Here is a 55,916-nt window from a genome sequence, read left to right as displayed (position 1 = left end):
TCCCACCGACGTGTTGACCATGACGTACTCACTCTCGCCATCCCCTTCGATGTCCACCCACATGGGTGACACCTGAGGCGCCCCGTCCGGCCCGACCGTCGCCAAGTGCCAGTAGTTCGGCGCGAGAAGGCGCTCACGTATGTGCCCGTCCAGCTTCGTCATACGGCCATCCCTACCCAGGGATACCCGAGGATCCGCACTCAGGTCACTTCCACAACACGAGTCACAGGAACCGTAGCTTCCTACAATCCGTGATTGTGGCCGAACAGCCCGTAGTCACCGCAGCCCCACACCCCTACGTTGTGCGCGTGCACCGACGCTCAGCCCATGAACGGCAGCCCCAGCACCTGTCCCCCCACCCATCCCCGCCCCCACACCCGCAGCCGGACTCCCAAGCAGCCGCCCCGCCCTTCAACGCCCCGGCAGCCCGAAAACTCCGTACGGCCCTCGGCATGGGACCCGAGCACGTCGCCTACGGAATGCGCACCTCGTACGGGCTCCCTTATGTCACCCCGGACATGGTCAACGCCTGGGAACACGGCATGTTGGCGCCGACGAGTCCCGAACTCACCGCACTCGCGGGCGTGTTGTGGTGCTCGCCGGGTGAACTCATCGGCACGCCCCGGACCTTGCGTGAGCACCGCACAGCGCGTGGACTCGCCGCCGAGGACGTCGCGCACGCGGTCGGCATCGACCTGTCCCTCTACCTGCGCATGGAGGAGACCGACGAATGGCGTGGCACGGACCGCCAGTCCGCCGCCCTCGCCGACGTACTCGACCTCGCGCTCCCCGACCTCGTCGCGGTCACGGGACGTGAGACGAAGTTGATCGAGTTACTCCACAACGCGGTCACCACACGCTGGCAGGCCTACGTACGGCCGACGGCCAGACTCCTGCCCCTCGACAAACGCCTCCTGCAAGACGTCCTCCAGGAGATGCACACCGACTACCAGGGCCGTACGACCGCCGGCCGCGAGTACCTGGACCGGATCGTCGACCACTTCTGGACACTGGTCCAGCGAACTTCGTACTAGCTCGTACCAGCCCGTACTAGCCCGCACCAAGAAGAACCCCTAGAACTAGGAAGAATCCCTAGAACACCGACTCCGCCTCATCCATCCGATCCTTCGGCACCGTCTTCAACTCGGTCACCGCCTCCGCGAGCGGCACCATCACGATGTCCGTCCCGCGCAGCGCGGTCATCCGCCCGTACTCCCCGCGGTGCGCGGCCTCGACCGCCTGCCAGCCGAAGCGCGTGGCGAGCACCCTGTCGTACGCGGTCGGGGTGCCGCCGCGCTGGACGTGGCCGAGGATGACCGGCTTGGCCTCCTTGCCGAGGCGGCGCTCCAGCTCGTACGCGAGGGCCGTGCCGATGCCCTGGAAACGCTCGTGGCCGAACTGGTCGATCTCGCCGTGGCCGTAGTCCATCGTGCCCTCGGCGGGGTGCGCGCCTTCGGCCACACACACGACCGCGAACTTCTTGCCCCGCGCGAAGCGCTCCTCGACCATCTTCACCAGGTCAGCGGGGTCGAACGCGCGCTCCGGCAGACAAATACCGTGCGCGCCCGCCGCCATCCCGGACTCCAGCGCGATCCATCCGGCGTGGCGGCCCATGACCTCCACCACCATCACCCGCTGATGTGACTCGGCGGTCGTCTTCAGGCGGTCCATCGCCTCCGTGGCGACCCCGACCGCCGTGTCGAAACCGAAGGTCCGGTCCGTCGACGAGATGTCGTTGTCGATCGTCTTCGGGACACCGACCACCGGCAGACCGGCGTCGCTCAGCATCCGCGCGGCCGTCAGCGTGCCCTCGCCGCCGATGGGGATGAGTACGTCGATGCCGAACCGGTGCGCCATGTCCTGCGCGTTCTCGCATGCCTCGCGGAGGCGGTCCCGCTGGAGACGTGACGAACCCAGGATCGTGCCGCCGCGGGCCAGGATGCCGCTGACGGACTCCAGGTCGAGGCTGCGGTAGCGGCCGTCGAGGAGACCGGCGTAGCCGTCCTCGAAGCCGATGACCTCGTCGCCGTACTGGGCGACCGCTCGGTGCACGACCGACCGGATCACCGCGTTCAGGCCCGGACAGTCGCCGCCTGCGGTCAGAACTCCGATACGCATCGTCCTGTGTCTCCTGCTCATCCTGCTGGGTGCTGGTACTTGTGAGCCAGTCCGATTGTTTCACGGCTCACAGGGGGCCGCCGCGCCCGTAACACCTACCCGCCCGAGCCGCGACCTGACGGGCGCCTTATCCATCGACAAGGGTATTGTCAAGAGGGTTTCCGTCCGCCGCAGCGGTCATTTTCACCCACGGCAATCGCACAAACTCAACCATCACACGAAACGGAGAGCACACGTGACGCGCAGCGTGTACGTGACCGGGATCGACCGCGGCGACGGCCGTCAGGTCGTCGAGCTGGGGATCATGGAACTCCTGACCCGCCAGGTCGACCGGGTGGGGGTGTTCCGGCCGCTGCTGCACCACGGCCCGGACCGGCTCTTCGAACTGCTGCGCGCCCGTTATCGGCTCTCCCAGGACCCGGCGACCGTGTACGGCATGGACTACCACGAGGCGTCCACGCTCCAGGCCGAACACGGTATCGACGAGCTCGTCTCGACCCTCGTCGGCCGGTTCCACGCCGTCGCCCGTGACTACGACGTGGTCCTCGTCCTGGGTACCGATTTCGCCGACACCCAGTTCCCCGACGAGCTCGCCCTCAACGCCCGGCTCGCGAACGAGTTCGGCGCCTCCGTGATCTCCGTGGTGGGCGGGCGGAAGCAGACCGCCGAGTCCGTGGCCGCCGAGACACACAACGCGTACCGGGCGTACGCGGGGCTCGGCTGCGACGTCCTCGCCATGGTCGTGAACCGGGTCGCGCCGGCCGACCGCGCCGAGATAGCCGAGCGCCTCGGCGACTCCCGGCTGCCGCTCCCCGTCCCCTCCTACGTCCTGCCCGACGAGCCCGCGCTCGCCGCGCCCACCGTCGCCCAGATCACCCACGCCCTCGGCGGCAAGGTGCTCCTCGGCGACGACTCGGGGCTGGCGCGTGACGCGCTGAACTTCGTCTTCGGCGGGGCCATGCTGCCGAACTTCCTCAACGCCCTGACCCCGGGCTGTCTGGTCGTCACCCCGGGCGACCGGGCGGACCTCGTCGTCGGGGCCCTCGCCGCGCACAGCGCGGGCACCCCACCCATCGCCGGTGTGCTGCTTACCCTCAACGAGCGGCCCAGCGAGGAGGTCCTCACCCTCGCCGCCCGGCTCGCGCCCGGCACCCCGGTGGTCGCCGTCGAGAGCGGGTCCTTCCTCACCGCGTCCGAACTCTTCTCCATGGAGGGGAAGTTGAGCGCGGCCACCCCGCGCAAGGCGGAGACGGCGCTCGGGCTCTTCGAGCGGTACGTCGACACGGCCGAGCTGCGCACCCGGGTCTCGGCGCCCAGCAGCGACCGGATCACGCCGATGATGTTCGAGCACACCCTGCTCGAACAGGCCCGCTCCGAGCGGCGCCGCGTGGTCCTCCCCGAGGGCACCGAGGAGCGCGTGCTGCACGCGGCCGAGGTGCTCCTGCGCCGGGGCGTCTGCGACCTCACCCTCCTCGGGCCCGTCGACCAGATCCGCAAGAAGGCCGCCGACCTGGGCATCGACCTCGACGGCTGCCAGCTCCTCGACCCGCAGACCTCCGAGATCCGGGACACCTTCGCGGAGAAGTACGCCCAGTACCGGGCCCACAAGAACGTCAGCATGGAGCTGGCGTACGACGTCGTGTCCGACGTGAACTACTTCGGCACGCTCATGGTCCAGGAGGGCCTCGCCGACGGCATGGTGTCGGGGTCGGTGCACTCCACGGCCGCCACCATCCGGCCCGCGTTCGAGATCATCAAGACCAAGCCGGACGCGGACATCGTCTCGTCCGTCTTCTTCATGTGCCTCGCCGACAAGGTGCTCGTCTACGGCGACTGCGCCGTCAACCCGGACCCGAACGCCGAGCAGCTCGCCGACATCGCCATCCAGTCCGCCGCTACCGCCCGGCAGTTCGGGGTCGAGCCGCGGATCGCGATGCTGTCGTACTCCACCGGTACGTCCGGCTCGGGCGCCGACGTCGACAAGGTGCGGGAGGCCACCGAGATCGTGCGGTCCCGGCGGCCCGATCTGAAGATCGAGGGGCCGATCCAGTACGACGCCGCCGTCGAGCCGAGTGTCGCCGCCACCAAGCTGCCCGACTCCGAAGTCGCCGGTCAGGCAACCGTGCTGATCTTCCCGGACCTCAACACCGGCAACAACACCTACAAGGCCGTGCAGCGCTCAGCCGGCGCCCTCGCGGTCGGGCCGGTCCTCCAGGGGCTGCGCAAGCCGGTCAACGACCTGTCCCGGGGCGCCCTCGTCCAGGACATCGTCACCACGGTCGCCATCACCGCGATCCAGGCCCAGACGCCGTCCGTCCACACGCCCGCCGTCCAGCCCACCGCCAAGTGAACGCCCACAGAAAGCACACCGTGACCGCCACCCGCGTCCTCGTCCTCAACTCCGGCTCCTCCTCGGTGAAGTACCAGCTGCTCGACATGCGCGACAGCAACCGGCTGGCCGTGGGCCTGGTCGAGCGCATCGGCGAGGAGAACTCCCGGCTGAAGCACACCCCGCTCACCGACGGCGGCACCTCCCGCGAGCGCACGGAGCCGATCGCCGACCACGCGGCCGCCCTCCAGGCCGTCGCCGAGGAGCTGGCGAAGGACGGGCTCGGCCTCGACTCGACCGAGCTGGCCGCCATCGGGCACCGCGTCGTGCACGGCGGGCAGAGCTTCACCGAGCCCACGGTCGTGGACGACGCCGTACTCGCCGAGATCGAGCGGCTGATCCCGGTGGCGCCGCTGCACAACCCGGCCAACCTGACCGGTATCCGTACGGCCCAGGCGCTGCGCCCCGACCTCCCGCAGGTCGCCGTCTTCGACACGGCCTTCCACACGACGATGCCGGAGTCGGCCGCCCGCTACGCGATCGACGTCGAGACCGCCGACACGCACCGCATCCGGCGCTACGGCTTCCACGGCACCTCGCACGCGTACGTCTCCCGGGCGACGGCCGAGCTGCTGGGCAGGGCCCCGGAAGACGTGAACGTCATCGTGCTGCACCTCGGCAACGGGGCGTCCGCCTCCGCCGTACGCGGCGGAAAGTGCGTGGACACCTCCATGGGGCTGACGCCTTTGGAGGGGCTGGTGATGGGTACGCGGTCCGGTGACATGGACCCGGCCGTCATCTTTCATTTGATGCGCGTTGGTGGAATGTCCACGGACGAGATCGACACTCTCCTCAACAAGAAGAGCGGTCTGATCGGGCTGTGCGGCGACAACGACATGCGGGAAATACGCCGTCGTATCGACGAGGGCGACGAACGCGCGAAGCTGGCGTTCGACATCTACATTCACCGGTTGAAGAAGTACATCGGCGCCTACTGCGCGGTCCTCGGCCGGGTGGATGCGATCGCGTTCACGGCCGGGGTCGGCGAGAACGCGGCACCCGTGCGGGAGGCCGCGGTGGCGGGCCTGGAGCAGCTGGGCCTGGCCGTGGACGACGAGCTCAACGCCGTACGGAGTGACGAGCCGCGACTGATCTCACCGGCCGACGCGCGGGTCGCGGTCGCCGTGGTGCCGACGGACGAGGAACTGGAGATCGCGACACAGACGTACGCCCTGGTCCACCCGGCCGGAAAGAACATCTGAGCTTAGAAAAGAACAACTGAGCAAAGAACAGCCGAGCAAGCCGAGCAATACACACCGGTAACACGATTGAGCGCATAGCCGCCCATATGCATTCCACCAGACGGAATATTCCGTAGCGAAACAAACCGATAGGATCGCCCCATGCGCCGTTCGAAAATCGTCTGTACTCTCGGCCCCGCGGTCGACTCCCACGAGCAGCTTGTCGCACTGATCGAGGCCGGCATGAACGTGGCCCGCTTCAATTTCAGCCACGGCAGCCACGCCGAGCACCAGGGCCGCTACGACCGCCTCCGCGCCGCGTGCGCCGAGACCGGCCAGGCCATCGGTGTCCTCGCCGACCTGCAGGGCCCGAAGATCCGTCTGGAGACCTTCGCCGAGGGTCCGGTGGAACTGGTGCGCGGTGACGAGTTCACCATCACCGCCGAGGACGTGCCGGGCGACAAGCAGATCTGCGGTACGACGTACAAGGGGCTGCCCGCTGACGTCGCCCCCGGCGACCAGGTCCTCATCAACGACGGCAACGTCGAGCTGAAGGTCATCGAGGTCGACGGTCCGCGGGTGCTGACGCGGGTCATCGAGGGCGGTGTCATCTCGGACCACAAGGGCATCAACCTGCCCGGCGCGGCCGTGAACGTGCCCGCGCTGTCCGAGAAGGACGTCGAGGACCTGCGGTTCGCGCTGCGTATGGGCTGCGACCTGGTGGCGCTGTCCTTCGTGCGGGACGCCAACGACGTGCGGGACGTCCACAAGGTGATGGACGAGGTGGGCCGCCGGGTCCCCGTCATCGCCAAGGTGGAGAAGCCGCAGGCGGTCGAGAACATGGAGGACGTCGTGATGGCGTTCGACGGCGTGATGGTCGCCCGTGGCGACCTGGCCGTCGAGTATCCGCTCGAGAAGGTCCCCATGGTGCAGAAGCGGCTCATCGAGCTGTGCCGCCGCAACGCCAAGCCGGTGATCGTGGCGACCCAGATGATGGAGTCGATGATCACCAACTCCCGTCCCACGCGCGCCGAGGCGTCCGACGTCGCCAACGCGATCCTGGACGGCGCGGACGCGGTCATGCTGTCGGCGGAGTCCAGCGTGGGTGCGTACCCGCTGGAGACGGTCCGTACGATGTCGAAGATCGTCGCGGCGGCCGAGGAGGAGCTGCTCTCCAAGGGTCTCCAGCCGCTGGTGCCGGGCAAGAAGCCGCGTACGCAGGGTGGTTCGATCGCCCGTGCCGCCTGCGAGATCGCCGACTTCCTCGGCGGCCGGGCCCTGGTGGCCTTCACGCAGTCCGGTGACACCGCCCGCCGGCTGTCCCGCTATCGCGCGTCCCAGCCGATCATCGCGTACACCACCGACGAGTCCACCCGTAACCAGCTGGCGCTCAGCTGGGGTGTCGAGTCGCATGTCGTGCCGTTCGTGAACAGCACGGACGAGATGGTCGACCTGGTCGACCACGAGATGGTCAAGCTCAACCGCTTCAACGAGGGCGACATCGCCGTCATCACCGCCGGCTCGCCCCCCGGTGTCCCCGGCACCACGAACATGGTCCGGGTGCACCACCTGGGCGGCGGCGCGCGCGACTGACGCGCCGAGGCCGTACAGGCCGCCGTACGTACGACAGTGAGGGCGCCCCCTGCGGACAGGGGGCGCCCTCACTGTGTTGCGCGGCTCCCGAACGGGTCCTGTGCGACTGCTCAGTCGGTCATTGCGACTGCTCAGTCGGTCATGAACTGGTGCATGCCCGGCACGGTGAGCGTGCCGCCGAACTGGCCCGCCTGGACGACCTTCACATTGGTGAAGTAGATCAGCGGGATGTCCAGCGGCGGCGGGTGCTTCGGGTCGAAGGTGACCGGGATCAGACCGAGCAGGTTGCCGGAGATGCTCTCGGTGTACATGACCGTCTTGCCGTCGCGGATGGTGGACGTGGTGCCCTTGCCGGCCTGCACGTGGTAGGTGACGCCGGCCTGCTTGTCCTCGACGGTCTGGTGCAGGTCGCCGATGTCCGAGCCGTCGGAGACGACGTACTTCAGGACCTCCTTGACCGAGCCGTCGGCGGTCTTCACCTTGACGACGCCCTTGTAGGAGGCGCCCTTCAGCAGCAGCGAGCTGGCGTTCAGGTACCACGGGTCGTCGGGCAGCGGCGGGATGCCCTGCTCGACGCCGCTCTCGTCGTCCGTGGCGGCCGGGCAGTCCTCCGCGTTCACCCCGTCGCTCGGCGACGGGCTCGGGGACACGGTCTCATCGTCGGCGGTGTCGTCAGCCGTGTCGTCGGTCGTGTCCTCGGCGGTGTCGGTGACGTCCTTCGCGGTGTCCTCGACCTTGTCCGCCGCGTCGTCGGCGGTGTCCTTCGCGTCCTTGGACGAGTCGGACGAGTCGGTGTCCCCGTCCCCGGACGAGCCGGAGGTGTCGTCCGTGGCCGACGGGGACGGCGTGGCCGAGGGGGTGGCGCTGGGCGACGTCTCCTTGTCGTCCGGCGTGAACAGGTCCTCGAGCGCGCTGCCGATGTCGTCCAGGACGTTGCCGCCGGTCTCGGTGGCGGAGGGCGACGGCGAGGCCGTGGCGCCCGAGGCCTCCTTCCCGGCGGTGTCCTCGGTCGTGGACTCGCCGGTGTCGCCCGTCTCCGTGTCGTCGGAACCTGAATCCGACGAAGAGGAGTCGTCGGACGAGGTGTCGTCCGACGCCGAGTCGTCCGAGCCCGTGTCGGAGTCCGTCGGCGTGTCGTCATCCGTCGCCGTGTCGTCGTCCGCCGTGTCGTCGCTCTCCGAGGCGGAGGGGGAGGGCGTGGGCGAGGCCGTGGCGTCGTCGCCGTCTTCGGCTGCCTCCAGGGCCTCCACGCAGTCCTTGTACTCGTCGGCCGTCAGGCTCTGCGACGCCGGGTCCTCGGCGCGGGCGAGCGTGGGCGTGAAGCCCGTACCCATGAGGACCGCCGTCGGCATCGCCGCCAGGGCTATCGCCTTGCCCGCCGGCATCTTGAGCCGGGTGAGAAGGGGCTTCTTGGGCGCCGCGTGCCGCGGTCCGGATCTCGCACGGGACTCTCCCACCGAAGTCCCGTGGGTCACCTCGTCAGCCGGCACTGTGCCTCCCGTTCGTCCCGTTCGTGGGGGTGGTACCTGACAGGTCGTCACCCTCGCCGTTCGTCGCCCCGTTCACCGAGCCCGCCGTGGCGGGTTCCGGGGCGTCGCCCTTGTGGAGGTCGACCTGACCTTGCTGTGCCGTGTTCTGGGGGTTCTGGGGAGCCGTGTCCTGGCGCGTCGGCATGCTGTACGTGGACGGCACCGCCGCCTCCTCGCGGCCAGGCGCCCAGGCGATGGCCATCGCGCCACCGACCAGCGAGAGCAGGAAGCCGACACCGAAGCCACCGAGGTTGGAGACCGGGATCGACACCAGAGCCAGGAGGATCGCCGCGGTACCGGCGAAGGTGCGTACGTGCCGCTGGAACCACAGGCTGATCCCGAGCACCACCAGAAGCACGCCGATGATGAGGGATCCGGCGCCACCGGTCGTCGCCATGGCGAGCGTCAGATGACCGATCTGCAGGTTCGCGTACGGCAGGTACATGATCGGGAAACCGCCGAGCAGCACCAACAGGCCCGCCCAGAAGGGGCGACTGCCCCTCCAGTCGCGGAAGCGCCGCCGAAAGGCGCGGAGATAGTCTTCGTTCTGCCCCGTTGACTCGGCGCTCATGGACAACAGCTCCCTGGAACGGTGTTGCTGTGAGAAGTTCACGTACGACGCGTACGAGGCGCGCCTACGCATGTCACGTACGGAACTCGCGCGCGCGGTGTTCGCACACGGCGAGAAAGACGGGCGGGCGAAGAAGCGTGGGCCCCCTCGCCCGCCCAGGGAGTGCTTAGTAGCACTCCACGGTGCCCTTGTGGAGCGACATCTTGAGGTTGCTCAGCTTGAAGGTTCCGGCAGTGGTCGCCCACGCCGTCTGCTTCACGTCGGTCAGCGTGGCCGAGTCGGCCTGCTGGGCGAACCCGTAGGGGTTGGCCTGCTCCTTGCCGCCCTTCATGCCCGGACCCTTGCCGGCGTCCTTGGCCGCCACACCGATGTCGATGCCACGGAAGGTGGCATCCGCCGAGAGGTCCTCGACGTCGATGTAGAGGTTCTCGGCCTTGACCTTCTCGCCACCGGTACCGGCGGTCAGCTTGAGGCTGACGCTACCGAAGATCGGGACGTTCGGGGTGACGACCGACTGGCACATGTTGGTGATCTCCGCGTCTCTGAACGCGGAGACGGCGACGGGGTGAGCCGTCTTCTCGCCCTTGAGGGTGTAGCCCTCGTCGAGCGCTCCGTACTGCGAGAAGCCCGTACCGTCGAGCCGGTCAGCCGTCACCTTGAACGACTGGCCCGACACGCTGAACGACGCGGCAAGAGCACCCTGCGCGAGGGCGACACCTATCGCTGCTGTGGCGGCGACGCTGGGCACCATGACCACAGCGAACCGCTTCCATCTGGTCCCGCCACGCACCTGGGACTCCATATTTCCTCCTTCTCGGACGTACATCTCCTGACCGGTTCGCCCCGTGGAACGGCGGCTCGGCCGGGCAGGGATGGGAGAAGTGCTACGTCCTCGGGAAGGAGAGCGCCCGCGCTCGGCGGCGCGAACAGCGCCCGAATCACCGGCGATCACCCCCGAGCGACAACCACTGGTCGCGCCTGACACGCATCACGCACAACCTGCTGGACAGGCTCTGCCGTTGAGCAGAGACCCCCCTGTCCAAGAGCCGGCGCCACTGTCGCCGGCTCTACTCGGTGGGGACCCAGAAAACCCGTTGACCCGACTGGCTGGCGGGGTACGGGAATGGACCGAGCGTCGCCGATCGTGGTGCATTCTCGCCGCCCCCGCAAGGGGGTTCGTTACTGGCTAGTAACGGACGGATAACCGAACAACGACCCATCGGCATCGGTCAACGCCCCAGGGTGGCGCCGAGTGAGCCGACACATCGGGGGACAGCCGGACAGATTCCGACAGAACGACGGCATTGCCTTACTGGCAGTAACAGCGGCCGCGATTACCAAGATTTGGTAAAGCGCGGCCGCGTTGTCGCTGTGTCGGCAAATCTCTCACTCGTGCATCACGCGCCACGGCACTTCGACCCGGACGCGCACAACCCCTTGCGGAGTCAAGGACGAGCGGTCGATCAGAACAGCGCCCGTGCCAACGCCCGCCGCGCCGCGGCCACCCGCGGATCGTCGGACCCGACCACCTCGAACAGCTCAAGCAGCCGCAGCCGTACGGCATCCCGGTCATCCCCGGCCGTGCGCCGCACCGTGTCGATGAGTCGACCGAACGCGTCGTCCACATGTCCGCCGACGAGGTCGAGGTCCGCCGCCGCGATCTGTGCCTGGGCGTCAGCCGGGTTCTCGGCGGCCGCCTTGCGCACCTCCTGCGGGTCGGCGCCCTGCACGCGCTGCAGCAACTCGGCCTGTGCGAGGCCCAGTTTGGCCTCGCTGTTGCCCGGGTCGTCGCTCAGCACGTTCTTGTACGCCTGCACCGCACCGCCGAAGTCGCCCGCGTCCAGCGCGTGTACGGCGGCTTCGAGCAGATGGTCGTACGGGCCGGCCGGGGCCTGCGGGGCGGCCTCGACGGGGGCGCCCGGCTCGGTGTCCGGGTCCACCACGAGGCCGGTGAGACCGAAGCGCTCCTCGGCGACCTGCACGAGCTGGTCGAGGGTGGCGCGGATCTGCTGCTCGGGGGCGGCGCCCTGGAAGAGGGGCAGCGCCTGCCCGGCCACCACAGCGAAGACCGCCGGAATCCCCTGGATCCCGAACTGCTGCATCAACATCTGGTTGGCGTCGACATCGATCTTGGCGAGGACGAACTTGCCGTTGTACTCGACGGCCAGCCGCTCCAGCACCGGGCTGAGCTGCTTGCAGGGCTGGCACCACTCGGCCCAGAAGTCGATGACGACGGGCACCTCGGTGGACCGCTGCAGGACCTCACTCTCGAACCCGGCCTCATCTACATCGATGACCAGGTCGGCCGGCGAGACCGCCCCTCCCCCGCCCTGTCGGGCCGCTTCGGCGCGCGCCTGCTCCGCCTTCACCTTGGCCTCCTGGGCCGCCTTCACCGCGGCGAGGTCGACGACTCCGCTCATGGACATGTTCCGTGGCTGCATGAGTACATCCTCCCCCCTCCGAGCGCGCACGTGAAAAGCGCCAGGCTTTCGATACGAGTCGTAGCGTAACTGCGCCGGCGACTCCTATATACCCACCCCCCAGTGATCTGTCTCACGACGGCGGGGAAGACATGCCGAAGCCCCCGGGAACGGCCGGATATGGTCGGCGGATGCAGAGCCGCAGCCCCGCCCCCCGCGCCACCGGCCGCCCGCGCAGCACCACCGCGGACACCGCGATCCTGGCGGCCACCCGGGAGGCCCTGGTCGAACTCGGCTGGTCCAAGCTGACCCTGGGCGACGTGGCGGCCCGCGCCGGAGTCGCGAAAACGACCCTCTACCGCCGCTGGGCAGGCAAGAACGAACTAGTCGTCGACGCCGTGGCCGCCCTCTTCGACGAACTCCGCCTCCCCGACCGAGGCAGCCTGGCCGCCGACATCGAGGGCGTGGTCCTCCAATTCGCAGCCATCCTGGCCCGCCCGGAAGCGAAAAGCGGCCTGATGGCGGTAATAGCCGAATCCACCCGCGACGAGGCCCTCCGCGAACGCATCCGCACCTCCATCGTCGCCCGCCAAAAACGCCTGGTCCTGGAAGGCCGCACCCGAGCCCAGTCCCGAGGCGAACTCCCCCCAGAACAAGACCCCAAGACGGCCGCCCACACAGCCGACCTGATCTTCGACGTAGTAGCAGGCGCGGTAGTCCACCGCACCTTGGTAAGCGCAGAACCAGCAGACGAAACCTGGGCAATGGCGTTCACGAAGCTATTGCTGGAGGGTTTGAAGGAAACGCCCCGTTAGGCCCGCACCCCCGAGCTAATGGGCGTGGGGTCGAAGGGGCGGCAGCCCCTGGACGGGGTCCCCCCGCTCGAGCGAAGCCGAGAGTGGGGGAGGGACGGGTAGGGGCGGCGGGGGCGAAAGAACCCCTAGAACCCAGCCGGCTCCGTATACACCCCCCACTCCTCCCTCAACACCCCACAGATCTCCCCCAACGTCGCCTCGGCCCGCACCGCATCCAACATCGGCCCGATCATGTTGGCCCCACCCCGCGCGGCAACAAGCATCGCGTCCAACGCCCGCCGCACAGCCGCGTCATCCCGCCCAGCCTTGCGCCCGGCCAGCCCCCGCACCTGCTCCCGCTCCACCTCATGACTCACCCGAAGAATCTCCAGATCCCCGGTCACAGACCCATGATGGACATTCACGCCCACCACCCGCTTCGACCCCTTCTCCAGGGCCTGTTGATACAGGAACGCCGACTCCGCGATCTCCCCGGTGAACCACCCGTCCTCGATCCCCCGCAGAATCCCGGACGTCACGGGCCCGATCGGATGCCGCCCATCGGGATGCGCCCGCATCCCCCGCTCCTTGATCTGCTCGAAGATCCGCTCCGCGTCCGCCTCGATCCGATCGGTCAACTGCTCCACGTACCACGAACCCCCCAGCGGATCCGCGACATTGGCGACCCCGGTCTCCTCCATGAGCACCTGCTGCGTACGCAGCGCGATCTCGGCGGCCTGCTCACTCGGCAGGGCCAGGGTCTCGTCCAGGGCATTGGTGTGCAGGGAGTTGGTCCCCCCGAGCACCGCGGAGAGCGCCTCCACCGCCGTACGCACCACGTTGTTGTACGGCTGCTGCGCGGTCAGCGAGACACCGGCGGTCTGCGTATGGAACCGCAGCCACTGCGCCTTCTCGGAGCGCGCCCCATAGACATCCCGCATCCACCGCGCCCAAATCCTGCGCGCCGCACGGAACTTGGCGATCTCCTCGAAGAAATCGAGATGCGCGTCGAAGAAGAAGGACAGCCCCGGCGCGAACACATCCACGTCCAGCCCACGGCTGAGCCCCAGCTCCACATACCCGAACCCGTCCGCGAGCGTGTACGCCAGCTCCTGCGCGGCCGTGGCCCCCGCTTCACGGATGTGGTACCCGGACACGGACAGCGGCTTGTACGCCGGGATCTCGGCCACGCAGTGCTCCATCAGATCGCCGATGAGCCGCAGATGGGGCTCGGGCTGGAAGAGCCACTCCTTCTGCGCGATGTACTCCTTGAAGATGTCGGTCTGCAGCGTCCCGTTGAGCGCACGCGGATCGACACCTTGCCGCTCGGCGGCGACGAGATACATACAGAAAACCGGAACAGCCGGCCCACTGATGGTCATGGAGGTGGTGACATCCCCCAGCGGGATGTCCTTGAACAGCACCTCCATGTCGGCGGCCGAATCAATGGCCACCCCACAGTGCCCGACCTCGCCCAAGGACCGGGGATCATCGGAGTCCCGCCCCATGAGCGTCGGCATGTCGAACGCGACGGACAGCCCCCCACCCCCATTGGCGAGGATCATCTTGTACCGCTCGTTCGTCTGCTCGGCGTTCCCGAACCCCGCGAACTGCCGAATGGTCCACGTCCGCCCCCGATAGCCGGTCGGATAGAGCCCCCGCGTGAACGGAAACTCCCCCGGCCACCCGATCCGCTCGAACCCCTCGTACACATCCCCGGCCCGTGGCCCGTACACCGGCTCCACAGGATCCCCGGAAAGCGTGGTGAAGTCCCCTTCGCGCTTCCGCGCGGCGTCGTACCGGGCCTGCCAGCGTCGGCGACCCTCTTCGATGGCGTCAGCGTCCATGCCACCAATTTACTAGGACGTCCAACTAAATGTCGATGGCAGACCGCCGTACGCGCATCCGTACGGCGGTAAGGGCTAGGCCTTGGCGGTCGCGAACGAGCTGTCCGCGATCTTCGCCTCCACCTCGCGGCTGACCTTGCGCTCCACGAAGAACGCGGCCGTCGGGATGGTGCCCGCCAACAGCACCCACAGCTGCTTCTTGACCGGCCACTTCGCCTTGGAGCCGAGATCGAAGGCGAAGACCAGGTAGAGGACGTACAGCCAGCCATGCGCGAGGCTGACGACGTACGTGAAGTCCGCGGCCCCGTCCAGATCGAGCACGTACTTGCCGATCATGCCGAGGGTCAGCAGGATCAGCAGGACACCGGTGACATAGGCCAGGACGCGGTAGCGGGTCAGCACGCTTTTTTTCATGCGTCCGAGCGTAACCACCGGTTTTGAGCGATCTTCGGGCGCCCCTCGGCGGCCGCTCAGCTCTCCTCGAAGTCCCCCGCCGCCACCCTCAGCGGGCGGAGCATGGCGAAGATCTCGGCGCATTCCTCGGCGTCGTAGACGGAGAGGCCGAAGTCCATGGCCATGAGGTCGCGGGTGGCGGCGTCGCAGACCTCGCGGCCCTTGTCGGTGATGGAGGCGAGGGTGCCGCGGCCGTCGTTGGGGTTGGGGCGTTTGTCGACCAGGCCGGACTTCACCAGGCGGTCGACCGTGTTCGTGACCGACGTGGGGTGGACCATCAGGCGCTCGCCGATCTTGGACATCGGCAGCTCGCCCTTCTGGGAGAAGGTGAGCAGCACCAGGGCCTCGTAGCGCGCGAAGGTCAGCCCGTACGGCTTGACGACGGCGTCGACCTCCGCCAACAGGATCTGCTGGGCGCGCATGATCGAGGTGATCGCGGCCATGGACGGGACGTTTCCCCAGCGCTGCTTCCAGTGCTCGTCGGCGCGAGAGATGGGATCGAAGGAGAGGCTGAGCGGCTTCGGCACGGCACCGACCTTACCGGCCGGTCACATGCTGGTCAGCCCCGTCTCGCGTTTCGGTCCCCAGGGGGGGTCCCCACGCGGTGCCCCACACACGCCTCGCCCCCCGACGCGGACGCCTACCTGGACTGGATCGACGCCTTCGCGGGCGCCCTCGGCGACAGCGACGCCGTGGGCGTCCTCGAACCTGACGCCATCGCACACCAGTTCGACAGCAGCATGGTGAGGAAGGCGACCCGCGTCCCGGATTCCGGGACGACGGGCAGGTGAGCATCCGTTCAGGACGGATGAGACCCCACGACCTGGAAGACCGCTGTCCACCGGTCGTCGTGCAGGCAGGCGTTCATCGGCTTGACCAGATCTTCGTGATCAGGGTCGGTGCGCCACCCTTTGATGGCTTCAGGGCTTTCCCACTCGCTGGTGAGCAACCACTGGCCGGGATCGTCAAGGGAGCGGCAGAGCTGTTCGCCTCGATGTCCGGGGAATCGCGCGGCGCGTTCGAGCACGCGATGATAGGCCGCCACGAAATCCGATTCCGTTCCCTCTCGCACGCGAAGCAGCCGGATGACCCGCACACGCGACGCGGCCGGAAGGCCGGTCATGACGGGTCGAGGGTGACGAGAAGCTCCGCCAGCCCGCGGAAGGCGGGGAACGGCACGGTGAGCCAGCGCGCTTCTTCCGGCGCCCCCACCGTTGCCATGTGCGGGTACCGCCCGAAGAGCGTGGTGAGGGCGGTCTGCATCTCCAGACGTGCCAGCGGAGAGCCGATGCAGTAGTGCGCGCCGTAGCCGAACGTGAGGTGGGTGCCCTGGACGTTCGGCCGTGTGACGTCCATCCGGTCCGGCGCGTCGAATGCCTCCGGGTCACGGTTGGCCGCGGTGAGCGAGATCTGGACCAGCGCGCCCTTGGGGATGAGGGTGTCGCGGATGACGATGTCCTCTTTCGCGTAGCGGAACGTCGCGTTCTCCACGGAGGATTCGAACCGGAAGATCTCTTCGATGGCCGCCGCCGTCGCTCTCTCGTCCTTGAACGCCAGGCGCCTCTGCTCCGGTTCGGCGAGCAGATGGTGGACGGCGTTGCCGATCTGGTACGCCGTCGTCTTGTGGCCCGCGAAGAGGATCACCCACGCCGTGGAGACGAGTTCGTGGTCGGTGAGCGCGCCGTCCTCGTCCTTCGCCGTGACGAGTGCGCTGAGCAGGGCTCCGTCGGGCTCCTTGCGCTTCCGCGCGATCAGGTCCACCAGATAGTCGCGGAGGTTTCCCTCGGCGATTTCCAGCTTCTTTCTCGCCTCGGGGCCGAACCCTGTCCGGGCGACGGTGGCGGACCATTCCTGGGCCCGCTTGCGTTCGTTCTGCGGAACACCCAGAAGTTCACAGATCACCTGGAGCGGCAGCGGGAAGCAGAACTCCGGAAGCAGGTTCACGGGCTCGTCCGCCGGGCATCGGTCCAGCAGATCCTCAGTGATCTTCTGGACGCGCGGGCGCAGTGATTCCACCCTTTTGGGCGTGAACGTGTTGCCGACAATCCTCCGGAGCCTGGTGTGCTTCGGAGGATCCGAGAAGAGCATGTTGTCGTCCAGAGCGATCGACGAGTCACCGAAGATGCGGTGGTAGGCGTCGATGGCGCCGTACATGTCCTTGCTCAGGCGGGGGTCGGCCAACGCGGCACGAGCGTCCTCGTAGCGCGTGATGAGATACGTCTCGACCCCGTGGGGAGGCGTCAGCGGGCATACGGGTGCCGTCTCCCGGAGTTTGGCGTAAACGGGGTGCGGGTCGGCGCGGTACTCCCGGCTACAGGCCGAGGCCGCGGCCTGGGCCTCTTCGGTTGACAATTCCTCGGATGCGAACGCTTGGGTCATGGTTGGTCCCGGGGGTAGGGGCGGGTTCCGGTCGGTAGGTTCCACGGTTTCCCTTGCGGTGCTGCGCACCAAACGCTGGTGGGCCATATGGGTCCCGTCGCCGCTTCCATATGGGTCTGGCCGCCACGTGAAGAGTGCGAACCGGGTCGTCTTGGTAAGCATCTCCGAAAGGCCAGTCCTCTGCTCCCGGGCCGAGGCATCGCCGAGCAGGCAGGAAACAGGCGGGAAACAAGTGAGCAGACGCACAGCGGAATCTGTACCAGTTCTCATCGTCGGCGGATCCCTGGTGGGTCTTTCCATGTCCGTGTTTCTGGGACGGTTTGGAATCGAGCACATGCTCGTCGAGCGGAACACCGGTACATCGACGCACCCGCGTGGCCGTGGGAACAATGTGCGCACCATGGAGATCTTCCGGACCGCCGGGCTGGAATCGCATATCCGGGAGGCCGCCTCCGCTCTCGCCGGAAACGACGGTGTCCTTCAGGTGGACACCCTCACCGGGGATCAGCGCCACTGGATCGTTCCGGACATCTCCGCAGGCATGGACATCTCCCGGGTCAGCTCGTCGAGTTGGTGTCTGTGCAGTCAGAACGATCTCGAGCCGGTGTTGCTGGACCACACCCGCCGGGGCGGAGACATCCGTTTCGGCACGGAGTTGCTTTCCTTCACGCAGAACGGAGACGGGGTTCAGGCGCACGTCGTGCACCGGGACTCCGGTGAGACCTATACCGTGGACGCCGATTTCCTGGTGGCCTCCGACGGACCCAGAAGCTCCGTTCGCAAGCGCCTGGGAATCGGCCAGTCAGGACCCGGTGACCTGTTCCACAACGTCAGCGTCACATTCCGCAGCAAGGCCCTCAAGGAATACGTCGGAGAGCGACGATTCATCGTCTGCTATTTCACCGACCCCCTCGGTGAAGGAGCATTGCTGCCGGTGGACAACGAGTACCGATGGGTGATCCATGTTCCTTGGAGTCCGGACCGGGGCGAAACCCTGGAGGACTTCAGTGACGCGCGCTGCGCGGCACATGTCCGCGCGGCCGCCGGTGTTCCGGACATCGACGTCGAGGTCACGGGAAAGGCGCTTTGGCACGCTTCGCAGCGTGTCGCGGACGCCTACGGACAGGGCCGGGTCTTTCTGGCCGGTGATTCGGCACATGAAATGCCGCCCAACGGCGCATTCGGCTCCAACACCGGAATCCAGGACGCCCACAATCTCGCCTGGAAACTGGCCGCGGTGCTCCGCGGCTGGGCGGGCCCGCCCCTGCTCGACACCTACCAGCACGAACGCCGGCCCGTCGCTGTCGCGACAAGCGCACGGGCCTCCCAGCAGGCGGTCGAGGAGCAGCACACCGGATTCGGTCTGGCAGCGGGACGCAACAACGACGCGTCGGACCTCATGACCGCCGCGCTCTGCTACCGGTACGCGTCGGACGCGGTGGCAGGCGCCCCCACGGAACGGCCGGTGCTCCCCGAGACCTTCGAACTCGACGGGGCCCCGGGGAGCCGTGCCCCTCATATGTGGGTCATGAGGGGAGGCACCAGGATCTCCACGCTCGATCTGTACGAGCGTTCCTTCGTGATGCTCGCCGGGTCCAGAGGTCGGATGTGGCGGAACGCGATGGAGAAGGCCGCCGCGAACGTGGGCGCTCCGGTCGAGGTGTACCTCGTGGGACACGGCCGCGATCACGACCTCGTTCCTGAACCGGGTGCCGAGTGGGCGGAACTGCACGGCACAGCCGAAGACGGTGCCGTCCTCGTACGCCCGGACGGTTTCGTCGCATGGCGAGCGCACTCCGAGATGCCGCACGCCGATCGCGTCCTGACGGATGTGCTGCAGACCGTGCTCGGGCGCGACCGAGCACGTACTCCCTGAAGGCCCCACACCGAGGACATGGCAAACACATGGCAATTCCCCCCACAGAGGTTCCATCCACAGAGGTTCCGTCCGAGGAGATTCCCTCCACCGGCCGAGTGGACGTCCACCACCACTTCACGGCGCCCGCCTGGCTGGACTGGGCAGAAGCACGAGGCGTCGTCAAGCGCGAAAAGCTGCCCTGGTGGACGCGCTGGGACCTGAACACGGCTCTGGAGGTCATGGACAAGACGGGCATCAGCACCGCCGTCATGACCGTGGCGATGCTCGGCCGGCTTCAGGAGCCCACGTTGCGTCGGGAGAGCGCGCGTGTCGCGCTGCGGGCGGCGGCCGACGTCGTCGAGAACCATCCCGCACGCTTCAGGTTCTTCACCCCGGTCTTCCTCGACGACCTGGAACTCTCCTCATGGAGCCTCCGGTACGGCCTCGACGAACTCGGTGCCGTCGGGGTGAGCACGAGAACGAGCATGGCCGGTGTCCACCTCGGGGACGACTCGCACGACCGCCTCCTGAAGGAACTGGACGAGCGGTCCGCGATCGTCAGTACCCACCCCATGGAGGTGCCGGCAGGCAACGCCGACGGTGTCGGGCTGCCGGGAGTGCCACCGTTCGTATGCGACTTCCTCGTGGACACCACGCGTGCCGCCGTCAACCTCATCAAGAACGGCACCCTCGACCGCTATCCGAACCTCACCTTCATCCTCCCGCACGGAGGAGGCTTTCTCCCCTACATCGCCACCAGGCTCGAACTGTTCGGCGGGCGTCTCACCCCCAAGATCGAACCGGGCCGGGTCCGTGACTACCTGCACCGCTTCTACTTCGACACAGCGGGCCCCATGTCCCCCTCGGCCACCCCCAGCCTGTTGGCCACCGTGGACCCGAGCCGCATCCTTTTCGGCACGGACTGGCCGCCCACCCCCGCACACGTCATCACCGACATCACGGCACCCGCTCTGGACAACGATCCGGCCCTCTCGGAACAGCAACTCCGAGGAATCAACCGGGAGAACGCGCTGCGGCTGATGCCGGGGCTCGCGCATTCGTAGAACGCGCACCAGACAACGACAAGGCCGCCGCCCGCGCCTCCTCAGCGCGGGCGGCGGTGTTGTTCGTTCAGCGTTCCCACCGGTAGAAGCACCGCGCCATCGCATCCTTCGGACTCCGCCAGGTCTCGGGGTCGTACGGGCTGACGAAGGCTTCGAGCCTCTTGCTGATGGCGACGAACTCGGGGTGTCCGGCCACCTTCGCGACGGCGGGTCCCGGGTCCTGCTCGGCCTCGATGAAGTGCATGTACACATCGCCGAACTGGAACAGGGAGCGCTTGGTCACACCGACGAGATGCGGGAGTTCGCCGCGGTCGGAGGCCGCGAAGACCTCGGCGATGTCCTTGGCCGACTCCGGGGCCATCCTGGCGACGATCAGTGCGTGGTGCATGCCGCCTCCACACGGTCGCGGATGAGGGCCATCTGGATGGGTGAGTTGCGGTTGATGATGTCTGTCATTCCGGCGTCGTCGACCGGGGCGCCGGGCTTCATGGCGAAGTCCTGCGTCCAGTGCATCCGGGTGCCGGCCGGGGTCTCCTCGTACTCCCACACGATGTTCATGTACTCGAAGGGGCCGGTCTCGACCCTGCGGGCCCGCACGATGAGTTGGTCGCGGTCGGCGACCCGCTCCGAGACCCAGCTCCACACCTTGCCGTTCTCGTCGGGGTGCATGGTCAGACGGAAGGTCACCGTGTCGCCCTCCCGGGACAGCACCTCGCAGGAGGCGTACTCGCTGAACAGCTGCGGCCATCTCTCCAGGTCGTTCGTCATGTCCCAGACGAGGTCGAGGGGAGCGGCGATGGTGATCTCGTTCTCGGTGTGTCCGGCCATGTCAGGCTCCCGTCCGCAGCGCGCCGTTGACGAGGTCGAGGAAGGCGCGAGGGCTCTTGCACCGTTCGGCGTCGGTGGGCAGCGACCGGCCGTACCGGTTCTCCAGCTCGCCCACGATGCCGAGGAGGCCGAGCGAGTCCAGCCCGAACTCGGCGAAGGTGGTGTCCACCCGGGCTTCGAGATCGTGTGGGTCCACGGTCACGCCGGCGCCCTTCTTCATCAGCGTGGCCAGTTCCTCGACGGTCACTTCCGTCGCTTCGGTGGTCATGAGTTCTCCTTGTCGTTCTGGGCGAGGGATCCGGGGCCGCGACGCAGGACCAGCGCCGCGTTGGAGCCCATGAGTCCTCGGCTGAGGACCAGGGCCGTGCGGAGCTGGGCGGGGCGTGCCGTGGCGGCCACCAGGTCGATGTCGTGGCAGACGTCGAAGACGCCCGGGGTCGGCGGTATCTGCCCGTGCTCCATGGCCATCACCGCGGCCGCGATGTCCAGCAGGGGTGCCCCGCAGTAGGACCGCCCGATGCCGGCCTTGGGGGCCGTTACGGGCACGCGGGTGCCGTGCGGGCCGAGGGCGTCGGTGAGGGCGAGGGCCTCGGCGGTGTCCGCCTCCCGTATGCCCATCGCGTCGGCGAAGACCACGTCGATCTCCTCCGGCGCGCAGCCGGCCTCGTCGAGGGCGCCGCGTATGGCGTGGGCGAGGCCCGCCCGTGACTCGTCCCAGCGTGAGGCGCCGGTGAAGGTGGCGGCGTGTCCCGCCACGGTGGCGCGGACGGTCGCGTCACGGCTCTGTGCCCGGTCCGCGTCCTCCAGCACCAGTACGGCGCCGCCCTCCGCGGGCACGAAGCCGCAGGCCGCCGAGGTGAAGGGGCGGTAGGCGCGTGCCGGGTCCTCGTCGGTGCTGAGTTCGGCGTATCCGAGCTGACAGACCATCGAGTACGGGGCGAGGGGCGCCTCGGCCGCCCCGACCACGACCACGTCGGTCCCCCGCCGCACGGCCCGGGCGGCGTGCGCGACAGCGTCCAGGCCGCCCGCCTCGTCGCTGGCCACCACCGAGCAGGGGCCCTTGAAGCCGTTGTGGATGGATATCTGGCCCGTGCTGGCCGCGTAGAACCAGGCGATGGACTGGTAGGGGCCGACGAATCGGGATCCCTGTCCCCACAGCTTCTGCAGTTCCCGCTGGCCGAACTCGCCGCCGCCGGACCCGGCGGCGGTGACCACCCCGACGGAGTACGGCGAGTCGGCGGCGCCGGTGCTCAGTCCCGCGTCGTCCAGAGCGGCAGCGGCGGCGGCCATCGCGAAGTGGGTGAAACGGTCGGTCTGGACGAGGAAGGTCTCCTCGATGAGCGCCGAGGGGTCGAATCCCCGGACCTCGCCGGCGACCTGGAGCGGAAGGTGCCCACAGCCCTCCCGGGTGATCCGGTCCAGTACGTTCAGGCCCTCCTTGACGGACTTCCAGTAGGTGTCCGTGTGCAGTCCGTTGGGCGCGACCACACCGATCCCGGTGACGGCGGCACGCCGGGTCCTGTCAGCACTCATCGTTTCCTCCCGCCCGGCCCCGTCAGCAGCACCGCGGACTGGAAGCCACCGAAGCCGCTGCCGACGGAGAGCACGTTGTGGAGCCTGTGGGAGCGCGCGGCACGCGGTACGTAGTCCAGATCGCACTCGGGGTCCGGGGTCTCGTAGTTCGCCGTCGGCGGCACCACCTGGTGGGCCAGGGCCAGCACGCAGGCGACGACCTCGATCGCGCCGATCGCACCCAGTGAGTGACCCACCATGGACTTGATCGAGCTCATGGGCGTGTCGTAGGCATGGGCGCCCAGGGACCGCTTGACGGCGGCGGTCTCATGACGGTCGTTCTGGCGGGTGCCCGAGCCGTGTGCGTTGACGTAGTCGATGTCCGAGGGGTCCACGCGCGCGTGGTCGAGCGCGGTGTCGATGGCCCGGGCCATCTCCAGGCCTTCGCTGGTCAGTCCGGTCATGTGGTAGGCGTTGCCGAACGTGGCGTAGCCGCCGAGCTCGCAGTAGACGTGCGCGCCGCGGGCATGGGCGTGCTCCAGCTCCTCCAGTAGGAGGACCGCGGCACCCTCGCCCATGACGAACCCGTCGCGGTGGGCGTCGAAGGGCCGGGAGGCGTGCGCCGGGTCGTCGTTGTTCGGTGACGTCGCCTTGATGGCGTCGAAGCAGGCCATGGTGATCGGGGAGATCGGGGAGTCCGACGCTCCGGCTATGCAGACGTCGGCGCGGCCCTCCTCGATGGTGTGGAAGGCGTACCCCACCGCGTCGAGCCCGGAGGTGCAGCCGGTCGAGACGGTCTGCACCGGCCCCTGGGCGCCGAAGTGCTCCGCGACGACGGAGGCCAGTGTGCTGGGCGAGAACGCCAGGTGCAGTTGCGGTTCGGCGGCGTGATGGTCGACGTCCCAGCGCTGTCCTCGTTCACTGACCAGGACGTAGTCGTGCTCCAGGCGGGTCGTGCCGCCCACCGCGCTGCCGAGGGAGACGGCCACGCGCCAGGGGTCTTCCGCGCCGAAGTCGATGCCGCAGTCCGCCACCGCCTCGGCCGCGGCGACCACGGCGAACTGTATGTACCGGTCTGCGCGTTCGACCATCTCGGGTGCGAGTCCGTGTGCGAGCGGGTCGAAGTCGCACTCGGCCGCGATGCGGGAACGCAACCCCTCGGGATCGAACAGGGTGATGCCGCGCGTCGCCGTACGGCCGTTCGAGAGGAGGTCCCAGAACGCCGGCGCCCCGATCCCGCCGGGGGCGACGACACCTATACCGGTGACCGCCACCCGCCGGGTCATGATGGGGCCCCCTGCCGTTCCGGCCGCGCGGCCTCCTCCTGCACGAGCGGGTACGGCTTGTGGTCCTGGCCCTCCGCCACGGCCTCCGTGTCGACGTGGCCCAGACTCGGCTTCGGCGCCAGTGGCCCCAGGTGGAAGACCATCCGGGCTTCCTCGTCACCGACGTTGCGGAAGCGGTGCCGCATGTCGATGGGGATCATGAGGCCTTGGTCGACACGGAGAGGAAAGGTTTCGCCGTCAAGGTCGACCTCCAGGTGGCCCTTGACGAGGAACACGAACTCCTCGGAATACGGGTGGTAGTGCTCGCTGATGCGTTCGCCGGGCTGCATGATGGCCAGGCCCATGAATCCGCTCGTGGAACCCACCGTGACGGGTGTGAGCATGGTGCGCAGGTCGCCGCCGCGCTTGCGGTTGGGCTCGGTCTCGCTCAGGTCGACGATGCGCGGGCGCGTCTTGTGCATGGTCCGTCTCCAGGTTGGGCAGTGGGGGGTGTTGTCCGTGCGCTGTCAGGACTGTGGGGCCCTGCGATCGGTGATCAGCGTCATGTGGGCGTGCGCCAGGAGACGGGTCGCGTCCCGTTCGCTCGTGAGCGGTCCTGACACGCCGAGTGCGGCGCCGTCGAGCAGTCGTGCCAGCACCGCGGCCTTCCGCGGGCCATGGGCACCGAGCGCCCTGACCGGGTCGGCCTCGGGATCGCCCGACACGTCGACGAGTCGGACGACGATGTCGTCGCGGTGGAAGACGGTGCTGCGGTGCACCGGGCCGACCGGGTCGTCCGCGGCGGTCTCGTCCTGTTCCGAGAGCAGCCGGGCCAGCGCCATCCCGCAGCCCTTCTGGGCCGGGTAGTACAGCGCGTGGCGCCGGAGGTCGGCCGGTTCCGGTCCGCCACGCGCCACATGGTGCACGGCCGGCATGGCCGCGCGGGTGAAGAAGGCGCGTGCGGACGCGGGGTCGGTCAGGTCCCGGCTCAGCTCCAGATGCGGGTTGATGGCTTCCTCCACGGCCCGCACCTCCGGCTGACGCGAGACGTGACGCAGGGCCGCCATCAGGTCGCCCTGCACCTCGACGGTGCGTACGACCCGATTGCCGTGCATGAACAGGGTGGTACGGCTCAGCTTGGTGGATTCGTCGACGCGGGCCTGTGGCGGCGCGTAGTCGGCGAGGATCTCCGCGACCTTCGACTCCGAGCCCGGCTTGACGGTGAACGTCAGCGCGTGGCGCACCACCCCGTCGCCCACCCGCGGGGAGCCGAGAAGTCCGCCGGAGGTCCCGGTGGCCGGAGGGGAGGAGCGGCCGGTCTCACGGAGGACGCTGTAACGCGTCGACCTGAGGTCACGGACACAGCTCTGCATGGGCCCGACCATCTCCAGGTGCTCTTCACTGTTCACCCAGGCGAGGTACGGCGGGGCGCCCGCCCATTCGCTCGTGATGATCCACTGGGACGGGTTCTCCACGGACTGGCACAGTTGGTCACTGAGGTGACCGGGCACCGACACGACTTGCCTGCGCATGTGCTCATACGCGTCGAGGAACTCTCGCTGAGCGCCTTCGTGGAGATCTACGGACAGGATGACTCGTAGCCTGGAACCGTCGAACGCCGACTGGGATATGGATTTCGAAGTAGTCATCCAGCAGGCCCTTCCTTCGCTGCCAAGCGCCGGCCGCCCGTCTGCGGAAGCTCGAACGGCGGTCGGCTCTGAGCCTTCATCGTGAGTCGGTGACACGGACTCCGCGAGCCACGCGGGCCGATTGAGGGAACCGCCGCAACTGCCCGGCCCGCGCGCCGTGCTGGGGTTCAGGGCTGAAATGAATGAACCCCGGCCCAGAAGGGCCGGGGTTGTCGGTTCGGTCGCCCGCCGACTACACGGACTACGCGGACTACGCGGACAGGTGCCGCTCCACCGTCTCCACCTTGGAGGTGAGGCCGTCCGTGACGCCGGGGCGGATGTCGGCCTTCAGGACGAGGGAGACCCGGGGCGCCCGCTCCTCGACGGCGGCGACGGCGCGCCGTACGACGTCCATCACCTCGTCCCACTCACCTTCGATCGAGGTGAACATGGCGTCGGTGCGGTTGGGCAGGCCCGATTCGCGGACGACCCGTACGGCGGCGGCGACGTACTCCCCCACGTCCTCGCCGACGCCGAGCGGCGTCACGGAGAAGGCGACGATCACGCGCCCACGACCCCTTCCTTGCGGGCGCGGGAGGCGATCGCTGCGTTGACTGCGTTCTCGGCCTCACGGCGCAGCTTGCGGTCGGCGAAGAAGCCGCCGGCGGGGAGGACGGAGAGGATGAAGTAGAGCGCGGCGGTCTTGAGGTTCCACTTGGCGCGGTTCCAGGCGTCGGCCCAGAAGATCACGTACAGGATGAAGAGGATGCCGTGGATCATGCCCATCGCCGGCACCGCGTTGAACTCCGTGGTCCGCTTCAGCACCGAGCAGACCAGCAGGAGCAGGAAGGAGACGGCCTCGGGGGCGGAGACGAGGCGCAGGCGGCGGAGGGCGGAGGCGGTCTTTGTGTCCACGGGTCACCTTCGGTGGGGTCGGCCGGTCTTTGTGAAGGGAAGCACAAGCATTCCTCATTCTGGCATCCGTCAACCTCGCGAAGGCCCTAGGGGTCCCCTCAGGGTCGAGATCCGACTCAGGGATCTGTCTCGTTGGCCTTCCGGGCGGTTACCGTCACCTCGTGGCAATGTTCCGACTTCAAGGCAGCAAAGTGCTCGCCGTCGACATGACCGGGGACGCCGTCAAGGCGAAGAACGGCTCGATGGTCGCGTACGACGGTCAGATGTCGTTCAAGAAGCTGAGCGGCGGCGGTGAGGGTCTGCGCGGCATGGTGACGCGGCGGTTGACCGGTGAGCAGATGACGTTGATGGAGGTGACGGGGCAGGGGACGTGCTGGTTCGCGGACCGGGCCTCGGAGATCAACCTCGTGAATGTTCAGGGGGACAAGCTGTACGTGGAGTCGAGCAATCTGCTCGCGACGGACTCCGGGCTGCGTACGGGCACGAGCTTCACGGGGATGCGTGGCGCCTCGCAGGGCAACGGCCTGTTCACGACGACCATCGAGGGCCACGGCCAGGCGGCGATCATGTCCGACGGGCCGGCGGTGGTGCTGCGGGTGAGTCAGCAGTACCCGCTGATGGTGGACCCGGGCGCGTACATCGCGCACCAGGGGAATCTGCAGCAGTCCTTCCAGTCCGGTGTGACGTTCCGCACGTTCCTCGGGGAGGGCGGCGGCGAGGCGTTCCAGATCCGCTTCGAAGGCGACGGTCTCGTGTACGTCCAGCCGAGCGAGCGCAACACGGTGGCGGGAGACGTGTGACATGGCCTTCCGTGAGATCAACTCGAAGATGATCGAGGCGACGGTCGTGCCCGGCCAGCGGCTGTTCAGCCAGCGCGGCGCGATGCTCGCCTACAAGGGCGAGGTGTCCTTCACGCCCAACATCCAGGGCGGCCAGGGCGGTATCGCCTCGATGATCGGCCGCCGGGTGGCCGGCGAGGCGACGCCGCTGATGACCGTCGAGGGCAGCGGCACCGTCCTGTTCGGGCACGGCGGCCACCACATCCAGGTGATCAACCTGACCGGCGACACGCTCTACGTCGAGGCCGACCGTCTTCTGGCCTTCGACGGCACCCTCCAGCAGGGCACGATGTTCATGGGCTCGCAGGGCGGCGTCATGGGCATGGTCCGGGGCCAGGTGACCGGCCAGGGCCTGTTCACCACCACCCTCCAGGGCCACGGCGCCGTCGCCGTCATGGCGCACGGCGGCGTGATCGAGGTCCCGATCACCCCTCAGCGCCCGGTCCACGTGGACCCCCAGGCGTACGTAGCGCACCACGGCGACGTACGCAACAAGCTGTCCACCGCGCTCGGTTGGCGCGACATGGTGGGCCGCGGCTCCGGCGAGGCGTTCCAGCTGGAGCTCAGCGGCAGTGGTGCGGTGTACGTCCAGGCCTCGGAGGAGAAGCTGTGAGCATGTACGGGGCCCCGGCCGCCGGCCCGACCGTCTTCGACCCGATGACATTGCCGAGCGACGACAACGTCAACAGCTACACCTTCTGCGTGGAACTCAAGGGGAGCCAGTGGTTCCTGCAGAAGGGCAAGATGATCGCGTACTACGGCCAGATGGAGTTCAACGGCATCGGGCACGGCCGTCTCGACCGTCTTGTCCGTACGTCGTTTCATTCGCCTCTGCACGCGAGCGACTGGGTCGTGGCGGAGGGCTCGGGCAAGATGCTCCTCGCCGACCGGGCCTTCGACGTCAATTCGTACGACCTCGAAGACGGCAACCTGACCATTCGCTCGGGCAACCTTCTCGCTTTTCAGCCAAGTCTCGCGCTCAAGCAGTCGATCGTTCCGGGCTTCCTGACCCTCATCGGCACGGGCAAGTTCGTGGCCGCCTCGAACGGCCCGGTGGTGTTCATGGAACCGCCCATCCGGGTCGACCCGCAGGCGCTGGTCGGCTGGGCCGACTGCCCCTCGCCGTGCCACCACTACGACCATGGGTACATGACAGGCCTGATGGGCGGTCTACGTGCGATGACGGGCCTCGGCGGCGCGTCCGGCGAGGAGCACCAGTTCGAGTTCGTCGGGGCGGGTACGGTGCTGCTCCAGTCCTCCGAGACCCTCATGGCCGAGCAGGCCACGGGCATGGTGCCGCATGAGCCGGGCGTACCGGGTGGCGGCGGGGTACCCGGCCACGGCGGACAGCCGGCCGGCCAACCGCGCCTTCCCGGACAGCTGGGGGACCTCCAGCGTCGCTTCGGGCTGTGAGCGGTAGTCTGCGGAGTGTGACATCGAACGTGTGCGCGTTGTCATGCCTCAACCCGCAATACCCGAAACCCTCACTAGTTCGCCTTTCAACATTTTAGGTAGACTTCATTCATGGAGACCGAAACGGCCACGCGCTGGCTGACCGATGCGGAGCAGTGCGCCTGGCGCACCCACGTGGATGTCAACAGGCTGTTGACGTACCAGCTCGAAAGGGATCTGCAGCCGTTCGGCCTGACGATGAACGACTACGAGATCCTGGTGAACCTCTCCGAGTCGGAGTGCCGGCGGATGCGGATGAGCGACCTCGCCGCCGCGACCCTCCAGTCCAAGAGTCGCCTCTCGCACCAGATCACGCGCATGGAGAACGCGAATCTGGTGCGGCGCGAGACCTGCGAGTCCGATCGGCGGGGGCTGTTCGCCGTGCTCACGGAGCACGGCCTGGAGATGATGGAGAAGGTGGCGCCACATCATGTCGCCTCCGTGCGGCGGCACTTCATCGACCTGCTGCCGGCGGAGGCGTTGGAGGAGCTGCACAAGTCGTTGACGCCGATTGCGGAGCATCTGCGGTCCCATCGGGGCAAGCCGTAGCGCTCCGCTGGGTTGGGCGGGGAAGCGCCGGGGGGGCTGTGGGTCGTCTTTTGGCTGCGGGTTCGTTGTGGCTTGTCGCGCCCGCGCGGCGGAGCCGCAAATCGACACAGCCCCGCGCCCCTAACTCTTCTGGGGGAGCCGTAGCTCGAAGAGCGCACCTCCGCCTGGAGCGTCTGTGACTGTGAGGGTGCCTCCGTGGCGTACCGCGATATCTCTCGCGATCGCCAGGCCCAGGCCCGCGCCGCCGTCGTCTCTCGCTCTCGACTCGTCCAGGCGGACGAAGCGTTCGAAGATGCGGGTGCGGTCGGATTCGGGGACACCCGAGCCGTCGTCTGCGACCTGGAGGACCGTCCAGTCGCCGTCGGTGCGCAGGCTGACGGCGACCCGGTCCCGGGCGTGCCGCTGGGCGTTGTCCAGCAGGTTGCCGAGCACGCGGGCGATCTGGCCGCGAGAACCTCGTATCTCCACCGAGCTGACGGACTCGACCGTCACGCCGTCCCGGCCGGCCGTCTCCTGCCTCACCACCTTCGCCAGGTCGAAGTGCGCGTCCGGCGGGGGGCGCTTGCCGGCGTCCAGGCGGGCGAGGAGGAGCAGGTCGGCTGCCAGGGACTGCAGTCGTACGGTGTCCTGGACCGCTCCGTCCAGGTCCAGCAGATCGGGGTGCGCGGCGCCTACTTCGAGCTGGGTGCGCAGGGACGCGATGGGGCTGCGCAGTTCGTGCGAGGCGTCGGCGACGAACGCGCGCTGGCGTTCCACCGAGGTCTCCAGGGCTGCGAGCGTCTCGTTCGTCGTACGGGCGAGGCGGGCGATCTCGTCGTGCGTGTCCGGCTGTGGGACGCGCCGGGAGAGGTCCTCGGAGGCGGTGATGGCCGCCATCTCGGAGCGGATGCCCTCCACGGGGCGCAGGGCCCGGCCGGTGACGACGTAGGTCGCCCCGCTGACCGTCAGCAGCAGGAGCGGCAGTCCGATGAGCATCGACGTCAACGCGGTACCGACGGCGTCCTCTTCGGTGGCGAGCGGGGCGCCCGCGTAGACGGTGAGCGGGACCTTCCCCTTCGTGACCAGGTCGACCGCGGCGAACCGGTACTTCTCCGTGTCCCCCTCGACGGTCGCGGTGCCCTCGCCGTACCGGGTCTCGTCGGCGAGCTGTCCGGCGGCGAGAACGCCCTCGTCCGTCTCCTCCTCGCCCTCGTCCGCGTCGTCGGCGTCGTCATTGGCGGTGGAGTTGAGCCGGTCCGAGGCGATTTCGGTCACGCTCATGCCTTCGACATCCTCGCCGACGGCGACGGCCTTGCCCGTTCGGTCCAGGACCGTAACGGGGTTCTCGTCGCCGTCCGGCAGGTTCAGGTCCTTGTACGCGAACCCGTTCGCCAGTGCCGAGGCGGCGTTTCGGGCCACGGAGTCCGCCTCGGCGTCCGCCTGGTCGATGAGGCTGAAGCGCAGCGAGAGCAGTACGGCGGTGCCCGCGGCGACCAGGGCGACGGCGACGACGAGGGTCGCGGCGAGGGTCGCACGCGCGCGTACGGAGCCGAAGAGACGGCGTCTCATGGGCGCACCTCCAACCGGTAACCGGCGCCGCGTACGGTCTTGATGAGCGCGGAGCCGAGCTTGCGGCGCAGGGTGCTGATGTAGACCTCGACGATGTTGGGGTCGCCGTCGTACGCGAAGTCCCAGACGTGCTCCAGGATGTCGGCCTTGGACACGACCTCCCCGGCGCGCACGACGAGCTGCTCCAGGACGGAGAACTCCTTGGTGGTGAGGGCGACTTCGTCCTCGGCGAGGAAGACGCGCCGGGCGGCGGTGTCGAGCTTCAGCTCGCCGACGACATGCACGGAAGAGGCGTCGCCGACCGGGCCGCGCCGCCGGAGCAGGGCCTTCACACGGGCGACGAGGACGACGTACGAGAACGGCTTGGTCAGATAGTCGTCGGCGCCCGTGTCGAGGCCCTCGGCCTCGTCGTACTCGCCGTCCTTGGCGGTGAGCATCAGGATCGGCACGTCGTGACCGGCGGCGCGCAGGGCGGCGCACACGCGGTAGCCGTTCATGCCGGGCAGCATGATGTCGAGGATCACCAGGTCGTACGAGCCCTCGCTCGCCCGGTGCAGGCCGTCGATCCCGTCATGGACGACGTCCACGGCGTACCCCTCGGCCGTCAGCCCCTTGGCCAGCGACACCGCGAGCCGCTTCTCATCTTCCACGATCAAGAATCGAAAGGGGCGGCGCGAAGCGCCTCGAGTAGGGCGGTGGTGGGAGACGGGTGGGCACATGCGCCCAGCTTGGCAAACCGAACCTGAAGACGGCTTCAGGGTGCTTCAGGTCGGCTTCAGAGTCGGTCGGGCAGATTGGTCCCCGTCGAAAGCACACGACAGCGAACAAGTCACTTGCAGTCGCCCGCAATCGGGAGGAACCTCATGAAGCGCAACATCGTCATCGCCACCGTCGCGGCCGCGGCCCTCATCGCCGGCGGCACCGCGACCGCCATCGCGGTCTCCGGCGACGACGAGGCGCCGGTGAAGCGGTCCGGCGTGCAGGTGTCGGACGACGACAAGAACGACACGGACGACAACAACGACTCCGCCGACGACGAGACCGAGGACGCCACCGAGGCCAAGGCCGCGGAGATCACGGCCGCCGACGCCATAAACGCCGCGCTGAAGCACAAGTCCGGTACGGCAGTCTCCGCCGACCTGGACGACGAGGGTACGAACCTGGTCTGGGATGTCGACATCCTGACCAACGGCGGCGCCTGGCACAGCGTCCAGGTCGACCCCGGCACCGGCAAGGTCCTCGGCTCCCACGCCGACCGCGACGACGACGGTGACGACGGTGACGACGCCGCCGAGACCGAGCAGATCCGCGCCGCCCTCAAGGGCAGCTCCGTGACCGCCGCGGAAGCCGCCGAGGCCGCCGCCGGCAAGGGCACCATCACCTCCGTCGACCTCGACGAGGACAGCAAGAACAAGGCCTGGGAGATCGACACCACCGCCACCGACGGCACCGGCAGCGACTGGAGGGTCACCCTCGACACCGCCAAGGTCACGGCCGACCGCACGGACGACTGACACCCGCGGGTTGTGTTGGGTTGCTCGCGCAGTTCCCCGCGCCCCTGAAAGGGCGCAGGGAACTGCGCGACAAGCCCCCACCCACCCGCACGTACCCAGCCACCCCCGGGGTCGGAGGGGCAGCGCCCCTGGGGAATCGGACGGGTAGGGGCGGCGGGGGCGAGAAAAAACCCGGGCTCACCCCTCCGTGAGGCTCGCCACCAGTTCGTCCGCCGCGCGATACGGGTCCAGTTCGCCCCCCACGATCCGCTCGGCCAGCGCAGTCAACCGGCGGTCGCCGTGGACCCCGCCGATCCGTTCCCGCAGCGCGGTCACCGCGATCGTCTCGACCTCCCGTGACGCCCGCGCAAGCCTCCGCTCGGCCAGCACCCCCCGCTCCTCCATCCACGCCCGATGCTTCTCCAGCGCCTCGACGACCTCGTCGATACCCTCCGCCCGGGACGCGACCGTCTTGACGATCGGGGGTCGCCAGTCCCCGGGGCCACGGGACTCGCCCAGCCCCAGCATGTGGTTCAGCTCCCGCGCGGTCGCATCCGCGCCGTCACGGTCGGCCTTGTTGACGACGTACACGTCACCGATCTCCAGGATCCCGGCCTTGGCCGCCTGGATGCCGTCGCCCATGCCGGGCGCCAGCAACACCACCGACGTGTCGGCCTGCGAGGCGATCTCCACCTCGGACTGGCCCACGCCGACCGTCTCGACCAGCACCACGTCACAACCCGCCGCGTCCAACACCCGGATCGCCTGCGGGGCCGCCCACGCGAGGCCACCCAAGTGCCCCCGCGTCGCCATCGAACGGATGTACACGCCGGGATCGGAGGCATGCTCCGACATCCGCACCCGGTCACCGAGCAGCGCGCCCCCGCTGAACGGCGACGACGGGTCGACGGCCAGGACGCCGACCCGCTTCCCGGCCCGCCGGTACGCCGTCACCAGCGCGGACGTGGACGTGGACTTGCCGACGCCCGGCGAGCCCGTCAGACCCACCACGTACGCCCCGCCCGTCAGCGGGGCCAGCGCCGCCATGACCTCGCGGAGCTGTGGGGACGCCCCCTCCACCAGGGAGATCAGCCGGGCGACGGCACGCGGCCGCCCTTCCCTGGCCTGTGCCACCAGCGTGGGGACGTCCTGCATCACAGCTCCGTTCCGAAGAGACGAGTAGCCACGTACGCCACGCACGTCTCGTATTGCCACGTACGCCACGTACGCCTGAGAAGTGAAGGTCTCAGGCCTTGGGTACCCGCACGATCAGCGCGTCACCCTGCCCACCACCACCGCACAGCGCGGCCGCGCCCACACCGCCGCCGCGCCGCTTCAGCTCCAGCGCGAGGTGCAGTACGAGCCGGGCGCCCGACATGCCGATGGGGTGACCGAGGGCGATCGCGCCACCGTTGACGTTCACCTTTTCGGGGGTCACCCCGAGGTCCTTCATTGACTGGACGGCGACCGCGGCGAAGGCCTCGTTGATCTCGATGAGGTCCAGGTCGGCCACGTCCAGGCCGTCCTTCTTCAGCGCGTGCTGGATCGCGTTCGACGGCTGCGACTGCAAGGAGTTGTCCGGCCCGGCGACGTTCCCGTGGGCGCCGATCTCGGCGAGCCACGTGAGGCCCAGCTCCTCCGCCTTCTCCTTGCTCATCACGACCACGGCCGCCGCGCCGTCGGAGATCTGCGAGGCCGAGCCGGCCGTGATCGTGCCGTCCTTGGTGAAGGCCGGCCGCAGCTTGCCCAGCGACTCGGCGGTCGTCTCACCTCGGATGCCCTCGTCCTGGCTGAAAACAACCGGCTCACCCTTGCGCTGCGGGATCTCGACCGGCGTGATCTCCGCGTCGAAAGTGCCGTTCTTCTGCGCGGCGGCGGCCCGCTGATGCGAGAGCGCGGCGATCTCGTCCTGCTCGGGGCGCAGGATGCCGAGACGCGTGTTGTGCTTCTCGGTGGACTCGCCCATGGCGATGCCTTCGAACGCATCCGTCAGACCGTCGTGCGCCATCACGTCGAGCATCTGGATCGCGCCGTACTTGTAGCCCTCACGGGACTTCGGCAGCAGATGGGGGGCGTTGGTCATGGACTCCTGACCACCGGCCACGATCACGTCGAACTCGCCGGCGCGGATCAGCTGGTCGGCGAGCGCGATGGCGTCGAGGCCGGACAGACACACCTTGTTGATCGTGAGGGCAGGGACATTCATCGGGATGCCCGCCTTGACCGCGGCCTGGCGTGCCGGGATCTGCCCTGCCCCGGCCTGGAGCACCTGGCCCATGATCACGTACTGCACCTGGTCGCCACCGATCCCCGCACGGTCGAGGGCGGCCTTGATCGCGAAGCCACCGAGGTCGGCTCCGGAGAAGGACTTCAGCGAACCGAGCAACCGTCCCATGGGCGTACGGGCGCCCGCGACGATCACCGAGGTCCTGCCGTTCGTTCCAGTCATGAGGTGCGATCCCCTTCCAGCTTGTACAGCCGAGGAGTGAACGAGGGTTTACTTCGAATGTACTGAGTGGCACTCCGTGCCGTCACCGGGCTGTCGGTGTGATCGCTGGCACGTTGCGTAACCACCTCAGGGGCGCTGCACTAACACCATGCTGACGCGAATCGACCACATCGGGATCGCCTGCTTCGACCTCGACAAGACCGTCGAGTTCTACCGGGCCACGTACGGCTTCGAGGTGTTCCACTCCGAGGTCAACGAGGAGCAGGGCGTACGCGAGGCCATGCTCAAGATCAACGGTACCGACGACGGCGGCGCCTCCTACCTGCAACTCCTGGAGCCGACCCGCGAAGATTCCACCGTCGCGAAGTGGCTGGCCAAGAACGGCGAGGGGGTCCACCACATCGCTTTCGGCACCGCGGACGTCGACGGCGAGGCGGCCTCGATCAAGGACAAGGGCGTACGCGTCCTGTACGAGGAGCCGCGACGCGGTTCCATGGGGTCACGGATCACGTTTCTGCACCCCAAGGATTGCCATGGCGTACTGACAGAACTGGTCACTTCGGCGCCAGTTGAGTCACCTGAGCACTGACCCCCGTACATATGGGCCGGTAGGGTTGGGGTCGGCCGTCGCCTTCGAGGGGACGGCCCGGGTCCTGTCGCCTTCCGAGGAGTGGGATCCAGGGCGCTGCTGATGGATGGCCGCGGGAAAAGGAGCGGCGTTCGGTGCGTGCTCTCGGCATGCCGGGCGGAAGCCCTCGTAGCGGAGCTACTAGGGCTTTTGCCCGGTGCGGCGAGAGTGCGTGCCGGGCGTCGCGACGCCGCGGAGATCCATCAGCAACGCCCTAGGGCCGGGGTCCAGGTTTCGGGGGACGAGGGTTAGGGCGGCAGCCCGTGCTCCGCCGTTGATCTGACACCATTCCCCGGGGGCCCCGTTCGGCGGATGGACGGAGCTCGTTTGCCAGAGGTTGCGACCAGGGGACGGATGGGACCGCGCAGTGCGGGGCTACGAACGCCAGGAGCGAGAGCCGGCGGCTGACGTCGACCACCTCTCTCGGTTCGAGGCCGAGATGGAGCGGCTGAAGACCGAGCGGGAAAAGGCGATCCAGCACGCCGAGGACCTCGGCTACCAGGTCGAGGTGCTGCGCGCCAAGCTGCACGAGGCGCGCCGCACCCTCATGTCCCGGCCCGCCTACGACGGGGGCGACCTCGGGTACCAGGCCGAGCAGATGCTCCGCCAGGCCCAGATGCAGGCCGACCAGCTGCGCGCCGACGCCGAGCGGGAGCTGAGCCAGGCCCGGGCGCAGACCCAGCGCATCCTCCAGGAGCACGCCGAGCAGGCCGCGCGCCTCCAGGCGGAGCTGCACCAGGAGGCCGTCACCCGCCGCCAGCAGCTCGACCAGGAGCTGTCCGAGCGCCGTCAGACCGTCGAGTCGCACGTCAACGAGAACGTGGCGTGGGCCGAGCAGCTGCGCGCCCGCTCCGAGCAGCAGGCCCGCCGGCTCGTCGACGAGTCGCGCGCCGAGGCCGAGCAGGCACTGGCCGCCGCCCGTGCCGAGGCCGAGCGGCTGGTCAACGAGGCCAGGCAGCGGCTCCAGGGCGACGCGGAGGCCGCACGCGGTGAGGCCGACCAGATTCTGCGCCGGGCCCGCGCCGAGGCCGAGCGGCTGCTCAACGCGGCGTCCACGCAGGCCCAGGAGGCGACCGAGCACGCCGAGCAGCTGCGCTCCTCCTCCGCCACCGAGTCCGACGCCGCCCGCCGCCAGGCCTCCGAGCTGAGCCGGGCCGCCGAGCAGCGCATCGCGGAGGCCGAGACGGCGCTGCGCGAGGCGCGCACGGAGGCCGAGAAGCTGGTCACCGAGGCGAAGGAGAACGCTGCCAAGGCCCTCTCCAGCGCCGAGTCGACCAACGAGCAGCGCACCCGTACGGCGAAGGAGCAGGTCGCCCGGCTGGTCGAGGAGGCCACGAAGGAGGCCGAGGCCACCAAGTCGGCCGCCGAGGAAGTCGTCGCGGACGCCAAGGCGGAGGCCGAGAAGATCGTCGCCGAGGCCTCCGAGAAGGCCCGCTCGATCACCGCGGAGGAGTCCGCCTCCCAGCTCGCCAAGACGGCCAAGACCGCCGAGGACGTGCTGAACAAGGCGTCCGAGGACGCCCGGAACACCACCAAGGCCGCCACCGAGGAGGCCGAGCGGATCCGCGCGGAGGCGGAGGCCGAGGCGGACCGTTTGCGCGCCGAGGCGCACGACCTCGCCGAGCAGCTCAAGGGCGCGGCGAAGGACGACACCGAGGAGTACCGCGCCAAGACGGTCGAGCTGCAGGAGGAGGCGCGCCGGCTGCGCGGCGAGGCCGAGCAGCTGCGGGCCGACGCGGTCGCCGAGGGCGAGCGGATCCGCGCCGAGGCCCGGCGCGAGGCCGTCCAGCAGATCGAGGAAGGCGCCAAGACCGCCGAGGAACTGCTCGCCAAGGCGCGCACGGACGCCGACGAGCTGCGCCAGACGGCCACGGCGGACAGCGAGAAGGTCCGCACGGAGGCCATCGAACGCGCTTCGACGCTGCGCCGTCAGGCCGAGGAGACCCTGGAGCGCACCCGCAAGGAGGCCGAGCGGCACCGCGCCGAGGTCATCGAGCAGTCGGACGAGCTGAAGGCCGAGGCCGAGCGGGCCGCCCGCGAGCTGCGCGAGGAGACCGAGCGCGGCGTCGAGGCCCGCAAGGCGGAGGCCGTCGAGGAGCTGTCCCGGCTGCACACCGAGGCCGAGGCACGGCTCGCCTCCGCCGAGGAGGCGCTCGCCGACGCCCGCGGGGAGGCCGAGCGGATCCGCCGCGAGGCCGCCGAGGAGAGCGACCGGCTGCGTTCCGAGGCCGCCGAGCGCATTCGTACGCTCCAGGCGCAGGCCGAGGCCGAGGCCCAGCGGCTGCGCGACGAGGCCGCGTCCGACGCGTCCGCGTCCCGGGCCGAGGGCGAGGCCATCGCCGTACGGCTGCGGTCGGAGGCCGCGTCCGAGGCGGAGCGGCTGAAGTCGGAGGCTCAGGACACCGCCGACCGGGTACGGGCGGAGGCGCAGGCCGCGGCCGAGCGGCTGGCCACGGAGGCGTCGGAGACACTGGCCGCCGCGCAGGAGGAGGCGGTACGGCGCCGCCGCGAGGCCGAGGCACTCCTCGGCGCCGCCCGGCAAGAGGCCGGTCAGGAGCGGCAGCGGGCCCGCGAGCAGAGCGAGGAGCTGCTGGCCTCGGCGCGCAAGCGCGTGGAGGAGGCCCAGGCCGAGGCCGTACGCCTGGTCGAGGAGGCCGAGCGGCGCGCCATGGAGATGGTGTCGGCCGCCGAGCAGCACGCCCAGAACGTACGGGACTCCGTGGCCGGGCTGCACGAGCAGGCCCAGGAGGAGATCGCCGGGCTGCGCAACGCGGCCGACCACGCGGCGGAGCGTACGCGCCGGGAGGCCGAGGAGGAGGCGGACCGGGTCCGCGCCGACGCCTACGCGGAGCGGGAGCGGGCCACCGAGGACGCGGGCCGGGTGCGCCGGGAGGCCCGGGACGAGACAGAGGCCGCCAAGTCGCTCGCGGAGCGCACGGTCGGGGAGGCCCTCGCCGAGGCGGACCGGATCCGTTCGGACGTCGCCGAGCACGCCCAGCGGGTGCGTACGGAGGCCTCGGACACCATCGCGCGAGCCGACCAGGACGCGTCGCGTACCCGGGCCGAGGCCCGTGAGGACGCCAACCGCATCAGGTCGGACGCGGCCACCCAGGCCGACACCCTCATCACCGAGGTCACGGCCGAGGCCGAGCGGCTGACGCGGGAGACCAACGAGGAGGCCGAGCGGGTACGGGCCGAGTCCGTCGCCAAGGCCGACCGGCTGATCGCCGAGGCCACCGACGACGCCGAGCGGCTGCGGGCCGAGGCCGCCGAGACGGTGGGCTCCGCGCAGCAGCACGCCGAGCGGGTACGGGCCGACGCCGAGCGGGCCCGGGCCGAGGCGGAGGCCGAGGCCGACCGGCTCATGTCGCACGCCCGCGAGGAGGCCGACCGCACCCTCGACGAGGCCCGCAACGACGCCAACAAGCGGCGCTCCGAGGCCGCCGAGCAGGTCGACAAGCTCATCACGGAGACGACGGCCGAGGCCGACAAGCTCCTCACCGAGGCGCAGTCGCAGGCCCAGAAGACCACCGCGGACGCCGAGGCGCAGGCCGACTCCATGGTCGGCGCGGCCCGCAAGGAGGCCGACCGGCTGGTCTCCGAGGCAACCGTCGAGGGCAACTCCACGGTGGAGAAGGCCCGTACGGACGCCGACGAGCTGCTGGTCGGCGCGCGCCGGGACGCCACCGCCATAAGGGAGCGGGCGGAGGAGCTGCGCGACCGGATCACGTCCGAGATCGAGGCGCTGCACGAGCGGGCCCGCCGTGAGGCCGCCGAAACGATGCGGTCGACCGGCGACCGCTGCGACGCGCTCATCAAGGCCGCCGAGGAACAGCATCAGAAGGCGCAGGCAAAGGCCAAGGAGATCGTTTCCGAGGCCAACTCCGAGGCCGGCAAGGTCCGTATCGCGGCGGTGAAGAAGGCCGAGGGTCTCCTCAAGGAGGCCGAGCAGAAGAAGTCCACGCTCATCCGCGAGGCAGAGGAACTCAAGGCCGAGGCGATCCGTGAAGCCCGCCGTACGGTCGAGGAGGGCAAGCGCGAACTCGAGGTGCTGGTCCGTCGCCGCGAGGACATCAATGCGGAGATTTCCCGTGTCCAGGACGTCCTGGAGGCGTTGGAGTCTTTTGAGGCCCCGTCGAGCGGCAAGGACGGTGGAGTCAAGGCGGGTGCCGCGGCGGGTGCGACTCGTTCGGGTGGCAAGTCGTCAGACGGCTAGCGGAGTCGAGGCGTTGCGGGTACCTTCCGCGCCGCCGTAGACGCCAAAGACACCAATTTGTGTTCTTCCTGTGCTTGCCAGGGCCTTGGTGCAAAGTTTCTGGCAATAATTCCGATGGTCGGCCACCAAAAGGGGTGTCATTCTCCAGATCAAACGTGCATCTGCTCGATGACACGCCGCTTCGCCCCCTAGGATTCCACCTATCACCTCACCGGTCTCATTCGACAGGAACCCCATGAGCGACACTTCCCCCTACGGCTTCGAGCTTGTGCGGCGTGGATACGACCGCGCTCAGGTGGACGAACGTATCTCCAAGCTCGTCTCCGACCGTGACTCCGCTCTCGCCCGCATCACCGCTCTCGAAAAGCGCATCGAGGAGCTCCACCTCGAGACGCAGAACGCCCAGGCCGCGGTCACCGACGCCGAGCCGTCGTACGCCGGTCTCGGTGCCCGCGTCGAGAAGATCCTCCGTCTCGCCGAGGAGGAGGCGAAGGACCTGCGCGAGGAGGCCCGGCGCGCGGCCGAGCAGCACCGTGACCTCGCCGAGTCCGCGGCCCAGCAGGTCCGCAACGACGCCGAGTCGTTCGCGGCGGAGCGCAAGGCCAAGGCCGAGGACGAGGGCGTCCGGATCGTCGAGAAGGCCAAGAGCGACGCGTCCCAGCTGCGTGCCGAGGCGCAGAAGGACGCACAGTCCAAGCGCGAGGAGGCGGACGCCCTCTTCGAGGAGACCCGCGCGAAGGCCGCGCAGGCCGCCGCCGACTTCGAGACGAACCTCGCCAAGCGGCGCGAGCAGTCCGAGCGCGACCTGGCGTCGCGTCAGCAGAAGGCCGAGAAGCGGCTCGCGGAGATCGAGCACCGCGCGGAGCAGCTCCGCCTGGAGGCCGAGAAGCTGCGCACCGACGCCGAGCGCCGTGCCCGCCAGACGGTGGAGACCGCGCAGCGTCAGGCCGAGGACATCGTCGCGGACGCGAACGCCAAGGCGGACCGGATCCGCTCGGAATCCGAGCGGGAGCTGGCGGCTCTGACCAACCGCCGCGACTCCATCAACGCCCAGCTGACGAACGTGCGCGAGATGCTGGCGACGCTGACCGGTGCGGCTGTGGCCGCCGCCGGCACCCCGGCGACCGACGACGAGCCGATCTCGCGTGGGGTTCCGGCTCAGCAGTCCCGGTAACACGACCGCCTGACGGCACCGGGCAAGGGTTGCTCAGGGCCCGCATCTCCTTCTGGGGGTGCGGGCCCTTTGGCGTTGTGGGGTGGTTGGGTTGAGTGCCTAATGGCTCGGGGGTTCGCGTTGTATGGCGACTGCGGGTGGTACGTGGTTGATCGCGCGGTTCCCCGCGCCCCTTACGGGGCTCGGCCCAGCGTGGCCCGCATGCTGTTACTTGCCCTTGGGCGGAACCGTCAACGCCCCTATAAGCTCCTAACCCTTACGGGGGCGTGCGCCCCGACGTCCTGAGACGCAGACGTCCTGAACCGTTCGATGGGTGCGGAGCATGATCGAGGCAGTCGGCCTGACCAAGCGCTACGGCGCCAAGACGGCCGTGTACAACCTTTCCTTCCAGGTGCGGCCGGGGGCCGTCACCGGTTTCCTCGGGCCCAACGGCTCGGGCAAATCGACGACGATGCGCATGATCCTCGGCCTGGACAACCCCACCTCCGGGCAGGTGACGATCGGCGGCTATCCCTACCGCAAGCTGCCGAACGCGGCCCGCCAGGTCGGTGCCCTGCTCGACGCCAAGGCGGTGCACGGCGGCCGGCACGCCCGGAACCACCTGCTGTCCCTGGCGCAGCTGTCGGGCATCCCGGCCCGCCGGGTGGACGAGGTGCTCGGCGTCGTCGGTCTCCAGGACGTGGCGAAGAAGCGCTCCAAGGGCTTCTCGCTCGGCATGGGCCAGCGGCTCGGCATCGCCGCCGCCCTGCTCGGCGACCCCCAGGTGCTGCTCTTCGACGAGCCGGTCAACGGCCTCGACCCCGAGGGCATCCTCTGGGTGCGCAACCTGATGAAGGCGCTCGCCGCGGAGGGCCGTACGGTCTTCGTGTCCTCGCACCTGATGAGCGAGATGGCGCTGACCGCCGATCACCTCATCGTGATCGGGCGCGGGCAGCTGCTCTCCGACATGAGCGTGAAGGACTTCATCTCGGCGAACTCCGCCGACTTCGCACGCGTACGGACGCCGGACACCGAGCCGCAGCAGCGCGAGAAGCTGACGGCCGCGCTGACCGAGGCGGGCGGCCAGGTGCTGCCCGAGCAGGACGGCGCGCTGCGCGTCACCGGGCTGCCGCTCCCCCGTATCAGCGACCTCGCGCACGACGCCGACGTACGGCTGTGGGAGCTGTCGCCGCACCAGGCCTCGCTGGAGGAGGCGTACATGCGGATGACGCAGGGCGCCGTCGACTACCGCTCGTCCATCGACCAGAAGGCCGGGCTCCAGCAGCCCCTGCCGCCCGGCGCGCAGCCGCCGATGCCTGTCCCGGGACAGGGCCAGCCCGGCTGGTACGCCCCGCCGGCCCCGCAGGCCCCGCAGCAGGGCGGCCAGCCCTTCGCACCGCCGCAGGGCCAGCCGACCGGTCCGTACGGGGCGCCCGCGCCCGCTGCCGCCCCGGCCCCCGGTCAGCCGCAGCCGCAGCCGAATCCGTACGCCCAGGCCGCGCCCCAGGCCCCCGCGCAGCCCGCCGCACCTGCCACCCCCGCCCCTTCCGCCCCCGCGCCCGCCGCCGACCTGACGAAGTCCGAGGACGCCCGATGAGCACGCCCCAGCCGCCAGTCGCCCAGCAGCAGCCCCCCGCCCCCAACTGGCAGGGGGCGCCGGGCACTTCGTACACCTCGCCGATCCCGGTGGTGCGCACCCACCTCGGGCACGCGATCGCCTCCGAGTGGACGAAGATCAAGTCCGTCCGCTCGACGATGTGGACACTCTGCGTCTACGTCATCCTCGTGATCGGCCTCGGTCTGCTCTTCGCCCTGATCGCGGCCTCCACGGAGATGAACCTGGAGGGCGAGTCCCCGCTGGGCCTCGGTATGTTCGGGCTGATGCTCGGCAGCGTCTGCCTCATCACGCTCGGCGTGCTGACCACCGCCTCCGAGTACGGCACCGGCATGATCCGGACCACGATGACCGCGTGCCCGAGCCGCGGCCGGGTGCTGATCGCGAAGTCCCTCGTGTACTTCGTTCTCGCGTTCACCGTCACCCTGGTGACCACCGCGTTCGTCGGCTTCGTCCACGTGGCGATCCTGGAGGGCAACAACGCGGCGACGCCCACCGGTGAGGAGTGGTTCAAGGCGACGGTCGGCGTCAGCCTCTTCCTCTCGCTGTTCGGACTGCTGTCGCTGCTCGTCGGCTCGCTGATCCGGCACTCCGCGGGCGCGATCACGATCATGCTCGGCCTGTTCCTCGCGCCGCTGGTCATCGCGATCTTCATGTTCGCGGAGTCGCTGCGGGACGTACAGGAGTTCCTGCTCAACTACTCGATCCCGAGCCAGCTCGGCGTCTTCTACAGCGCGGAGCTCGGCTCGGCGGGCCCGTCCGGCTGGGACCCGCTGTGGATCATGCTCGGCATGGTCGCGGTCGCGTTCGCCGCCGCGTACGGCCTGCTGGAGAAGCGGGACGTGTAACCGGCGCCCGTGGACCGGGGGTTCAGAACCTCGGCGCGTTACGGGACCGCTGCACCCGCGTGGTGCGGCGGTCCTTCGCGTTCCAGCAGGCCTTGTGCCAGTGCCGGCGTTCGTCCACACCTGAGTGCTCGGGCCAGGCGACGACATGCGGCACACCGGAGGGGATCATCTGGTCGCAGCCCGGGCAGCGGTAGGTCTTGCCGACCGCGCTCGCGCCCGCCACATGGCGCACGCTCCACTCCTCGCCCTGCCAGCGCTCGCTGGACTGCCAACCGCCGTACCGGTCCGACCGGTCCTCGTCGGCGCTCCGGCCTGACGAACCCGACGAGTCATCGCCCTTGGGACGGTTGCGACGCGGAGACACAGGACACCTCACCGGGCTATACAGGGAGCAGGGTTGGTGTCCAGCGTCTCAGATTGGCTTGGTGACCCTCAATTTTGCTCAGGGATGTGAGCCAATCGCCTTCGTGCCCTGGTGCTGAACGGCAGAAGCCGTCAGCCCGCGTGGCACGTCCCTCCGGACGCTGGTCGGCCAGGCCGCGAGGCCAAACCGAGGAGGGTGCCCGACGTCGCCTGGGCGCCGGGCGTGCCGTTACATTCTGCCACAACATAACTACGTTTCGCTAACTCGGCTGGTGAGCCTACGCGGGCCCGGTGAGGGTATGCGTACGCCACCAATCCCCCAGAACACCCCCCGCCCGCCGCATTCTGCAGACAATCCGCAAATCTCGCCGCAAGGCCGTGTCCTGGGCACGTGTCAGGGGGTTATGCCGGATGGGGGAGCTCCCGAGTCGGAGCCGAGGAAGCAGGAAGTGCGATGCGCGTAGGAACATTTGTACTGGGAGCCCAGTTCCCCGGACAGGGCCAAGGGGAGGCGCTCCACCGGACGGTACGGACGGCGGAGGCGGCCGAAGCGGCCGGTCTGGACGCGGTCTGGCTGGCCGAGCACCATTTCGTGCCGTACGGGACATGCCCGTCGGCGGTCACCCTCGCCGCGTTACTGCTGGGACGCACCCGGCGGATCCGTGTCGGTACGGCGGTCAGTGTGCTGCCCACCGTCCACCCCGTGGCCCTGGGCGAGCAGGCCGCCCTGCTGCATGTGACCTCCGGCGGACGCTTCACGCTGGGCGTCGGCCGCGGCGGCCCCTGGGTCGATCTGGAGGTCTTCGGCACCGGGCTGGACGCGTACGAGAAGGGGTTCCCGGAATCACTCGATCTGCTCATGCGCTGGCTCCGCGAACCCTCGGTGTCGGCGTCGGGGGAACGATTCAGCTTCCGTGAGGTCGCCGTCGTACCGAGGCCCTCGGAGGATCTGGACGAGACGCCCGGTCCCGAGGTCGTCGTCGCCTGCACCTCACCGGCGAGCGTACGGCTGGCGGCCGAGCGCGGTCTGTCGATGCTCCTCGGGATGCACGTCGGGGACGAGGAGAAGACCGAGATGGTCGCGATGTGGCGCAAGTACGCCCGCGCCGCGGGCCGTTCGCCGGAGGAGATCGCCGGCGCGGCCCATGTGTCGGCCGGCGTCTGCCAGATCGCGGACCGGCGCACCGACGCCGTGGAGGCGCTCACCAAGGCGATGCCGGGCTGGTTGAAGCAGGGCCTCGACGCCCATGTGACCGTGGACGGCCGCGCCCGCGCCATGCGGGACCCGCTCGCGTACACCGAACTGCTCTGCGGGCTGCACCCGGTGGGGACCCCGCGGCTGTGCGCCGACCGGCTCGCGGCGACGAGCGAGCGCACGGGCATCTCCCGCTTCGCGCTTCTCGTCGAGGGCTCCGGGGACCTCGCGGCCACGGAGGAGAACGTACGGCGACTCGGTGCCGAGGTGCTGCCTCACCTCGGTTGAGCCGTACCTGGCCGTGCCCTTGGCCGTTGCCCTTGCGGGAAGCTTGCCGCCCCGGTTACTGATGCACCTCCCGCGGTTGGAGCGGCAAGCCGTAGTGCGTCATGTCCTCAGCAGTCCCGGAGTTCCGGGGACTGGTTGAGGAGTTGGCCGCGGATCGAGGTGAAGCGGGCCAGCCTGTCGTCCACGGACGGGTCCAGCGGGAAGACCGCCACGCGGTGGCAGTTCTGGAAGGCCAGGCGTACGCCGAAGTGCCGCTGCAGCGCGCCGCGAATCGCGTCACTCGCGAGCGCGCGCAGCAGCTGTCCGCGCGCCTGCTCGTCCGGCGGGGGCGTCTGGTTGTCGGCGAACTCCCCGCCTTCCACCTTCAGCTGGACCACCAGGGAGCTGATCATCTCCCACGCGTAGGGCAGGGAGGTCCGGACGCAGTCGACGAAGGCGGCTTCGTCGACCTCGCCTCGCTCGGCCTGTTCGAGTAGGGCCGGTGAGACGTCGAGCGACATGGGTACTCCTCTCGCACCCCCACAACACCAGGGGTTGACGGACAGGGGCGGAGATCGCGACCACCGAACACGCAGAGTGCACGGCTGGCGACCTCACGTTTCTACGGTATGCAACCGATCGTGACCGCACCAGGAGATTGCGCGCACCGACAGGGCCCTTGGCGCACACAATCAGCCATTGCCGAACATGAGTTGACAGTGGCACATGCCGGGGGACGACGGAGGCCCAGATCAGAGGCCTGAGGGCGTGACGGAGGGCGACAGTTCCCGACGTTCTTGGCCGGGATCGTCGTGGCCGTCGAACGGTGGCGTCGTGGCCGTCGGACGGCGGGCGTCGCGGTCGCCGGACCGAGGCCGTTGTGGTCGCCGAATCGCGCGGACCCGTCGGCGTCGAGTAGCGTTGCCGACCATGCGTCTCGTCATTGCCCGCTGCTCCGTGGACTACGCGGGCCGGCTCACCGCCCACCTCCCCTCAGCCCCCCGCCTGATCTTGGTGAAGGCGGACGGCAGCGTCTCCATCCATGCGGACGACCGGGCCTACAAGCCCCTCAACTGGATGTCGCCGCCCTGCACGCTGAAGGAGGGCACAGGCGACGAAGAGGGCGTCTGGACCGTCATCAACAAGGCGGGCGAGAAGCTCATCATCACCATGGAGGAAGTCCTCCACGACTCCTCGCACGAGCTGGGCGTCGACCCCGGGCTGATCAAGGACGGCGTCGAGGCGCACCTCCAGGAGCTGCTCGCCGACCGCATCGAGACGCTCGGCGAGGGCTACACGCTCATCCGCCGCGAGTACATGACGGCCATCGGCCCGGTGGACATCCTGTGCCGGGACGCGGAGGGGGCGACCGTCGCGGTCGAGATCAAGCGGCGCGGCGAGATCGACGGTGTCGAGCAACTCACGCGCTATCTGGAGCTGTTGAACCGCGACCCGCACCTCGCGCCGGTCCGCGGCATCTTCGCCGCCCAGGAGATCAAGCCCCAGGCCCGCGTCCTCGCCACCGACCGCGGCATCGGCTGCCAGGTCCTGGACTACGACGCGATGCGCGGCATCGAGGACGACAAGCTGCGGCTGTTCTGATCCGTTTCACGCATGAGGGCCGGGTCCGTCACACGGACCCGGCCCTCTTGCGCTGACGTGAGCCTCAGCCTCAGATCACCGAGTCGTCGGCAGGGGCTTCGCTACTGCTGCTCTCCGGAGGGCTCTCCGAGGCGCTCGCCGGCATGCTCTCGGACGGCGACAAGGTGCCGCTGGTCGTCGTGCCGCTGGTCGTCGTGCCGTCCGTGGTCCCACCATCGGTCGTGCCGTCCGTGGTCCCACCGCCCGTCGTACCGTCCGTGGTCCCACCATCGGTCGTGCCGTCCGTGGTCCCACCACCCGTCGTACCGTCCGTGGTCCCACCATCGGTCGTGCCGTCCGTGGTCCCACCGCCCGTCGTGCCGTCCGTGGTCCCACCGTCCGTCGTGCCATCCGTGGTCCCGCCATCGGTCGTGCCATCCGTGGTCCCACCATCGGTCGTTCCACCCGTGGTCCCACCACCGGTCCCGCCGCTGGTCGTTCCGCCGGTCGTGCCGCCCGTAGAGCCACCGGTCGTCCCACCGTCCGACGAACCGGACGGGTCCGAGGGCGACGGATCGTCGTCGTCCGACGGTCCCGGCGTGTTCGACGGCGTCGGGTCGTCCGCAGTGCCGTACGTCCCGTCGGGGCCCGGGTCGGTCGGTTCCGGGAGCGTGCCGGGGTCGTTGGCGTCCTCTTCCCGCTTGGGGCGCTCCTCCGCGCCGAGGCCGCCGTCGTCGAAGCCCTCGCTGGCGGAGGGGTTGACGCCGACCTTCTCGGCGGGGGACTGCGGGGTGTTGTCCGAGGTCGCGCCGAGGGTCACGACGGTGCCCAGGACGGCGGCGAGCAGCGCGCCCGCTCCCGCCGCCGCGAGGTTGCGGCGGGCTCCGCCGACCAGGCTCTTGAGGCCGCCGGCCTTGTGCGCGGGCGAGCCGCCGCCGGAACGGTGGGTGACCAGCGTCGCCTCGGTACCGGTCGCCGCGGAAGCGCCCACCACGCCGGCCGCGCCCACCGCCCCGACCGCGCCGAAGCCCGTCGGCGTGTACCCGGAGGGCACCCCGCCGGGCGGTGACGCCGACTCCTCGTGCCGGGCGTCCGGCACCTCCTCCCCCGCCGCCGTACGACCGCCGGGCGGGGTCGCCCCGGAGCGGTCGGCGACCAGGGCGAGGGCCCTGCGGCCGGCGACCGTGCCGCGCTTGTCGGCGAGGGCGCCGCGCAGCCCGATGGAGGTCTCCAGCTCGGCGCGGGCCCGGTCCAGTTGGCCCAGGCAGAGCGCGAGGACGCCCAGCTCGTGGTGGAAGTAGGCCTGGTCGGCGATCTCCCCGGCGAGCCGGGACGCCTCGGCGCCGGTCCTCAGGGCCCGTTCCCAGGCGCTCCAGTGCAGCCCCGCGGCGAACGCGGGCGCCGCCTGCCGGGCCAGCCGCACCGCGACGCTCTCCTCGTCCTCGGCGGTCGGCTCGGTGAGCGGCGCGAGGACGGTGAGCGCGGCGAGCACGGCGTCCGCCTCGGCCGAGACCCGCTCGGGTGTGACCGAGGGGTGACCGGCCCACCAGGCGTAGTGCTGGGCAGCGCTGCGCGCGCGGGCCTCGACGTCGTCGGCGTACCCGGCGGCCTCCAGCTGGGTCTGTACGCCGGCCGCGAGCCGGTAGCGCGCGCCGGCCGGCGTGACCAGGGCGCAGCCGACGAGCTCGCCGAGGGCGGCGTCCGCGTGGGTGTCGCCGACCAGGGCGGGCAGATGGGCCTGGTGCGGGACCTCGCCTCCGAGTGCGATCGCGAATCGCAGGGTCTCGCGCGCCGAGGCGCTCAGCCGGGAGGCGAGCAGCGCGGCGGGCGCGGCTCCCTCGGCGAGCGACGGCAGGGGTGTCTCGTGCGTGTCCGACGAGGGGTCGAGGGGCGCGTCGACCGGCGGTGCGTCCGCGAAGACGCCGAACTCGTCGACGGCGTCCGCGCCCGCCCGCAGCCGGTCCCGCTGCCTGAGCAGCGCCCCGGCCTGGGTGAACCGCAGCGGCAGCCCCTCGGACTCGAAGAGCAGGTCGCCTGCCCAGTTCACCTCGTCCTCGGTGAGCGGCCGCCCCACGGCCCGCTCCAGCAGCGCCAGGCTGCCCGCCCGGTCGAACCCGCCGAGCACGATCTCTTCGAGGGGCGCGTCGTCGGACGGCAGGGGTACGTCGGGGGTGGCGCCGATCAGGAAGGCGCACTCGGGGGTCGCGTCGAGCAGTTCGTCGAGCGCGGCCCCGCCGAACTCCAGGTCGTCCAGGACGACGACAGCGCCGATGTCCCGTACCACGTCGAGGATCTGCTGCTGTCCGGGCCGGAACAGGGGCGCGCTGTACACGGCCGCGAACAGGTCGTACAGCAGGTCGGCCACCGTACGCCGGTAACCGCTCAGCCGTACGACGCCGTCGGGCGCGAGGTCCGCGCAGTCCTCGGCGACGGCGTCGAGGAGCGTGGTGCGGCCCGAGCCGGGGGCGCCGGTGAGACGGACGGAGCGGCCGCGGGCGAGGAGCCGTACGAGCCGTTCTCTCTCGTCGTCGCGCTGGAGCAGGGGCAGCCGGGGCAGTGCGGGCCCCGGGGGCACGGGCGGCCGGGCGGCGCGGTCGATCTCGGCGCGCTCGGCGGGCGCGTGCTTCTCGGGCCGTCCGGGCAGTTCGCCCGGTGGGCAGTTCTCCACCTCGCTGCCGTCTATGGGGTTGACGGTGAGCAGGAAGTCGCCCGAGACGAGCTGGACGGTGCGGGCGAGTGCCGGAGTGTGCCGGTCGAAGTCCTGCGTCAAAGGATCACGTGGTGGACGCTTGCTCTGTGCCTGTGCGTCGTCGTGGCCGTGGTCTTCGGGTCCCCGGGTGTTCGGGTCCATCGGTTCTAGCCCCCCAAAAGCGTCTCGTGTGCTGGAGCCCCTCCCGGCCGTGTCGCACACCGCGCTGTCGCTTCTGGTCCGGAACCCGCTCGAGGGTTGCTGGCAGCGGGCAGCCGAACCCTAAACCTTTGCACAGTATCTCCGACAGTCCGGGGTACCGCGCCGTCCGAGACGTCACAGTCTCGTGAGGATTGGGAGTGTGGTGCCTTTCCTCCCGTGGGGGCCGGGTGTCCCACACGCATCGGGTCATACGTGCGAACCCGCACGCCCGTTCACACGCGAGGCAGCGACTCCAGTCCGATGCCGCCCTCGATCGCCAGGATGCGGTGCAGTCGTGTGGCCACGAGCAGCCGCTGCATCTGCGGTGGCACATCGCGCAGCACCAGCCGCCGTCCGCACCGTCCCGCCCGCCGGTGGGCTCCCATGATCACGCCGAGTCCGGTGGCGTCCCAGGAGTCCAGCTCTGACAGGTCGAGCACCAGGTCGCCGGCTCCGTCGTCGACGGCCGAGTGCAGGACCGTACGGGCGTCCGCCGCGCTGCGTACGTCGAGGCGGCCCCCGACGACCAGCTCGGCGTGGTCGCCCCTGATGTACATAAGCGCTCCCCGTGAGTGCGTCTCGTACTCCGTGAGTAGGTGATGCAACGTCTGACGGCGTTTGACTCCGCCAGGTTGCCGTCTGTGAGCGAACCGATACCGAATTCACCTCAAGGGGTGATGCCCGAGAGGCTCATGCGTTCACATGCGGCGGAAATGCCGCCCGTGACGCATATGTCGGCGTCAGTGCTTGTGTCAGTGCTTGTAGAAGCCCTGCCCGCTCTTGCGTCCGATGTCACCGGCGTCAACCATCCGGCGCATCAGCTCCGGTGGAGCGAACTTCGTGTCCTGGGACTCGATGTAGATGTTGCTCGTGGCGTGCAGCAGGATGTCGACGCCCGTCAAGTCGGCCGTGGCCAGCGGTCCCATCGCGTGGCCGAAGCCCAACTTGCAGGCGAGGTCGATGTCCTCGGCGGTGGCGACGCCCGACTCGTACAGCTTCGCGGCCTCGACGACCAGCGCGGAGATGAGACGGGTGGTCACGAAGCCGGCGACATCGCGGTTGACGACGATGCAGGTCTTGCCGACCGACTCGGCGAACTCCCGTGCGGTGGCGAGGGTCTCGTCGCTCGTCTTGTAGCCGCGGACCAGTTCGCACAGCTGCATCATCGGCACCGGCGAGAAGAAGTGCGTACCGACGACCCGCTCGGGCCGCTCCGTCACGGACGCGATCTTGGTGATCGGGATGGCGGAGGTGTTCGAGGCGAGCACGGCGTCGTCCCGTACGAGCTTGTCGAGCGCCCGGAAGATCTCGTGCTTGACCTCAAGCTTCTCGAACACGGCCTCGACGACGATGTCCGCGTCGGCCACCGCGTCGAGGTCGGTCGTGGCGGTGATCCGCGCCAGGGCCGCCTCGGCGTCCTCGGCCGCCAGCTTGCCCTTGCCGACGAACTTGTCGTACGACGCCTGGATGCCGCCGATGCCACGGTCGAGCGCCTCGTCGGTGACATCGCGCAGGACGACGTCCCAGCCCGCCTGCGCGGATACCTGGGCGATACCGGACCCCATGAGCCCGGCTCCGATGACGGCGAGCTTCCGTGCCACTGTGCGACTCCCCTGGTACGCGCTGTCGATGACTGCCTCTCGGCCGGACCCTAGCGCTCGAGAGGGGCCGTGTGACCCGTTAGTAACGCGAGTCACGTCTCATCTGACGGACATCACACCGGCGGCACTCATTCGGAGGCGCGTACGGCGTAGTTGAGCACCTTCTCGCCCAACAGCCCTTCCATTTCATCCAGGAGCAAAAGGATTTCCCCAGACACTTCGCCCGGATCGCGCCCGGCGACCATCTCTCGCCCGATCACGCCCATCACCGTCTGGTGGAGCCAGTTGATCTGGCCGGCGATCAGGGTGGGCATGGGGTCGTCGGCGGGGGCGCCGGTCTCCTCACGGAGGGCCGTCTCCAGGTTCTCCTGGACCTCCTGCTGGACGCTCCAGAGCCGGGAGCGCAGGCCGGGCGCCTCGTGAATGACCCTCAGGAAGTGCTGGCAGTCCTTCGTCAGGCCGACGCGCGGCGAGACCGTCTCGACCTCCTCGCGCAGTTCGCGCAGTACGGCCGCGGCGGCCGACTCCCCCGCGTCCCGGCCACGCACCCAGCGCGCGAGCCGGTGGACCACGTCCTTGCCGCGGTCGAGGAAGAGGTCCTCCTTGGCGGGGAAGTAGTTGTAGACGGTGTTCACGGAGACGTCCGCCGCGTCGGCGACGTCCGCGATCGTCACGGTGACGAAGCCGTGTTCCACGAACAGCGCGGTGGCGATGTCCGAGATCCGCTGCCTCGTCTCGCGCTTCTTGCGCTCCCTGAGCCCCTCTGCCATGGCCTCATCGTAGGCGGGCCCAAGATTCTTGGCCCCGCTGAAACTTTGGAGCCGTTGCAAAATTTCAGTGACTCTGTTTTTCTGGTGGGAATGCCCATCATCAGCGCGGCCGGACTGGCCCGTACCTTCCAGACCAAGCACGGCCCCGTCGAGGCCGTGCGCGGCATCGACCTCACCGTCCGCCCCGGCGAGATCCTCGGCTTCCTCGGGCCGAACGGCGCGGGCAAGACGACGACCCTGCGGATGCTCACGACCCTGCTGAAACCCACCGGCGGCGCGGCCACCGTCGCGGGCCACGACCTGGCCACCGACCCGGCCGGAGTGCGCCGGGCGATCGGTTACGTGGCCCAGTCGGGCGGCGTCGACCCCCAGGTGACCGCGCGGGAGGAGCTGGTCACCCAGGGGCGGCTCTACCGTCTGGCGAAGACTCAGGCTGCCGAGCGCGCCGAGGAGTTGGCCCGCGACCTGGACCTGACCGGCTTACTGGACCGCAAGTGCGCGGCGCTCTCCGGCGGCCAGCGGCGCCGCCTCGACATCGCGATGGCGCTCACCCACCGCCCGAAGATCCTCTTCCTCGACGAACCGACGACCGGCCTGGACCCCGGCAGCCGCGCCGACCTGTGGGCGAGTACGCGACGGCTTCCATGCTGTACGGGACCCTGGTGGGCGTCGGGCTCGCGGCGGTCTCCGTGACGGTGGGCACACGGGTCTTCCGGACGGCCGGGGCGTAACTACGCTGGTCACATGGTCAATCTCACGCGCATCTACACCAGGACCGGCGACAAGGGCACCACGAACCTCGGGGACATGAGCCGGGTGCCCAAGACCGACGCGCGGATCTCGGCGTACGCGGACGCCAACGAGGCGAACGCGGTGATCGGGACGGCGATCGCGCTGGGCGGGCTGGAGCAGGAGGTCGTGAAGGTCCTCACCCGCGTGCAGAACGATCTCTTCGACGTCGGGGCCGACCTGTCCACGCCGGTCGTGGAAAAGCCCGAGTTCCCGCCCCTGCGCGTCGAGCAGTTCTACATCGACAAGCTGGAGGCGGACTGCGACCACTTCAACGAGCGGTTGGACAAGCTCCGCTCCTTCATCCTCCCCGGCGGCACCCCGGGCGCCGCCCTCCTCCACCAGGCCTGCACGGTCGTACGCCGGGCGGAGCGGTCGACGTGGGCGGCGCTGGAGGTTCACAGCGACGTGATGAACCCCCTGACGGCGACCTACCTCAACCGCCTGTCCGACCTCCTGTTCATTCTGGCGAGGACGGCGAACAAGGAGGTCGGGGACGTGCTGTGGGTGCCGGGCGGGGAGCGCTGACCGCTCTCTGAACGCCGATGATCCACCGCGCCCCTCAAGGGGCGCGGGGCTGTGTCACTGTGCGGCTCCGCCGCGTGGGCGCGAGCAACCCAACACAACCCGCACCCAGCAACCCAGCAGCAGCCCCACGGCGCTCATCGCCTCCCCTAGCGGAGCGCACCCGCGCTCATCGCCCGGCCTTCTCCCTCGAGGACGGAGCCCGGCTCTTGTCCGCCGCGATGGCCGGATCCTTCTTGGGAAAGATCAGGTAGCCGAGGGCGACCAGCCCGTGGATGGCCGCGGCCCTGAGTGCCGCCGCCTGGAAGGACCGGAGCGATTCGATGTTGCCGTCCTGGCCGATGTAGCGGGCGGCGGCTTCGAGCAGTACACAGGCGACGGCCGCAGCGAGGACCGTGCGGAGCCAGAAGCGGATCTCATGGCCGGCTCGCGCCATCCCGTACTTCGGCGGCTTCGGCGGAGGCGGCCCGCCGCCCAGGCGATGCGCCGCGTGGCCGTCCAGCCAGCGGATGGTGTAGTGGCCGTACGCCACGGTGAACCCGATGTAGATCGCGGCGACACCATGCTCCCAGCTCGGCTCGGCCCCGTTCTTCAAGTCGATCGCGGTCACCACGAAGAGGACCAGCTCCAGGACGGGCTCGCACAGGAGCAGCACCACACTCGTCCGGCGCCACTTCAGCAGGTAACGGACGGCCAGGGCCAGCGCCAGCAGCACCCAGAAGCCGACCTCGCAGGCGATGATCAACGCGACGATCACGACTCGCTCCTCTCGGTCACCCTTCCAGGCTCCCGGCGGCCGGCGTGCGATTCGTCGTCGGCGGTGACGAAGTCGCGGTACATCGAAAGTTGCAGTCCAGAACCGTTCGCGGGCATCAGGCGGCGGGCGCCGGTCCCGGGTTGGATGGGGGCATGGCCGTACACCTGCCCCGCCCGCACCGCGACGACGTCCTCATCGCAGTGGGCGGGCTGCTCGGCGGCCTCCTCCTGTGGGGCATCGGTCTCTTCCCCCGCCCGGCGGGCGACAACGGCTTGGTGCTCTGGCCGCCCGACTGGGCACCGCTGCTGCCCCTCGTCGTGACCGCGGGCTGCGAGCTGCTGCGCCGGACCCGGCCCCGTACGGCGCTGCTGATCGGCGTCGTGATGATGACCGCCGACATCGTCACACGGGGCAACGTGGCCACGGTCGTGATGTTCACCGACCTGGTGTACGCGGCCGTCCTGTACGGCACACCGGCCTCCGCACGCCGCATCCCCTGGATCACCGGGGCGCTCACGGTGCTCGGCGCGGTCGTGCCCACAGCCCTGTGGCGGGATCCCGAGGCCCTGCTCATCGGCTTGGGTGTCGGGGTGGTGGGCCTCGCCCCCGCCACCACCGGCTGGGTGGTACGCAACCACCGCGACGCGGCCGTCGCCGCCCGGCTCCGTGCCGAACAGACGGCTCTGCTGGCGGAGATGGACCGCACTCAGGCCGTGGTCTCCGAACGGGCCCGCATGGCACGGGAGTTGCACGACATAATCGCCAACCACCTCTCGGCGATCGCGATCCACTCCACGGCCGCGCTCTCCCTCGACGACCCGGACACTTCCAGGCAGGCGCTCGGGGTCATCCGGGAGAACAGCGTCGAGGGGCTCGCGGAGATGCGGCGGCTCATCGGCATCCTGCGGGATTCGAGTGGCGACACCGAGCCCTCCGCCGCCCCCACGCTCGACGGGCTCGGCGCGCTCCTGGAGGGCGCCCGCACCAACGGCCTCGACGTCACACTGGACGCCGGCCACTCCGACACCCTCCCCGCCCCCGTCGAACTCGCCGCGTACCGCATCGTCCAGGAGTCCCTGACCAACGCCCTCAAACACGCCCGCCCCGGCCGGGTCACGGTGGCGCTGCGCCAGACGGACGGCTCCCTCGACATCGCCGTGACCAGCCCGTACGGCGACCGCGACGGCCCGAGCGCACCCGGTTCCGGCGCCGGTCTGGTCGGCATGCGGGAGCGGGTCGCCCTGCTGGGCGGCACCTTCGAGGCCGGTCCGAAGGCATCGGCGGAGGGCAAGATCTGGGCCGTACGCGCCACCCTCCCCGTCGCCGAAGGAGAACCCGCATGATCCGCGTGCTCGTCGCCGAGGACCAGTCCGCCGTCCGCGCCGGCTTGGTCCTCATCCTGAGCAGCGCGCCCGACATCGAGGTGGTCGGCGAGGCGGCCGACGGGGAGCGGGCGGTGGCGCTGGCCCGCGAACTGCGGCCGGACCTGGTGCTGATGGATGTGCAGATGCCGCGCCTGGACGGGGTGTCGGCGACCCGTCAGGTCGTCTCCGAAGGGCTGGCCGACGTGCTCGTCCTGACCACGTTCGACCTCGACGAGTACGTCTTCGGGGCGCTGCGGGCCGGCGCCGCCGGGTTCCTGCTCAAGGACGCGGAGGCGAAGGACCTCATCGCGGCCGTACGGACGGTCGGGCGCGGCGAGGGTCTGATCGCCCCGGCCGTCACCCGGCGGCTGATCGCCGAGTTCGCCGCCAAGCCCGTACGTGAGCCCACGGCCGACCCGTCCGTGCTGGACGCACTCACCCGGCGCGAGCGGGAGGTGCTCTCATGCATCGGCGAGGGACTGTCGAACGCGGAGATCGCCGGGCGGCTGGACATGGCCGAGGCCACCGTGAAGACCCACGTCAGCCGTCTGCTGGGCAAGCTGGATCTGCGCAGCCGGGTCCAAGCGGCCGTACTGGCACAGGAGTTGGGCGTCTAGGGCGCGTATCTGGTTTCGATCAATCTGGCGGATCCGGCCCGCGCGGTGTGGCGGATCCGGTAG

The 55,916-nt window shown here is 69.4% G+C and carries 53 protein-coding genes and 2 pseudogenes (1 of these 55 running past the window's edge); 24 read left to right on the top strand and 31 right to left on the bottom strand.

What is annotated here, in order from left to right; translation table 11 throughout:
* On the bottom strand, positions 1-162 hold the start of the coding sequence (locus tag F3T56_RS31695; protein WP_149828784.1) for a PPOX class F420-dependent oxidoreductase. 282 nt of this gene lie to the left of the window's left edge; 162 of the gene's 444 nt are visible here — the first part of the coding sequence; the start codon lies at positions 160-162; its stop codon lies beyond the left edge, outside the window.
* A 185-nt stretch (positions 163-347) separates the two neighbouring features.
* Here F3T56_RS31695 and F3T56_RS31690 point away from each other — a divergent pair, with 185 nt between their 5' ends.
* Entirely contained in the window at positions 348-1,034 is a 687-nt protein-coding gene (locus F3T56_RS31690) for a helix-turn-helix domain-containing protein (protein ID WP_149828804.1), read from the top strand.
* Between the two features lie 58 nt (positions 1,035-1,092).
* On the opposite strand, the gene F3T56_RS31685 is transcribed toward F3T56_RS31690, so the two are convergent.
* Positions 1,093-2,118, bottom strand: coding sequence for an ATP-dependent 6-phosphofructokinase (locus tag F3T56_RS31685; RefSeq protein ID WP_149828783.1), 1,026 nt, complete (start codon positions 2,116-2,118; stop codon positions 1,093-1,095).
* A 235-nt stretch (positions 2,119-2,353) separates the two neighbouring features.
* On the opposite strand from F3T56_RS31685, the gene pta reads away from it, so the two are divergent.
* The 3 genes from pta to pyk all read left to right on the top strand — a co-directional run bounded on the left by pta (position 2,354) and on the right by pyk (position 7,281).
* Entirely contained in the window at positions 2,354-4,468 is a 2,115-nt protein-coding gene (gene pta, locus F3T56_RS31680; RefSeq protein WP_149828782.1) for a phosphate acetyltransferase, read from the top strand.
* Between the two features lie 20 nt (positions 4,469-4,488).
* Complete coding sequence (locus F3T56_RS31675) at positions 4,489-5,709, top strand: acetate kinase (RefSeq protein ID WP_149828781.1); 1,221 nt, start codon at positions 4,489-4,491, stop codon at positions 5,707-5,709.
* Between the two features lie 141 nt (positions 5,710-5,850).
* Complete coding sequence (gene pyk / locus F3T56_RS31670) at positions 5,851-7,281, top strand: pyruvate kinase (RefSeq protein WP_149828780.1); 1,431 nt, start codon at positions 5,851-5,853, stop codon at positions 7,279-7,281.
* Between the two features lie 131 nt (positions 7,282-7,412).
* Here pyk and F3T56_RS31665 read toward each other — a convergent pair whose 3' ends face one another.
* The 4 genes from F3T56_RS31665 to F3T56_RS31650 all read right to left on the bottom strand — a co-directional run bounded on the left by F3T56_RS31665 (position 7,413) and on the right by F3T56_RS31650 (position 11,822).
* A complete protein-coding gene (locus F3T56_RS31665; protein ID WP_172639233.1) occupies positions 7,413-8,771 on the bottom strand; it encodes a hypothetical protein in 1,359 nt (452 codons plus the stop codon).
* Positions 8,761-9,381 (bottom strand): DUF6114 domain-containing protein, encoded by a 621-nt coding sequence (locus tag F3T56_RS31660; protein ID WP_149828778.1) that lies wholly within the window; start codon positions 9,379-9,381, stop codon positions 8,761-8,763. Before F3T56_RS31660 ends, F3T56_RS31665 begins: the two co-directional genes overlap by 11 nt.
* Positions 9,382-9,547: 166 nt before the next feature.
* Positions 9,548-10,183: a DUF6230 family protein gene (locus F3T56_RS31655; protein ID WP_149828777.1), complete on the bottom strand. Its 636-nt coding sequence runs from the start codon at positions 10,181-10,183 to the stop codon at positions 9,548-9,550.
* A 661-nt stretch (positions 10,184-10,844) separates the two neighbouring features.
* The gene (locus tag F3T56_RS31650) at positions 10,845-11,822 is read right to left on the bottom strand and encodes a tetratricopeptide repeat protein (protein ID WP_149828776.1); all 978 of its coding nucleotides are present in this window, start codon (positions 11,820-11,822) and stop codon (positions 10,845-10,847) included.
* A gap of 170 nt (positions 11,823-11,992) precedes the next feature.
* Here F3T56_RS31650 and F3T56_RS31645 point away from each other — a divergent pair, with 170 nt between their 5' ends.
* Positions 11,993-12,616 (top strand): TetR/AcrR family transcriptional regulator, encoded by a 624-nt coding sequence (locus F3T56_RS31645; protein ID WP_149828775.1) that lies wholly within the window; start codon positions 11,993-11,995, stop codon positions 12,614-12,616.
* Positions 12,617-12,741: 125 nt separating this feature from the next.
* On the opposite strand, the gene icmA is transcribed toward F3T56_RS31645, so the two are convergent.
* From icmA to F3T56_RS31615, 5 genes are all read right to left on the bottom strand, one after another.
* A complete protein-coding gene (icmA, locus tag F3T56_RS31640; protein WP_149828774.1) occupies positions 12,742-14,442 on the bottom strand; it encodes a coenzyme B12-dependent isobutyryl-CoA mutase large subunit in 1,701 nt (566 codons plus the stop codon).
* A gap of 75 nt (positions 14,443-14,517) precedes the next feature.
* The gene (locus tag F3T56_RS31635; protein WP_149828773.1) at positions 14,518-14,856 is read right to left on the bottom strand and encodes a DUF3817 domain-containing protein; all 339 of its coding nucleotides are present in this window, start codon (positions 14,854-14,856) and stop codon (positions 14,518-14,520) included.
* A gap of 56 nt (positions 14,857-14,912) precedes the next feature.
* Positions 14,913-15,422, bottom strand: coding sequence for a MarR family winged helix-turn-helix transcriptional regulator (locus tag F3T56_RS31630; protein ID WP_149828772.1), 510 nt, complete (start codon positions 15,420-15,422; stop codon positions 14,913-14,915).
* 272 nt (positions 15,423-15,694) lie between these two features.
* The gene (locus F3T56_RS31620) at positions 15,695-16,018 is read right to left on the bottom strand and encodes an antibiotic biosynthesis monooxygenase family protein (protein WP_149828771.1); all 324 of its coding nucleotides are present in this window, start codon (positions 16,016-16,018) and stop codon (positions 15,695-15,697) included.
* Entirely contained in the window at positions 16,015-17,274 is a 1,260-nt protein-coding gene (locus tag F3T56_RS31615; RefSeq protein WP_149828770.1) for a cytochrome P450 family protein, read from the bottom strand. Before F3T56_RS31615 ends, F3T56_RS31620 begins: the two co-directional genes overlap by 4 nt.
* Before the next feature lie 232 nt (positions 17,275-17,506).
* Between F3T56_RS31615 and F3T56_RS31610 the strand changes: the two genes are divergently transcribed.
* A complete protein-coding gene (locus tag F3T56_RS31610) occupies positions 17,507-19,150 on the top strand; it encodes an FAD-dependent monooxygenase (RefSeq protein ID WP_281291928.1) in 1,644 nt (547 codons plus the stop codon).
* Between the two features lie 29 nt (positions 19,151-19,179).
* Positions 19,180-20,196: an amidohydrolase family protein gene (locus tag F3T56_RS31605; protein WP_246204087.1), complete on the top strand. Its 1,017-nt coding sequence runs from the start codon at positions 19,180-19,182 to the stop codon at positions 20,194-20,196.
* A 67-nt stretch (positions 20,197-20,263) separates the two neighbouring features.
* Here F3T56_RS31605 and F3T56_RS31600 read toward each other — a convergent pair whose 3' ends face one another.
* The 9 genes from F3T56_RS31600 to F3T56_RS31560 all read right to left on the bottom strand — a co-directional run bounded on the left by F3T56_RS31600 (position 20,264) and on the right by F3T56_RS31560 (position 26,344).
* Entirely contained in the window at positions 20,264-20,584 is a 321-nt protein-coding gene (locus F3T56_RS31600) for a TcmI family type II polyketide cyclase (RefSeq protein ID WP_149828768.1), read from the bottom strand.
* Entirely contained in the window at positions 20,569-21,024 is a 456-nt protein-coding gene (locus F3T56_RS31595) for an SRPBCC family protein (RefSeq protein WP_149828767.1), read from the bottom strand. Before F3T56_RS31595 ends, F3T56_RS31600 begins: the two co-directional genes overlap by 16 nt.
* A gap of 1 nt (position 21,025) precedes the next feature.
* Positions 21,026-21,292 (bottom strand): acyl carrier protein, encoded by a 267-nt coding sequence (locus F3T56_RS31590; RefSeq protein WP_149828766.1) that lies wholly within the window; start codon positions 21,290-21,292, stop codon positions 21,026-21,028.
* Entirely contained in the window at positions 21,289-22,557 is a 1,269-nt protein-coding gene (locus F3T56_RS31585) for a ketosynthase chain-length factor (RefSeq protein ID WP_149828765.1), read from the bottom strand. The genes F3T56_RS31590 and F3T56_RS31585 overlap by 4 nt, the downstream gene beginning before the upstream one ends.
* The gene (locus F3T56_RS31580; protein ID WP_149828764.1) at positions 22,554-23,822 is read right to left on the bottom strand and encodes a beta-ketoacyl-[acyl-carrier-protein] synthase family protein; all 1,269 of its coding nucleotides are present in this window, start codon (positions 23,820-23,822) and stop codon (positions 22,554-22,556) included. Before F3T56_RS31580 ends, F3T56_RS31585 begins: the two co-directional genes overlap by 4 nt.
* The gene (locus F3T56_RS31575; protein WP_149828763.1) at positions 23,819-24,283 is read right to left on the bottom strand and encodes a cupin domain-containing protein; all 465 of its coding nucleotides are present in this window, start codon (positions 24,281-24,283) and stop codon (positions 23,819-23,821) included. Before F3T56_RS31575 ends, F3T56_RS31580 begins: the two co-directional genes overlap by 4 nt.
* Positions 24,284-24,328: 45 nt before the next feature.
* Entirely contained in the window at positions 24,329-25,450 is a 1,122-nt protein-coding gene (locus F3T56_RS31570) for a SchA/CurD-like domain-containing protein (RefSeq protein WP_149828762.1), read from the bottom strand.
* A gap of 250 nt (positions 25,451-25,700) precedes the next feature.
* Complete coding sequence (locus F3T56_RS31565; protein WP_149828761.1) at positions 25,701-25,994, bottom strand: MTH1187 family thiamine-binding protein; 294 nt, start codon at positions 25,992-25,994, stop codon at positions 25,701-25,703.
* Positions 25,991-26,344 carry a DUF3817 domain-containing protein gene (locus tag F3T56_RS31560; protein ID WP_149828760.1) on the bottom strand — a complete coding sequence of 118 codons (354 nt, stop codon included), beginning with the start codon at positions 26,342-26,344 and terminating at the stop codon, positions 25,991-25,993. The genes F3T56_RS31565 and F3T56_RS31560 overlap by 4 nt, the downstream gene beginning before the upstream one ends.
* Positions 26,345-26,511: 167 nt before the next feature.
* Between F3T56_RS31560 and F3T56_RS31555 the strand changes: the two genes are divergently transcribed.
* The 4 genes from F3T56_RS31555 (at position 26,512) to F3T56_RS31540 (ending at position 29,184) form a co-directional block, all read left to right on the top strand.
* Positions 26,512-27,144 carry an AIM24 family protein gene (locus F3T56_RS31555; RefSeq protein ID WP_149828802.1) on the top strand — a complete coding sequence of 211 codons (633 nt, stop codon included), beginning with the start codon at positions 26,512-26,514 and terminating at the stop codon, positions 27,142-27,144.
* A gap of 1 nt (position 27,145) precedes the next feature.
* The gene (locus tag F3T56_RS31550) at positions 27,146-27,796 is read left to right on the top strand and encodes an AIM24 family protein (RefSeq protein WP_149828759.1); all 651 of its coding nucleotides are present in this window, start codon (positions 27,146-27,148) and stop codon (positions 27,794-27,796) included.
* 2 nt (positions 27,797-27,798) lie between these two features.
* On the top strand, positions 27,799-28,596 hold the full coding sequence (locus tag F3T56_RS31545; protein WP_149828801.1) for an AIM24 family protein: 798 nt from the start codon (positions 27,799-27,801) through the stop codon (positions 28,594-28,596).
* Positions 28,597-28,707: 111 nt separating this feature from the next.
* Positions 28,708-29,184 (top strand): MarR family winged helix-turn-helix transcriptional regulator, encoded by a 477-nt coding sequence (locus F3T56_RS31540; protein ID WP_149828758.1) that lies wholly within the window; start codon positions 28,708-28,710, stop codon positions 29,182-29,184.
* A gap of 120 nt (positions 29,185-29,304) precedes the next feature.
* Here the strand turns inward: F3T56_RS31540 and F3T56_RS31535 are convergent, their stop codons facing one another.
* Both F3T56_RS31535 and F3T56_RS31530 read right to left on the bottom strand, forming a co-directional pair.
* Positions 29,305-30,732: a sensor histidine kinase gene (locus tag F3T56_RS31535; RefSeq protein ID WP_149828757.1), complete on the bottom strand. Its 1,428-nt coding sequence runs from the start codon at positions 30,730-30,732 to the stop codon at positions 29,305-29,307.
* On the bottom strand, positions 30,729-31,451 hold the full coding sequence (locus F3T56_RS31530) for a response regulator transcription factor (protein WP_425473671.1): 723 nt from the start codon (positions 31,449-31,451) through the stop codon (positions 30,729-30,731). Before F3T56_RS31530 ends, F3T56_RS31535 begins: the two co-directional genes overlap by 4 nt.
* A 144-nt stretch (positions 31,452-31,595) precedes the next feature.
* Between F3T56_RS31530 and F3T56_RS31525 the strand changes: the two genes are divergently transcribed.
* Positions 31,596-32,246, top strand: coding sequence for a PepSY domain-containing protein (locus tag F3T56_RS31525; protein ID WP_149828755.1), 651 nt, complete (start codon positions 31,596-31,598; stop codon positions 32,244-32,246).
* 177 nt (positions 32,247-32,423) lie between these two features.
* Here the strand turns inward: F3T56_RS31525 and meaB are convergent, their stop codons facing one another.
* The gene (meaB, locus tag F3T56_RS31520; protein WP_149828754.1) at positions 32,424-33,380 is read right to left on the bottom strand and encodes a methylmalonyl Co-A mutase-associated GTPase MeaB; all 957 of its coding nucleotides are present in this window, start codon (positions 33,378-33,380) and stop codon (positions 32,424-32,426) included.
* A gap of 91 nt (positions 33,381-33,471) precedes the next feature.
* Positions 33,472-34,674 (bottom strand): acetyl-CoA C-acetyltransferase, encoded by a 1,203-nt coding sequence (locus F3T56_RS31515; RefSeq protein ID WP_149828753.1) that lies wholly within the window; start codon positions 34,672-34,674, stop codon positions 33,472-33,474.
* Between the two features lie 148 nt (positions 34,675-34,822).
* Between F3T56_RS31515 and mce the strand changes: the two genes are divergently transcribed.
* The 5 genes from mce to F3T56_RS31490 all read left to right on the top strand — a co-directional run bounded on the left by mce (position 34,823) and on the right by F3T56_RS31490 (position 43,134).
* The gene (mce, locus tag F3T56_RS31510; protein WP_149828752.1) at positions 34,823-35,263 is read left to right on the top strand and encodes a methylmalonyl-CoA epimerase; all 441 of its coding nucleotides are present in this window, start codon (positions 34,823-34,825) and stop codon (positions 35,261-35,263) included.
* Between the two features lie 406 nt (positions 35,264-35,669).
* Entirely contained in the window at positions 35,670-39,518 is a 3,849-nt protein-coding gene (scy, locus tag F3T56_RS31505) for a polarized growth protein Scy (protein ID WP_149828751.1), read from the top strand.
* 235 nt (positions 39,519-39,753) lie between these two features.
* The gene (locus tag F3T56_RS31500; RefSeq protein ID WP_149828750.1) at positions 39,754-40,692 is read left to right on the top strand and encodes a coiled-coil domain-containing protein; all 939 of its coding nucleotides are present in this window, start codon (positions 39,754-39,756) and stop codon (positions 40,690-40,692) included.
* Between the two features lie 322 nt (positions 40,693-41,014).
* Entirely contained in the window at positions 41,015-42,268 is a 1,254-nt protein-coding gene (locus F3T56_RS31495; RefSeq protein ID WP_149828749.1) for an ABC transporter ATP-binding protein, read from the top strand.
* Positions 42,265-43,134, top strand: a complete 870-nt coding sequence (locus F3T56_RS31490) for an ABC transporter permease subunit (protein ID WP_149828748.1) — start codon at positions 42,265-42,267, stop codon at positions 43,132-43,134. Before F3T56_RS31495 ends, F3T56_RS31490 begins: the two co-directional genes overlap by 4 nt.
* Positions 43,135-43,156: 22 nt before the next feature.
* Here F3T56_RS31490 and F3T56_RS31485 read toward each other — a convergent pair whose 3' ends face one another.
* Entirely contained in the window at positions 43,157-43,498 is a 342-nt protein-coding gene (locus F3T56_RS31485) for an ATP/GTP-binding protein (protein ID WP_149828747.1), read from the bottom strand.
* A gap of 453 nt (positions 43,499-43,951) precedes the next feature.
* On the opposite strand from F3T56_RS31485, the gene F3T56_RS31480 reads away from it, so the two are divergent.
* On the top strand, positions 43,952-44,980 hold the full coding sequence (locus tag F3T56_RS31480) for an LLM class flavin-dependent oxidoreductase (protein ID WP_149828746.1): 1,029 nt from the start codon (positions 43,952-43,954) through the stop codon (positions 44,978-44,980).
* A 107-nt stretch (positions 44,981-45,087) separates the two neighbouring features.
* On the opposite strand, the gene F3T56_RS31475 is transcribed toward F3T56_RS31480, so the two are convergent.
* A complete protein-coding gene (locus F3T56_RS31475) occupies positions 45,088-45,480 on the bottom strand; it encodes an SCO5389 family protein (protein ID WP_149828745.1) in 393 nt (130 codons plus the stop codon).
* A gap of 409 nt (positions 45,481-45,889) precedes the next feature.
* On the opposite strand from F3T56_RS31475, the gene nucS reads away from it, so the two are divergent.
* On the top strand, positions 45,890-46,561 hold the full coding sequence (nucS, locus tag F3T56_RS31470) for an endonuclease NucS (protein ID WP_149828744.1): 672 nt from the start codon (positions 45,890-45,892) through the stop codon (positions 46,559-46,561).
* Between the two features lie 70 nt (positions 46,562-46,631).
* Here the strand turns inward: nucS and F3T56_RS31465 are convergent, their stop codons facing one another.
* The 4 genes from F3T56_RS31465 to F3T56_RS31450 all read right to left on the bottom strand — a co-directional run bounded on the left by F3T56_RS31465 (position 46,632) and on the right by F3T56_RS31450 (position 51,801).
* Positions 46,632-49,391, bottom strand: coding sequence for an ATP-binding protein (locus F3T56_RS31465; protein WP_149828743.1), 2,760 nt, complete (start codon positions 49,389-49,391; stop codon positions 46,632-46,634).
* Positions 49,392-49,663: 272 nt separating this feature from the next.
* A complete protein-coding gene (locus F3T56_RS31460; protein WP_033526497.1) occupies positions 49,664-49,987 on the bottom strand; it encodes an STAS domain-containing protein in 324 nt (107 codons plus the stop codon).
* A 195-nt stretch (positions 49,988-50,182) separates the two neighbouring features.
* On the bottom strand, positions 50,183-51,031 hold the full coding sequence (locus F3T56_RS31455; protein WP_149828742.1) for a 3-hydroxyacyl-CoA dehydrogenase family protein: 849 nt from the start codon (positions 51,029-51,031) through the stop codon (positions 50,183-50,185).
* A 128-nt stretch (positions 51,032-51,159) separates the two neighbouring features.
* Complete coding sequence (locus F3T56_RS31450; RefSeq protein WP_149828741.1) at positions 51,160-51,801, bottom strand: TetR/AcrR family transcriptional regulator; 642 nt, start codon at positions 51,799-51,801, stop codon at positions 51,160-51,162.
* A gap of 90 nt (positions 51,802-51,891) precedes the next feature.
* Between F3T56_RS31450 and F3T56_RS31445 the strand changes: the two are divergent.
* From F3T56_RS31445 to F3T56_RS31435, 3 genes and pseudogenes are all read left to right on the top strand, one after another.
* Positions 51,892-52,443, top strand: a pseudogene (locus F3T56_RS31445) (ABC transporter ATP-binding protein); the annotation flags it as partial.
* Positions 52,422-52,532: pseudogene (locus tag F3T56_RS48435) on the top strand (ABC transporter permease); the annotation flags it as partial. The pseudogenes F3T56_RS31445 and F3T56_RS48435, both read left to right, overlap by 22 nt.
* Before the next feature lie 13 nt (positions 52,533-52,545).
* Positions 52,546-53,118, top strand: coding sequence for a cob(I)yrinic acid a,c-diamide adenosyltransferase (locus tag F3T56_RS31435; RefSeq protein WP_149828740.1), 573 nt, complete (start codon positions 52,546-52,548; stop codon positions 53,116-53,118).
* A gap of 166 nt (positions 53,119-53,284) precedes the next feature.
* Here the strand turns inward: F3T56_RS31435 and F3T56_RS31430 are convergent, their stop codons facing one another.
* Complete coding sequence (locus tag F3T56_RS31430) at positions 53,285-53,872, bottom strand: hypothetical protein (protein ID WP_149828739.1); 588 nt, start codon at positions 53,870-53,872, stop codon at positions 53,285-53,287.
* 152 nt (positions 53,873-54,024) lie between these two features.
* Here F3T56_RS31430 and F3T56_RS31425 point away from each other — a divergent pair, with 152 nt between their 5' ends.
* Both F3T56_RS31425 and F3T56_RS31420 read left to right on the top strand, forming a co-directional pair.
* Complete coding sequence (locus F3T56_RS31425; protein WP_149828738.1) at positions 54,025-55,215, top strand: sensor histidine kinase; 1,191 nt, start codon at positions 54,025-54,027, stop codon at positions 55,213-55,215.
* Positions 55,212-55,853, top strand: a complete 642-nt coding sequence (locus tag F3T56_RS31420) for a response regulator (protein ID WP_149828737.1) — start codon at positions 55,212-55,214, stop codon at positions 55,851-55,853. Before F3T56_RS31425 ends, F3T56_RS31420 begins: the two co-directional genes overlap by 4 nt.
* The last annotated feature ends 63 nt before the right edge of the window (positions 55,854-55,916 follow it).

The organism is Streptomyces tailanensis (assembly GCF_008386495.1).
Taxonomy (GTDB): Bacteria; Actinomycetota; Actinomycetes; order Streptomycetales; family Streptomycetaceae; genus Streptomyces; species Streptomyces tailanensis.
This window is presented reverse-complemented; position numbering and strand designations above follow the sequence as displayed.

Coding starts and splice junctions, on each gene's coding strand:
- F3T56_RS31525 (WP_149828755.1), top strand. CDS start 31,596: ATGAAGCGCAACATCGTCATCGCCACCGTCGCGGCCGCGGCCCTCATC.
- F3T56_RS31605 (WP_246204087.1), top strand. CDS start 19,180: ATGGCAATTCCCCCCACAGAGGTTCCATCCACAGAGGTTCCGTCCGAG.
- F3T56_RS31570 (WP_149828762.1), bottom strand. CDS start 25,450: ATGACTACTTCGAAATCCATATCCCAGTCGGCGTTCGACGGTTCCAGG.
- pyk (WP_149828780.1), top strand. CDS start 5,851: ATGCGCCGTTCGAAAATCGTCTGTACTCTCGGCCCCGCGGTCGACTCC.
- F3T56_RS31545 (WP_149828801.1), top strand. CDS start 27,799: ATGTACGGGGCCCCGGCCGCCGGCCCGACCGTCTTCGACCCGATGACA.
- F3T56_RS31635 (WP_149828773.1), bottom strand. CDS start 14,856: ATGAAAAAAAGCGTGCTGACCCGCTACCGCGTCCTGGCCTATGTCACC.
- F3T56_RS31435 (WP_149828740.1), top strand. CDS start 52,546: ATGGTCAATCTCACGCGCATCTACACCAGGACCGGCGACAAGGGCACC.
- nucS (WP_149828744.1), top strand. CDS start 45,890: ATGCGTCTCGTCATTGCCCGCTGCTCCGTGGACTACGCGGGCCGGCTC.
- F3T56_RS31480 (WP_149828746.1), top strand. CDS start 43,952: ATGCGCGTAGGAACATTTGTACTGGGAGCCCAGTTCCCCGGACAGGGC.
- F3T56_RS31535 (WP_149828757.1), bottom strand. CDS start 30,732: ATGAGACGCCGTCTCTTCGGCTCCGTACGCGCGCGTGCGACCCTCGCC.
- F3T56_RS31595 (WP_149828767.1), bottom strand. CDS start 21,024: ATGGCCGGACACACCGAGAACGAGATCACCATCGCCGCTCCCCTCGAC.
- F3T56_RS31515 (WP_149828753.1), bottom strand. CDS start 34,674: ATGACTGGAACGAACGGCAGGACCTCGGTGATCGTCGCGGGCGCCCGT.
- F3T56_RS31655 (WP_149828777.1), bottom strand. CDS start 10,183: ATGGAGTCCCAGGTGCGTGGCGGGACCAGATGGAAGCGGTTCGCTGTG.
- F3T56_RS31590 (WP_149828766.1), bottom strand. CDS start 21,292: ATGACCACCGAAGCGACGGAAGTGACCGTCGAGGAACTGGCCACGCTG.
- F3T56_RS31620 (WP_149828771.1), bottom strand. CDS start 16,018: ATGACCGGCCTTCCGGCCGCGTCGCGTGTGCGGGTCATCCGGCTGCTT.
- F3T56_RS31650 (WP_149828776.1), bottom strand. CDS start 11,822: ATGCAGCCACGGAACATGTCCATGAGCGGAGTCGTCGACCTCGCCGCG.
- F3T56_RS31460 (WP_033526497.1), bottom strand. CDS start 49,987: ATGTACATCAGGGGCGACCACGCCGAGCTGGTCGTCGGGGGCCGCCTC.
- icmA (WP_149828774.1), bottom strand. CDS start 14,442: ATGGACGCTGACGCCATCGAAGAGGGTCGCCGACGCTGGCAGGCCCGG.
- F3T56_RS31495 (WP_149828749.1), top strand. CDS start 41,015: ATGATCGAGGCAGTCGGCCTGACCAAGCGCTACGGCGCCAAGACGGCC.
- F3T56_RS31580 (WP_149828764.1), bottom strand. CDS start 23,822: ATGACCCGGCGGGTGGCGGTCACCGGTATAGGTGTCGTCGCCCCCGGC.
- F3T56_RS31550 (WP_149828759.1), top strand. CDS start 27,146: ATGGCCTTCCGTGAGATCAACTCGAAGATGATCGAGGCGACGGTCGTG.
- F3T56_RS31600 (WP_149828768.1), bottom strand. CDS start 20,584: ATGCACCACGCACTGATCGTCGCCAGGATGGCCCCGGAGTCGGCCAAG.
- F3T56_RS31645 (WP_149828775.1), top strand. CDS start 11,993: ATGCAGAGCCGCAGCCCCGCCCCCCGCGCCACCGGCCGCCCGCGCAGC.
- F3T56_RS31660 (WP_149828778.1), bottom strand. CDS start 9,381: ATGAGCGCCGAGTCAACGGGGCAGAACGAAGACTATCTCCGCGCCTTT.
- F3T56_RS31530 (WP_425473671.1), bottom strand. CDS start 31,451: ATGTGCCCACCCGTCTCCCACCACCGCCCTACTCGAGGCGCTTCGCGC.
- meaB (WP_149828754.1), bottom strand. CDS start 33,380: ATGCAGGACGTCCCCACGCTGGTGGCACAGGCCAGGGAAGGGCGGCCG.
- F3T56_RS31540 (WP_149828758.1), top strand. CDS start 28,708: ATGGAGACCGAAACGGCCACGCGCTGGCTGACCGATGCGGAGCAGTGC.
- F3T56_RS31420 (WP_149828737.1), top strand. CDS start 55,212: ATGATCCGCGTGCTCGTCGCCGAGGACCAGTCCGCCGTCCGCGCCGGC.
- F3T56_RS31555 (WP_149828802.1), top strand. CDS start 26,512: ATGTTCCGACTTCAAGGCAGCAAAGTGCTCGCCGTCGACATGACCGGG.
- F3T56_RS31500 (WP_149828750.1), top strand. CDS start 39,754: ATGAGCGACACTTCCCCCTACGGCTTCGAGCTTGTGCGGCGTGGATAC.
- F3T56_RS31450 (WP_149828741.1), bottom strand. CDS start 51,801: ATGGCAGAGGGGCTCAGGGAGCGCAAGAAGCGCGAGACGAGGCAGCGG.
- F3T56_RS31490 (WP_149828748.1), top strand. CDS start 42,265: ATGAGCACGCCCCAGCCGCCAGTCGCCCAGCAGCAGCCCCCCGCCCCC.
- F3T56_RS31615 (WP_149828770.1), bottom strand. CDS start 17,274: ATGACCCAAGCGTTCGCATCCGAGGAATTGTCAACCGAAGAGGCCCAG.
- F3T56_RS31685 (WP_149828783.1), bottom strand. CDS start 2,118: ATGCGTATCGGAGTTCTGACCGCAGGCGGCGACTGTCCGGGCCTGAAC.
- F3T56_RS31475 (WP_149828745.1), bottom strand. CDS start 45,480: ATGTCGCTCGACGTCTCACCGGCCCTACTCGAACAGGCCGAGCGAGGC.
- F3T56_RS31575 (WP_149828763.1), bottom strand. CDS start 24,283: ATGCACAAGACGCGCCCGCGCATCGTCGACCTGAGCGAGACCGAGCCC.
- F3T56_RS31585 (WP_149828765.1), bottom strand. CDS start 22,557: ATGAGTGCTGACAGGACCCGGCGTGCCGCCGTCACCGGGATCGGTGTG.
- F3T56_RS31465 (WP_149828743.1), bottom strand. CDS start 49,391: ATGGACCCGAACACCCGGGGACCCGAAGACCACGGCCACGACGACGCA.
- F3T56_RS31425 (WP_149828738.1), top strand. CDS start 54,025: ATGGCCGTACACCTGCCCCGCCCGCACCGCGACGACGTCCTCATCGCA.
- mce (WP_149828752.1), top strand. CDS start 34,823: ATGCTGACGCGAATCGACCACATCGGGATCGCCTGCTTCGACCTCGAC.